Genomic DNA, 57,671 nt, shown 5'->3' on the forward strand with positions numbered 1-57,671 from the left:
AGCGGCCCGAGTCAAGGGTGACCCGAAGGGGCATCGCCGCAGGCGACGCGACCGCAGGGAGCGCCCTTTACTCGGGACGCGGAAGCCCGACACTGGCAAAGAAGCGAGTGGCCCAACAGCAACATCGTCGCGAACTCGAACGGAAACACCCTCGAACTAGGACAATCTAGGGCGAATTTTGACACGGTCGGGTGTCATGCCCCTCAACTCCCGTGCCTTCTACGCCACTCACAGCACGTACTCCGACCCCGGCGCCCTCGCCCATCTCTACACCGACCTCCCACGCGACCCCACCCAACTCGCCCGCGTCACACGCGACTTGCTCATCCACCGCCTGGAAGCCGGCTTCTACGACCACACCCACCCCACTCACCCGGCGGCGCACACCCCGTGACCGGTTCGTCGGAGTGTGCCGGGACTTCGCGTTGCTGCACTGCTCGTTCCTGCGGCACCTGGGCATCCCGGCCCGCACCCGCTGCGGCTTCGTCGACTACTTCGGTTCCGACGGATTCCACAGCGATCACGTCGTCACCGAGTACTGGCACGAGGACCGCGGCTGGCTCCTCGCCGACTCCCAGCTCACCGATCCCGTCATCACGGAGCAGTGGAACATCGACTTCGACCCGATGGACGTACCCCGCGACCGCTTCCTCGTCGCCGGCGAGGCCTGGCAGGCCATCCGTACGGGCGGAGAAGACGCGGGCGGAGAAGACGCTGAGACCTTCGGGCTCCACCCGCCCGAGGAGGCAGCATTCGCCTCGACCTCGCCGCCCTGAACAAGGTCGAGACCCTGCTCTGGGACATGTGGAGCGAGGACGAGGGCAAGCCGGGTGAACCCCTGCCGGAGTCGTCACGGCTGTTCTACGACCGTGTCGCCCCCGTCGTCAGTGGTCAGGTCTCCTTCGACGGCGTACGCGAACTGTTCACCACGGACGGCATTCTGCGCACCCCGCCCACAGTGACCTGCTACGCCCCCTTCAACGGGCCCAGCCACGTCACCCTGCGCTGACCCACCTCACGCCACCGTCCGCAGCCCCCGTACCTGAGCCGCCCCCATCCCCCGCACCACCCGATGCGCGCACACCGCCGCCAGCAACTCCCCCAGCAGATCAGGGTCGTCGATCTCCAGACCGAGCAACGACTCGATGCGTTCCAGACGCTGGTAGAGCGACTGGCGGCCGATGTGCAGCAGGGCCGCCGTCCGCGTCGGCGAGCAGCCGTGCCGTAGATGGACTTCGAGCGTGCGTACCAGGTCGCTCGGGTGGGCCGCCTCCCAGGTCAGGAGTGGGCCCAGCGCGTGCTGCACCAGCCTTGCCAGGCGGTCCCGGTTCGCGTCGATGCCGCCCCGCGTCAGCTCCCGCTCCAGGGAAAGTGCTCGCGCCGACGTCACCAACGGGCCCTCCGGTACGGCGGGTTCGGCGGCCGGGACGGTCAGGGCGAGTTCCAGGGTCGTACGGGCCGCCCGCAAGGTGTCGCTCCAGCGCAGCCAGCCGCTGCCGGTGTCGACCGCGTGCCCGACCGCGACGGTCAGGCCGGGGTCGGCGGCCGTACGGAAGGCCTCCTGCACGGCGCGGATCGGGTCGCCGGAGACGGAGGCGGGGAGTGCCAGCAGTGCCAGTACGTCGCCGGGGAACGCCGCCCGCAGCACGCTCGCCCCGCCCAGGAGGCGTACCGCCCTGTCCACGGCCGTCACCTCCCGTGCGCCGTGCACCGAGACGCCGATCAGGCGGGCGCCCGGTCCGGGGTGGAAGCCGGCCAGTGCCGACCGCGCCTCGACCTCCGGCTGGTTCAGCGCGGCCCGGTCGGCGAGGTCGGCAAGGAGGGCTGCCGTGTGGTCGTCGCCCCAGGGGCGTACGACGGAACGGCCGGACAGGCCGCGGGCCACGATCGCCCGGTTGGCGGCCTCGGTGATGCGGACGAAGGGGACCACCCGGTGGAGGGCCAGGAGGGGGAGGCCCAGGCGGCGGGCCTCGTCCGTGACCTCCGGCGGCATCGTGGGGAGGGAACGGCCGATCTCGACCGCCAGGCCGGAGGCACCCCGCGCCGCCAGTTCGCGGACATAGCGGCGGCGGATCTCGGCGTCCGTGTCGGTGAGGCCGAAGCCGTTGGTGAGGAGGAGTTCGCCGCCGTCGAGGAAGTTCGCGCCCTCGTAGACCTCGCTGGAGTGGACCCAGCGGACGGGGCGGTCCAGAGCGGTCTCTCCGGCCAGGAGCTCGGGCTCGGTGGCACGGACCGGGTCGAGGGCCAGGACCTCACGGAGGGTGAGTGCGGGCACGGGAACCTCCAGGGGCGCTGACAGTTCGTCCGGCTAAGGGTTGCGGGGAGAGTACTTTCCGCACGTTGCCCTCGTGTTTCGGCCACTGGAGAGTGAAGACATGAAGCCTTTGGATCAGGCCCAGGCGAGCGCCTGGCTCGCCACCGCCGTCGCGGAGGCCCGCGCGGGACTCGGCGAGGGCGGCATCCCGATCGGCGCCGCGCTCTACGGCGCCGACGGCACCCTGCTGGGGCGCGGCCACAACCGGCGCGTCCAGGACGACGACCCCTCGATGCACGCGGAGACGGCCGCCTTCCGGGCGGCGGGACGGCAGCGGTCGTATCGCGGGACGACCATGGTCACGACCCTCTCGCCGTGCTGGTACTGCTCCGGGCTGGTGCGGCAGTTCGGGATCTCGCGGGTGGTCGTCGGCGAGGCCGCCACCTTCCACGGCGGGCACGACTGGCTCGCCGAGCACGGTGTGGAGATCGTCGTCCTCGACGATCCCGAGTGCATCTCGCTGATGCGCGACTTCATCAAGGACAACCCGGCACTCTGGAACGAGGACATCGGTGACTGAGCCCCAGACCACACCCCGCATCCCGACCATCGATCTCCGGCCCTGGCTCTCCGGGGACGAGCAGACGCGCAAGGACATCGCCCGTACCGTCGACGACGCCCTTCAGACGGCCGGGTTTCTGCTCGTGACCGGGCATGGGGTCGATCCGGCGCTGCGGGCCCGCATCCGGGAGGCCGCGCGCGCCTTCTTCGCGCTCCGCGTCGAGGTGAAAGAGCCCTACTCCGCCAAGGTCGGCGGGCGCGGGTGGCTCGGGCCCGGCGCCGAGGCCAACGGGTACTCGGAGGGGACCGAGACCCCGCCCGATCTGAAGGAGTCGCTGACCTTCGCCACGCACCGGCCCTTCGAGGACCCGGTGATCAACGCGGAGTGGTACGCGCCCAATGTCTGGCCGACGGAGATCCCCGGGCTCCAGGAGCTCTGCGAGGAGTACCTCGACCGGATGGGCGAGCTGGAGAAGCAGTTGCTGTCGCTGCTCGGGGTGGCGCTGGGGCTCGAACCCGACTTCTTCTCGCGGCACATGGACCATCCGACGTACGGGTTCAACATCAACTGGTATCCGGGCGTGGAGGTCGTCGGGGAGCCGGAGCCGGGGCAGTTCCGGATCGGGCCGCACACCGACTTCGGGACGGTGACCATCCTCGACCGGCAGGCCGGGAAGGGGGGACTGCAGGTCTTCACCGATGAGGGGGGCTGGGAGGACGCGCCGTTCGATCCGGAGGCGTTCACCATCAACATCGGTGATCTGATGGCCCGTTGGACCGGGGACCGCTGGCGGTCGGGACGGCACCGGGTGCTGCCGCCGCCCGCCGACTCACCGGCCGAGGAGCTGATGTCGCTGGTCTACTTCGGGGAGTGCACCCCGGGCACGCTGGTGGAGTCCGTGCCCGCGCCGGTCGGGCGGGTGGCGTACGAGGCCGTCGACTCGCATGTCTATCTGCGGGAGAAGCTGGACTCGATCACCGTCGACTGAGCCCGTCACTCAAAGATCGCCTGGCCGGAGGACAGGCCTCCGGGGAAGGAGTGCCTGCCTCCGGCGTAGGAGACCGTGTCCTCAAGGGACCTCAGACGCCGGCGTAGGAGTGCTTGCCGCCGACGAAGATGTTGACGCCGTAGTAGTTGAAGATCCAGCAGCCGAAGGCGATCAGGGCCAGGTAGGCGGCCTTGCGGCCCTTCCAGCCGGCCGTGGCGCGGGCGTGCAGGTAGCAGGCGTAGGCGACCCACGTGATGAACGCCCAGGTCTCCTTCGGGTCCCAGCCCCAGTAGCGGCCCCAGGCCGACTCGGCCCAGATCGAGCCCGCGATGATCGTGAACGTCCACAGCGGGAAGACGGCCGCGTTCACACGGTAGGAGAACTTGTCGAGGTTCGCCGAGGCGGGCAGCCGCTCCATCACGGAGGTGGCGAAGGCGCCGGGCTTGCCGCCACCCGCGAGCTTGCTCTCGTACGAGTCCTTGAAGAGGTAGAGGAGCGTGCCCACCGCGCCCACGTAGAAGACCGCGCCGCAGATGATCGCGGTGGAGACGTGGATGTACAGCCAGTACGAGTGCAGGGCCGGGACCAGCTGGTCGCTGGCGGTGTACAGGACGGTGACGGCGATACCGAGGTCGAGGAGGACCGTCGTGACCAGGAACAGGCCGAGCCAGCGCACGTTCTTCCTGAGCAGCAGCAGCGTGAGGTACACGCCGACGGCGACCGTGGAGAAGGTGATGTTGAACTCGTACATGTTGCCCCAGGGCGCCCGCTCCACCGAGGCCGCGCGGGCGAGGACGCCGCTCAGCTCGACGAGGAACGCGAGCACCGTGAGGGACACGGCGATACGGCCGTACAGGTCGCCCTGTTCGTCCCCGCCGTGCGCGCCGGGACCGTCCGGCACGTCGCGCGAGCCGGACGCGGCCCGGACGACGACCTTCGGCCGCTCCAGCACGGTGGTGCCGCCCGCGTTCTGCACGGTGACGGCGGGCGCGGCGGCCTTCTTGGCGGTGGCACCGGTCAGCGCGGCGGCCGTACGGCCGATCTTGCTGCGGCTGCCGAAGGTCCATTCGGCGATGTACGCCAGGAAGGCCAGGGTGTAGACGGCCATCGAGGAGTAGATCAGCGTGTTGCTGATGTTGGCGAGGTGTTCGTTGGTGGCGGCGGCGAGGTTCATCACTGCTGCTCAGCCCCTTCGGCGGGTACGGGCGGTTCGACGGGGGAGCCGTCGGAGTCGGGGGTGTTCGGTGCATCGTCGGCGGTCTTCGTCGGGGCCCTGTCGTGCACGAACGCGGCCAGGTCGCCGAGTTCCTCGGGGAGTTTCGCGGACTCGCTGCGGCCGAGCCCGGCCATTTCGACGACGGTCACGCCGTCGGCACCGCGCGCGGCACGCACCCAGACGCGGCGGCGCTGGATGAACAGGGAGCCGGCCAGACCGAGGATCGCGGTGAGCGCGCCGGCCAGTGCCCAGGTGGTGCCGGGCTGCTGGACGACCTGGAAGCCCGCCCACTCCTTGATCTGCTTGTCGAAGGTGATCGACCCGGCGCCGTTCGGCAGCGTCATCGTCTCGCCGGGCCGCAGCTGCGCCTTGAGGATCTTGCCCTTGGAGTCCTTGAACTGCTTCAGGTTCTTGGTCACCAGCTGGTACACGTTCTGCGGGATGCCCGAGTTGACGCCGAGGTCGCCGTGGTAGCCGGTCACGTTGAGGACCGGATAGTCGAGCCCGGGGTACTGGGAGAACATCGTGCCGCTGCCCTTGGCGTACGTCGGCACGAACAGGGCGGCGAAACCGAGCTGTTCGGCGACGCCCTGGGTGTTCCTGTAGCCGTCGAGGACCTTGATCGCGCCCTGCGAGGTGACGTTGGAGTCGATCGGCAGCATCGGCACGGCCTGGTGGAAGACCACGTTGCCCTTGCCGTCCCGGACGGTGACGACGGGGGCGTAGCCGTGGCTGACGAGGTAGACCTTCGAGTCGCCGATCTCCAGCGGCTCGTTGACCTTGATGGTGTGCTTCTCCGCCTTGCCGTAGGCGCCGATGCTGTACGTGATGTCGGCCTGGTAGGTGCGGGGGGTGCCGCGGTTGGGGCCGGTGCGCTCGTAGGTGCCGGTGAACTTCTTCAGGTTGAAGCTGAACGGCACGAGGTCGTCGTCGCTGAAGAGGTTGCCGGACTTGAAGTCGTCGTACTGGGTGAGGGTGTTGGAGAAGCCGTCGCCCTCGACGATCAGCTTGTCGCCCTCGGACTTGAAGAGCTGGCCCCACGCGAAGGCGATCAGCATCACGATCAGCGCGAGGTGGAAGAGCAGGTTGCCGGTCTCGCGCAGATAGCCCTTCTCGGCGGCGACGGCGTCCCCGGCGATGTGGGCGCGGAAGCGGCGCTTCTTGAGGACCGTGAGGGCGACCTCGCGCACCTGCTCGGGCTCGGCGGCGGTGCGCCAAGTGGCGTACGCAGGAAGCCTGTTGAGCCGCTTGGGCGCGCCCGGCGGCCGGCCGCGGAGCTGGCCGACGAACTGCCAGGTGCGCGGGATGATGCAGCCGATGAGGGAGACGAACAGCAGGACGTAGATCGCGCCGAACCAGGCCGAGCCGTAGACGTGGAAGAGGCCGAGCTTCTCGTAGATCGGCCCGAGCGTCTTGTGCGCGTCCTGGAACTCGGACACCTTCAGCGCGTCGGTGCCGGACTGCGGGATGAGCGAGCCGGGGACCGCGCCGAGCGACAGCAGGAACAGCAGCATCAGCGCGACCCGCATCGAGGTCAGCTGCCGCCACATCCAGCGCGCCCAGCCGAGCACTTCACGACCGGTCCAGGCGAGCCAGCCGGTGAGGCCGGGGGCGCGGTTGCCGCCGAAGGAGCCGGGCATGGCCGTCTCGACGGGGGCGGTGGAGAGCTGGGAGCCGGCGGCGCCGAGGTCCTGGTCCTCGCCTGCCGGGTTCTCGGGCGCTTCCGCGGACGTCTTGCTCATCGATCAGATCCCTACAGTGAAGCCGTCGGACCAGCTCTGCATGTCCTGCACCAGCGCGTCCCACGCGCCGGTGAGCAGCAGCACGCCGGTCACGATCATCATGGTGCCGCCGACGCGCATCACCCAGACGTAGTGGCGCTTGACCCAGCCGAAGGCACCGAGGGCCTTGCGGAAGGCGACCGCGGTGAGGACGAAGGGGACACCCAGGCCGAGACAGTACGCGACGGTCAGTATGGCGCCGCGACCGGCACTGGCCTGATTCATCGAGAGGGCCTGCACCGAGGCGAGGGTCGGTCCGATGCAGGGGGTCCAGCCGATGCCGAACAGCGCGCCGAGCAGCGGAGCCCCTATCAACCCGGTCGTCGGCCGCTTGTGGAACCGGAACTCACGCTGGGTCAGCCAGGGCATCAGCCCCATGAAGAGCACGCCCATGACGATCATGAGCACACCCAGCGTCTTGGACAGGACGTCCTTGTTCTCCTGCAAGGTCTGCCCGAAGAAGCCGAACAGCGCGCCGCCGGAGACGAACACGGCGGTGAAGCCGAGGACGAAGAGGGAGGCACCCGCGACCATCCGGCCGCGCCGGGCGTCGCCCAGGTCGGTACCGCTGACACCGGTGACGTAGGAGAGGTAGCCGGGGACTAGCGGCAGGACGCAGGGGGAGAAGAAGGAGACGAGCCCGCCGAGCACGGCGATCGGCAGGGCGAGCAGCAGGGTCCCGCTGAAGACCGTCTGGTTCTGGCCCGGCAGGGCGGCGGCGGCGAGCAGCAGCACGTCAGCTCACTTCTCCGCGATGACCGGGTCGAGCATCTCGCGCAGCGTGTCCTCGCTGAGTGCCTGGAGCGCGCGCGCCGCGATCTTCCCGTCCCGGTCGATGACGATCGTGGAGGGGATGGCCTGCGGGTTGAGGGTGCCCTTCTTGAACCGGAGCATCAGCTTGCCCGTCGGGTCGTACAGGCTGGGGTAGGGGACGGCGTACTTCTTCTCGAAGGCTACGGCCGGTTCGGTGCTGGTGTCGCGGGTGTTGAGGCCGACGAACTGGACGCCCTTGGCCGCGGTGGCCTTGGCGACCTGGACGAGGTTGTCCGCCTCGGCGCGGCACGGGGAGCACCAGGAGCCCCACACGTTGACGACGACGACCTTGCCCTTGTAGTCGGCGGTGTTGAACGTCCTGCCGTCGATGGTCTTGCCGGACAGGTCGGGGGCGGCCTGGCGGTCGCCCTTCTTGACGGTGGCGATGCCGTCGGAGCCGGTGATGAAGTTCGTGTTGCCGGAGCCTCCGGAGGTGCCTCCGGAACTGCACGCGGACAGCACCAACGCGGCGGCGGCAACGCCGGCGGTCGACAGGACGGCGCGGCTACGGGCGCGACGGGCGGCACTCATGTGAAAAGTTTCGCATGCCCGTTCTGAGGATCTTGCGCGCCCCCCTCAAGGGCGCCCGGCGGGCGGAAACCCGCATTTCAGCCGGACTGTCCGGTGGCGGTCGAGGAAGCGGTGGGGCTCGCGGCGAGGAACGACTTCCAGCCGCCCGACGGCGCCTGTCCGACGTCGAGCGTGCGCAGCTTGGCGAGCACCTCGGGCTTCTGCACATCGATCCAGTCGGTGAACTGCCGGAAGGAGACGAGCCGTACGTCGGCGCCCTTCTCCTTCTCCTGGGCTATGTGCTTGAACGCCTTCTCCACGGCGTCCATGTAGATGCCGCCGTTCCAGTGCTCGAAGTGGTTGCCGATGAAGAAGGGGGCCCGGTTCGACTCGTACGCGCGCTGGAACCCGGAGATGTAGGCCTGCGCGGCCTGGGTACGCCAGCCCGGGTAGTTGTAGGCGGGCGCTTTGGTGGTGTTGACCGACTGGTTGGCCAGCATGTTGTAGTCCATCGAGAGGACTTCGAAGCTGTGCCCGGGGAAGGGGACCGCCTGGAGCGGGTAGTCCCACACGCCGTTCCGCTTCACGGGCCAGACCTGACGGCCGCCGGGCGAGGAGGCGTCGTAGCGCCAGCCGAGGGAACGGGCGGTGGGCAGCAGGTTGTCCTGGCCCAGCAGGCAGGGCGTACGGCCGCCGACGAGCTCCTTGTCGTAGTCGAAGGGCAGCGACGGCAGGTCGTGCCAGCCGGTGTTGGTGCGCCACTCCTTGACGAAGGACTTGGCCTGGTCGATCTCGCTGCGCCACTGCTGGGGCGTCCAGTGGGCGACCGTGCCGTAGCCGGAGCAGAAGTGGCCGTTGAAGTGGGTGCCTATCTCGTGGCCCTCCAGCCACGCGCGCCGGACGTTGGTGAGCGTGGCCTTGACGTGCTCGTCGGTGAGGTAGCCGATGTCGGAGGCGCCGCGCGGGTTGTTCGGCGGGTTGTACTGGCGCTTCTTCGACTCGGGCAGCAGGTAGAGGCCGGAGAGGAAGAAGGTCATGCTCGCGCCGTGCTGCTTGGCGAGGTCGAGGAAGCGCGGGAACAGTCCGTTGCCGACCTCGCCCGCGCCGTCCCAGGAGAAGATCACGAACTGCGGCGGGGTCTGCCCTGCCTCCAACGGCACGGGCTTGGCGGGCTGCTTGGGCTGCGCGCCGGTGAACGACGTCGAGCCGTCGCCGATGGGCTTGGCCCGGGGCTCCATGGACTTGGTGGGACCGCCGGAGTGCCCCTTCCCCGAACCGCGGGAGGAGCCGGACCCGTCCGAACCGAGGGTGCCGCACCCCGCGAGTCCTACGGCCGCCGCGGCGCCCGCACCGACACCGAGCGCTCCCCGTCGCGTGAGACTCCGCATTGCTTCCCCATCCGTCGCGTCCTCTGTGGTCTACCTGTGAGAGGACGCGACGGGCGGGAAAGTTCGCCGGGAACCATGTGGGTTCCGAAACAAATGTCACAAGACTGTCCGTGACGCTTACTTCGACGAGCGGTCAGGCGTTGTCGGTCAGGCGCCGAACGCCTTGTCCTTGCCCTTGACGGGCTTGGCGCCGGCGAGGAGATGGGCCGGGACGAGATCGCGGGCCGGCTCGGTGTAGCCGACGGACACGATCTTGTCGCCGCGGTAGGTGAAGGACGTCAGGGACGCGAGGGTGCACTGCCGCTTCCGCGGGTCGTGCCACAGCCGCCGCCGCTCGACGTAGGACCGCACGATCCAGATCGGCAGCTGATGGCTGACCAGCACCGCCTCGTGCCCGCGCGCGGCGTCCTTGGCGGCGTCCAGCGCGGCCGTCATGCGGACGACCTGGTCGACGTAGGGCTCGCCCCAGGACGGCTTGAACGGGTTGACGAGGTACTTCCAGTTCCCCGGCTTCTTCAGCGCCCCGTCGCCGACGCCGAAGGTCTTGCCCTGGAAGACGTTGTCGGCCTCGATGAGCCGCCCGTCGGTGGCGAGGTCGAGCCCGTGCGCCTTGGCGATCGGCGTGGCGGTCTCCTGCGCCCGCTCCAGCGGGGAGGCGACGACGTGCGTGACATCGCGGGCGGAGAGGTGCTCGGCGACCCGGTCGGCCATCCGCCGCCCCAGCTCGGAGAGGTGGTAGCCGGGCAGACGGCCGTACAACACCCCTTCGGGGTTGGCGACTTCGCCGTGCCGCATCACGTGCACGACGGTGATGTCGCTGGTGTTGCCGGTGGTGTTGCCGGTGGGGTTGCCCGTGGGGTTCTCGCTCATGCTGCCGTGGCCTCCGCCGCCGCTCGGGCCGCCGCCGGGAGGGCGTCGGCGATCCGCTGGATGGCCCGTTCGTCGTGGGCCGTGGACACGAACCAGGACTCGAAGGACGAGGGAGGCAGATAGACCCCGCTCGCCAGCATCGAGTGGAAGAAGGCGGTGAAGCGGTACGACTCCTGCGCCTTGGCGTCCTCGTAGTTGCGCACGCTGCGGTCGGTGAAGAACACGGAGAACATGTTGGAGGCGTTCTGCAGCCGGTGCGCGACACCTTCCTTGGTGAGCGCCTCGGTGACGAGCGCCTGGATCTGCGCGGATACGGCGTCGATCGTGGCGTAGGCCGCGTCGTCGAGGAGTCGCAGCTGAGCGAGGCCGGCGGCGGTGGCGACGGGGTTCCCGGAGAGGGTGCCGGCCTGGTAGACGGGCCCGGCGGGAGCGAGGTGCGCCATGATGTCGGCGCGCCCGCCGAACGCGGCGGCGGGGAAGCCGCCGCCCATGACCTTCCCGAAGGTCATGAGATCGGGGACGACCCCGTCGATCCCGAACCACCCGGCCCTGCTGGTCCGGAAGCCGGTCATGACCTCGTCGGAGATGAAGAGGGCACCGTTCTTCGCGCAGGCGTCCTTGAGCCCCTGGTTGAACCCGGGGGCAGGCGGCACGACGCCCATGTTCCCGGGCGAAGCCTCGGTAATCACGCACGCGATCTCACCGGGATGCCGGTGGAAGGCCTCGTTCACGGCTTCGAGATCGTTGTACGGCAGGACGATCGTGTCGGCGGCCTGGGCGCCGGTGACGCCGGGGGTGTCGGGCAGCGCGAAGGTGGCGACACCACTGCCCGCGGCGGCAAGAAGGGCATCGACGTGACCGTGGTAACACCCGGCGAACTTGATGACCTTGGGCCGGCCGGTGAACCCGCGGGCGAGCCGGATCGCGGACATGGTCGCCTCGGTCCCGCTGCTGACGAGCCGCACCTGCTGCACGGGCTCGACCCGGGCGACGATCTCCTCGGCGAGCGCGACCTCGCCCTCGCCGGGGGTGCCGAAGGAGGTCCCGCGCGAGACGGCGTCCTGGACGGCGGCGATCACGTCGGGCTGGGAGTGCCCGAGGATCATCGGACCCCAGGAGCACACGAGGTCGACGTACTCACGCCCATCCGCATCCGTCAGATAGGGGCCGTCGCCGGAGACCATGAACCGGGGCGTGCCGCCCACGGCGCGGAAGGCGCGCACCGGGGAGTTCACACCGCCCGGCGTGACGACCGACGCACGGTCGAAAAGAGCCTGCGAGACGGGCGCTTCGTAGGGATAGGGCAGTGCGCTGGGCAACGCACGTGGCGTTCCGCTGGGCGTTTCGCTGGGCGTTTGGCTCATGACCTGCGACTTCTCCGACTTCTCGGACTCCGGGACCTCAGTACCTCCTCAGGGTAGGCGGCGGGACCCCGGGCACGGGCCCCCACCCATCTGCGAGACTGGGAGGTGATACACACAGATACACACAGCTCATGCGGGCGCCGGTGTTCAGGGCTTGCGCAGATCCTGCGGACAGGTGTTTCAGCGCACGTTTCGGCGGGCGGCCGTGGGGGAGGTCACTGACACGATGATCGGGTTGCGCGGCTGGGGCCACGCGTCCTAGAAAAGCAGTCGGGTGGAGATATGCATCGCGGTGGCGGACTGGGCGAGGGGACCGACGACCTGGGTCCTCGGCGTGCCCGGCGGGGGAAGCACCGGCGCGACGAGGAGGAAGCCGCCGAGGCACGGCGGGGCGGGCCTGGATCCGGCTTGGGTTCGGGGACGGGTGGGGGTTCGGGTACAGGTTCGAGCGCGGGCGCAGGTTCTGGTTCGTCCTCGGGCTCGGGCTCGGGCTCGTCTTCAGGTTCGGGTTCGGGTGAGTCGGATCGCGATGAGCGACGTATCGAACGTCGGATCGATCAGTTGCGGGCGGGGAGCAGGAATGGTGGTCGGGTGGGGGTGACGTACAAATACTTCGGTGCGCCCGACGGCGCGACCGCGGCCCGCGTCCCGATCTCGATGCGCCCCGAGGAACTCGGCGGCGACGAACTCGGGATGAACGGCATGTTCACCAAGATCAAGCCGGAGACGATGGCCGCGATGGTCCTCACCGGCATCGAGGGCGTCCCGCTCAACAAGGTGCCCCCGCTGGAACTGGTGGTCCTCCACCCCGACTACGCCGTCGTCAAACTCCCGATGACGGTCGTCGATCCCCTGCGCGGAATCGGCGAGGAGGCGGTGGGCGCGGCGGCGTTCATCTGGTCGACGGTGCCGGACCGGGGCGGGCCTCGGGATGCGTTCAATGTGTACCAACTGCTGCACGAGTGGCAGGACTTCAGCCATCGGTTGCATGAGGCGGGGCATCAGCCTTATTGCCTGGTGTGGCCGTGAGCTGCAGTTTCGTGGGATTCGGGCGGGGTCTTCGGGCCTCGCCTTTTTCATGTCCCTGGAGGGGCCGTCAGGCGGCCAGGGCACATTGAGGGCACATGGGTTTTGGCGGGGGCACTGATGTGCCCTGGTCGGCGGGCGGGTCGTCGCCGTTGTCTTCCGCCTCGGGTTCCGTGAAGGCGTCGTCGATCGCCTTGCGAGTGCGGGTCTCGCTGGACGGCAGCAGATGCGTGTACGTCCGCAACGTGAAGCCCGGGTCCGAGTGACCGAGGTATTCGGAGAGCGCCTTGATGCTCTCCCCCGCGTCCAGGAGTACGGAGGCGTAGGCGTGCCGGAGGGCGCGCACTCATGGGTGGAAAGTCCGCCGTCGCGGAGGGCATCGACTTACTGATCGTTTTAGAATGCGCCCCGTAGCCGCCTCAAGCAGATGATGGCGCAGGCGAGTTGGAGGAGTCCGTGGCGTAGGTCGGCGCGTATCTCGTAGCGGATGCGTAGGCGTTTGAACTGGTGCAGCCACGCGGACATGCGTTCTATGACCCAGTGGGTCTTGCCCAGGCCGGAGCCGTGCGGGGCGCCGCGCTGGGCGATCTTCAGGACGATACCGCGAGCCACACAAGTCGGCGGTACTTGCGGAAGTCGTAGCCTGGGTCGGCGTACAGGCACTTCGGCCTGTGGCGGGGACGGCCTCGCAGGCCCCGGATACGCGGAATCGCATCCAAGAGCGGGATGAGCTGGGTGGCGTGGTGCCGGTTGCCGCCGGCCAGCGAGACGGCGAGCGGGGTGCCGTGGCGGTCGACAATCTCATGGTGCTTGCTGTCCGAGCGGCTGCGGTCGACTGGTGAAGGCCCGATGTGAACCCCCTCCTTTGAGGGCCCTGACGTGTGAGCCGTCGATCGCGCAGTCGTTCATATTCAGCAGGCTGGCATGTCGCAGCTCGACGAGCAGGGCCTCGTGGAGGCGGGGCCATACCCCCGCCTCCGTCCAGTCTCGTAGTCGCCGCTAGCAGGTGACCCCAGAGCAGCCGGTCGTGTCCCGCTTCGTGGTGTAAGCGACCTTGCTCGATTCGTTCCAGTAAGCCGCGCGGCGGCCACCCCGCGGGACACGGCTTCCGGGGGCGCAGCGGCTGACCTGCCGTCAGCGCCATGCGCGGCCCGAGCCGCACCGATGCGGCGATGACCTGCAGATTCCGGCGCCTTGATCCGCTACACCACCTGGTGGGACGTCACCGAGCAGCCGATCCGTTCGGCCGGGACGTCTGCCTAGGACACGCCCTTGCGCAGGACATACACGATCCCGGCCAGCGCAGTCCGGTCGTCGACTGGCTTGCGTCCAGGAAACCGGTGCCGCCGCAGCGGCTGGGCCGGGATTAGCGGGGCTATCCGCTCCCATAGGTCGTTGGGCACAAGATCGCTGTTCACACCGGAAGCGTGCCAGAACAAAGCAGTTGAGGAGGGCGGATGGGCCCGGCACACTCTCCCGATGAGCGCCAGCACAACATCGGGCAGCTGGGACAAACCCTGGTACCGCGTCCACACCGAGCAGTTCGAGGCCGCGTTCCTGCCGAATTCCGGCAAGGACGTGGAGGCCGTCGACAACGTCGATGTCTTCGTGGATCTCAAGGACGGCTCCCGGTGGAGCGCGACCATCATCACCCTGGCTCAGGTCGAGATCCGCATGAGCCGATGGGCCACCAGCGGGGAAGCCCTCGCAGGCCGCTACTTCTGGTGCGCGGATGGGCTCATCGTCCGTGACGCGGCATCAGCAACATGACCCAGGTCCTCGCCGGTCTGATCGATACCGGCGAGTTCGCCCAAGTCCTTCAACTCCTCAACGACTGAAGGCCGTCCGGCCAGCCCGTCCCAATCCGAATCGATCAGTTAGTGCTCCCCCCGTGAGTGTCACCAGCTCCGGGATCCTGCCGCTGACGGGCGGAACAGCCAACGCTAAGGCCGCGTCGTGGAGAATGGGTCCGATCGAGCCCCGCGGGAGGACCGAGGGGTACCGGGATGCACGGGCGAAGGCGGCATGGATTCCTTTGAGCTGGGGCGGCTGACAGACCACGACTTCGAGGAGGTGTGCCGGGACCTGTTCACGGAGCTCCTGGGCGTGCCGCTGGAGATCTTTCCGCGCGGCCGGGACCGGGGCGTCGACCTGCGCCATGACCCGGAAGACGGTCCTTGCACGATTGTCCAGTGCAAGCATTGGTACCGCAGCGGCCGCGCGAAACTCCTGGCCCACCTGACCGACGAGGAGGTCCCCAAAGTCGCCGCTCTAAAGCCGGACCGCTATGTTCTCGCCACCACCGTCGGGTTGACCGTCGACGCCAAGGAGAAGCTGCGCGCCGCCTTCGCCCCTCACATCCGGTCAACCGAGGACATCCACGGCGTGGATGACATCGTGGCCGCCCTGCGGGAGCGACCGCAGCTGGTGGAGCGACACTTCCGGCTCTGGCTCAGCGGTACGGCGGCACTTGGCGCGCTGCTACACAAGGGCCCGTTGTTGCGCTCCGACTGGCTGCGGCGCGAGCTGGCGAAGGTGGCCCAGACGTTCGTCCCGCACGAGGGCTTCGCGCGTGCCCGGCAGCTTCTCGACGAGCAGCACGTGTGCATCGTGACCGGCATCCCCGGTGCCGGGAAGACCACAGTCGCGCGCATGCTCGCCGCCTGGCGGATGGGTCACGGCTGGGAGGTGCACGAGGTCAGCCAGGACATCGACGAGGTCACAGAACTCTGGCGCGACGACGTGCCCCAACTCTTCCTCTACGACGACTTCCTGGGCCAGACCACGCTGCTGCCCCAGTTCGGCAAGAACGAGGACACGCGCCTGCTGTCCGTGATGCGCGCGATACGAGACGCGCCAGACAAGGCCTTGGTCATGACGACCCGCGACTACATCCTGGAGGAGGCCCGCCGCAAGCACGATCGGCTGGCCGCCGAAGATGTACGGGACGCTCTCACCGGCATTCGCCTCACCGACCTGGACCTGCTGACCCGCGGGCGGATCCTCTACAACCACGTCCACCGCTCGGCTCTCGGACCGAGACAGAAACGGCAGTTCGCCGCTCGCGACGCCTGGCTGCCCGTGGTTAGCCACCGCAACTTCAGCCCACGCCTGATCGAGGAGACTCTGCGCATCGACCTGAAGCGCGAACCGGACGTAGCCACCGCCATGGTTGCCAACCTGGACAATCCTCGGCGGATATGGGAACGCATCGTCGAGAACGAACTCAGCGACGAAGCCGTGCACTTGCTGGAGATCCTCTTCACGTACGAGTCCGTCGAACTCGTCGAACTGGAGGAGACTTGGACCTGGTATCGCAAGGAATTGGACCGAGAGGCGGACGGCCGCCGCTTCCGTCACGCGCTCCAGGTACTCGACGGAACCATGCTCGTCATCGACGAAGGTGCCGTCTCCTTCCATAACCCGTCGATTGCCGACTACATCCGCTTCCACCTCAGCGCCGGCCGGGGGCAGTTGGGTGCACTGCTCGCCTCCTGCGGCGATATGCGGCAGCTCGAACGCCTCGTGGATGCCGGACGGTTGGCAGACGGCGGCGGCATTCTCGCACAACTGATAGAGCTCAAGCAGGCATTGACCTCCGCGGTACTAGCGGCAGAAGACACCGTGGATGACAACAGAGAGGACCACCTTGAGTGGGCCCTCGACACTGCGGAGACCATCGGCTCCTCGTCACTGGCGGACTACGTGGCGCAACGGGCCCTGGAACTGCCGCGGTGGTCGGAGAACACGAAGGATCTGCTCCAGCTCGCGAACTCGCTGGACGGCAGCCGACTGATTACGCAGGAGGTCTCCGCCGAGTTCCGCGCCCTGGTCGACGAACATGTCAGCAGCCAGATCTCGGAGCGCGTGGCCACCGGCTGGGTCGAGGTGAACAACTGGTATGCGTATCTTGACGAGCCGATCGGATGGTTCGCCGAGGGAACGCTGCTGGACGACATGGTGGAGTGCGCCTTGGAGAAACTGCGTGAACTCGCCGCCGACCCCGGGGACCTCGGCGAGACAAGCATCGACTACCTCGAAGCGCTGCTGAGCTTCCTTACCGACAACGACGCCCACCTGCTGCACGATGAGGAGTTCCGGGCCGTCCACCGGGTGCGGGAGCAGCTAACCCAGGCGCGGGAGGCTGCATGGCGCTCCCTGGCGGAGCGCTCACCGGACCGAGGCCGACCGGTCAAGCTGCCACCCAACTCCCGTCATGAGCAGGCCGTCGTCGCGGAGTTCATGAGCGGCCTCGGCAACGCGGAGTCGGACGGCGCGGGCTGAACAGTTGCCCTCCCACGTCCGTCACACCCCTGCCCCGCTAACAGGTCGTTGCAACACCAGCCCCTGAGGGTGTTGCGATGACCAAGCCACGCCGGAAGGGCCGTTTCACGATGTCAAGGCCACTCGACAGTGTGCCGATGCCGAAGTTTTTTCTGAAACAGCCAGTTAGAGATCACTCTTCGATGCGTTGCAGACTGGCTGCCCGGTGATCACCTGCAGCTGCCAACCCATCCACAAGGCGTCGCCACCGTGTGATCTGATCCGGCGGCATCTCTTCGCGTGAGTGAAGTGTTCTGAGCCAGTCGGTGAGGTACCAGCACTTGTTGGCGATGGCACGATAGTTACCGTCGGTCAGCTGCTCGGCCCAAGTCAGTCCCGTATCCCGCTGCCATTCGAGCGGGGCGCACTTGCCGAGATTCGCGAGCGCGTCAAGAGCCTTGGGTTCCTGGCGGGCGATCCTCATCCAGCGAGCCACGAGGTCGGCAATGATATCGGGGTGCAGCCAGCCTTCTCGAGCGCGGGCCAGAGTCGCGTCAATGTCGGCGTCGCTCACGTCGATCCCAGGGGCGGGCAGCAGCGCCCCCAGCGCGTCATCTCCCCAGTGGTGGTCTCTGCGTAGATCGGTGGCATCGCCGATGGCGTCGAGGGCCGCCTCCATGGCGACGGTCCACACGTTCGGCAGAGACGGGCGCAGGTCATCGTCGTACGTGAACAGGACAGCGAGGTCGCGGAAGAATTCGTACAGGGCACGACCGTTGGCCGCAAACCGCCGCGCATGCGCCCTTAGCGGCCCAGTGTCACCGTGGACTGCCAGATCGATGATGACGCGAGCGCTGTCCTTACTGTGCCGGTTTTCGTACCCTTCACTCGCCCAGTGGTCGGTAGCGCGGGCGTGGGCGTCCAGCAGGACCTCGACAAGTCCTTTGGCCTGATCCGCCACGCAGCTGTCGCTGATAGACGCGGCACCAGCGGCGATAAGTGATGGGACGAGTGACGTCAGGTAGAGCCGTTCCGTCTCAACCGCGGGCAACGTCTGCTCGTAGGGGCCGTCGAGTCGGGGCCGGCCGCGTGCACCAGTCTCTGGGTCCCAGTCGCCGAGGCGACAGTCCTGTAGTCCCGCCCGCACGGCGTTGAGCGCTGCTTCATGACGGCACGGGCCCGATCGCTGGTCAGCGTCGCACGGCGCAGCCAAGACCCGGTCGACAGCCTGGGCGAACGCGATGCGTACCTCGTCGAAGTGATTGGTCGTGCAGCGGTCCAAGACACCGATGATTGCCTGCCTATCGAGCTCGATGTCATCTGATGCCACTGCCAGGAGTGCCGGCAGGCCGGTCGCCGCTGACCGGTCGGCACCCAGCGAGTAGAAGGAGGAGGCGACGTACTCGGTATGGCTCGGTTCGGTGATGGCCTCGATCAGGACACCCGTCGCCCACCGCAAGTCGTCGACTGGCACGTGGATACGTCCCTGGACGTGTGCGACGGCAGCGGCAGCCGCGACGGCGGCAATCGGGTCAAGCCGGTTGAGAGCAGAGTCAGGCGGGTCGTCTCCCAAGGACCGCGCCAAAGCGATGTCAGCCAGCAGCGTGTCGACGGGGGCAACGCGATCGGCGGATCTGGCGTAGGTGTTCTGCAAACGCATCGCCTGGCTGGCGCGGCTAAACATCTCGGCTTCAGGCCGCATGCGGGTCGCCAGCGGCTCCGGGTGCTGATACTGCACGATCAAGTTGCCGGAGTCATCGGATTCCGGACGGAAGTTCTCCGGTCTGAACGTCGCTGCCCATCCCCGTACCGAGGCGAGGAAGCGATCAGCCTCCGCGCTCCCCTGAGAGTCAGCGACAAGCTCTTCAGCACGGCGGACAAGCTCCTCTCCCGTGGCCGCGAGCTCGTTCAACCGGGTCTCGTCACCGGAGAGGGTCGCGCGAATGGTGAGTTCGGCGGCGATGTCGCGCAGACTGCTTCGACGGCGAGAAAGACCGACAAGATCAGGTGCATCCGGGCCCTGAACGTAGAGCACTCCTTCACTGGCAGCCCGTGCGAACTCCAGATGCCATACGTCCAGATCGCGCATCCAGGGATCCAGCAGATCACCCGCCTGCTCCAGATGGCGCACAAGGAACCCGACCACGAGTCCGGGCATGGCCAAGTTGTTGCAGTCACGCAGCAGCAACTGCACGATCCGCTCAAGTGGGACGTCAGCAATGGCGACGAGCTGGTCCGCGAGCCGCTCGACGGCAAGTAGCGCACTCATACACGGGTATGGCCCAACAGACGAACCTCGATACCACGCCCACACGTGCTGGTCTCCGACACAGCGCCTGACACCGACTCCCGGAATATCCAGATCCACTCCGGTCAGTTCGTCGGGCTGCGCCGGAGTGTAGGCGTCGTGGTCCCCAACACGGATGGCCGCCGCGTGGTCGAGCATCTGGTTGATCAATGCCAGCGTCGGCAGGAGCCGGACCCTCAGCAACTGCCAGAAGGGGCCGCGATACCACCCGGCCATCCGTTCGGTGATGCTTCCGCCGCCGCTGTGGTGCCGGATGCCATCGTCGAACGGATAGAAACCAGACCGGCCGTATCTGGCCGCCTCGGCGTCGTACCGTTCGATGTAGTAGGACTCCGTCAGGATCAGGAGCAGGTCCGGCTGGTGCTTGGCCATTTCCGCTGCGGGCCAGAAATTCTCCACGACAGGTTCGAGACGAGCACCTCCGTCGTCAGCGATTCCCCTGAGGAATGTCTCGGCTGGCCCATCAAAATCCGGGCCGAGCATTGCCAGGGCTTCTACCGCGAACTCGTCCCAATGCTCGGGCTCAGCTGCGAGGATACGGTCCCGTACCAACTGCCGAATCGGGTCGGACACGCGCGTCTCGGCTCTCACCAGTCCGCGCAGCCAGGCCAGCACCAGTTCACGGATGGATCGGCCCACGCCATCCGCAGCCCAGGAATCATCGCCGGAATCGGCGTCGCGTTCGCGGCAGAAGCTCAGCTCGACCAGCGGTGCGAGCACCACGGGATCGCCGATGTCGTGGGGGGCGTAGCGCTGCATGGCCAGCCGGATCACGGTACGCAACCCGGCTTGGCGGTCGGCCTGCAGTTCAGGCCATGTCCGGCTGAGGACGTCACCGGCGGCACCCAGGGTGAGCACCGCCTCCCAGGGCACATCCGACCATCGCTCGCCATGGTCGGATGCGATCTGGTCGAAGACGGCACGCAGTTGCGCGAGTGATCGCCTCACATTGGCGGTGGTGAGCAAATGGGCCTGGCATGCGACGCGTGCGGCCCGTAGCGCCCAGCGCGGTGCCTCGGCCGCCGAGAGGAGATCGAAGCCGTCCGTGACGAGCACCTGCACGATTGCCATATCCCGCACGAGATCACTGGCAAATCGATCGGACGGGTGCCAGGCGCTACTCACGGTGCGCGGTACGAGCAGACCGTCAGAGCGCAAGGAAGGCAGCGCGGCCGAATCAGGTGATACAGAGTTGTCGTACGGGAGCAGTTGGCGCCGAGCCAGTGCACGAAGAGAATGATCGCGAGCGTCGGGAGAGGGTCCTCCCGGCGACATCACCTCCCCGCAGCGCACCAAGTGATACCAGACGACCCTGAACAGGTCGGCCTCCGACGCTGCTCCCTCCGGGGCCGCCACGCCCGGACCTGCACGCAACAGCATGTCGACCAGACCCGGCCTGCCCAGCAGCCACCGCGCCCGCTCGTCGACAGCCCAGCGCCGCAACTGCGGGAAGACCTCAACCAATTGCCCGATTTCGGCCGAGGTCAGCCGAGGAACCTCGTGCTCACGGACAAGGTTCTCGACGGCCTCACCATCTCGCTCCACACCTTGCGCGGCTTGTGTAAGCACGTCACGTGCGGCTCCGGAACCATCGGTGCGGGTTACTGCCACCACGCCAAGCCCCGCAGTCATCGCCGCTCGGGCGAGATCTGAGAGCAGTTGGCCACGGCCTTCCAGCACCGACTCCGCACCATCGACGACCAGCAGACGACCAGTGCCCACGGCTGAGGCACCAAGCACCGAGGTGATGCGGGCACCGAGCAGCGCCTCGAATTCCGCAAGCCGTGCGGGCATCTCCCGTAGATTCAGCACCGTGACCGCCACGCCATCGGCTCGCAATCGCCTCGCAGTACGCAAGGCTAGAGCCGACTTACCGGCATCCGGCTCACCGGTAACGACGAGAGCGGTCGTCTGCAGTGCAGCCGTGCGCATCTCGGCAGCCAGATCGTTCCCGGCTTCAGCACGTTCCAACTCAAGCTCATTGCCAGCGCCGGTCAAACGGAACCCCACGAGGTTCTCGGCTGTCTCCGACAAAGCATCGAGGGCGCGCCACGCCGCAGCGTGAGAAGGGGAACGGCCCACCGCTGTCCCGGAGATTTGCCTCCGCACCATGGCTTCGGTGGCATGAGCCCCAGCGGGAGCATAGTTCCGGGAGAGCCTCTCCAGCGCTTCAAACAGAGCGTCAGCGCCCGCCACCGAGGAGTCAGGAACGACACTCCGCAGGCGACCCACAATCGCCGTACGGTCGGACTCGTCGACTCCCTCCAGCCTGAGTTCCCACAACCGCAGTACGTGCAGAACTCGCCAGGTCAGCTCCGAGGCAGATGTCTCCGTGCTTGTCTTTGGGCTGGTCGAGGCCTGAGCGATCAGCGCATCCAGATGGGTCAACCGCGCGCGAACAGCATCGTTCGTTCGGCCCGCCTGCCCTACCGCGGCGCGGAACGACTCCTCATTGGGCTGCCCCCGAGCGATCACAGCCAGCTCGCGCACCTGCTGTACGGCCGGATTGGGACTGGCCACTGCAAGTGCCAGCCGCCAACTCCCCGTACCGGCCTCGGCCCAGTGATCGGTGACTACCCGCAGGTAGGAAACGAGCAGATCAGCTGTGGAATCGTCACTGGTTGTGAAACTTGGAGCTCGGCGCACTCCGATCGACAACCGGCGCTGTGCACCGTCAGCCGTGTCGCCGACGACGATCAGGTCGTCCACAGCGCTGAACCGGCTGTCCTGGAAACGAACTGCCACAGGCGTCACGTCATCGCCCAATGCCGGTACAGGATCGCCTAGGAGAAGGTGAGCGAGGAGGACAGCGCCGAAGCGATGCTCCAGGACGGTGCCACCGCCACCCGTCGAGTACGGGCTGGCCACTCGTTCCACTTCATCGCGCCCCACCATCTCTGCAGCATATGGCGCACCGCCCTCACCACAGGCGAGTAGATAAACATCGCGTAGCCGAGATTCCGGGCCTCACCCTCGTCATGTGTCAGACAAGCCGTCAGGCTGCCAAAGATGACTGAGGGCGTGCGGATCTCGCTGAGGGCGCTGACGTGGCCCGAGCTTGGGACTCCGAGTCCTCGGTGAAGGCGTCGTCGATTGCCTTGCGGGTGCGGGTCTCGCTGGACGGCAGCAAGTGCGTGTACGTCCGCAGCGTGAAGCCTGGGTCCGAGTGGCCCAGGAACTCGGAGAGCGCCTTGATGCTCTCCCCCGCGTCCAGGAGCACTGAGGCGTACGCATGCCGGAGCGCGTGCATGCCGTCTTCCGGAGCCGCCTGGAGGTACCTTGCTCCGCGTTCGCGGGGAGGGATCACGCCGGCGGCGGCCAGGGCGAGCTTCCAGGCGCCCATGTTGAAGACGCTGCGGTTGTACACCCGGCTCTTCTCGTTGACGAAGAGAAGGCGGAAGGTCTTCGGTTCGTCGTCCGGCTTGGCCCAGGGCAGGGTGACGGCGACGGGCGGGAACTCCTTCATGTGGGCCTTCAAGGCGGCGGCAAGTTGAGCCGGCAGGGGCACTGACCGGATCTTGTTGCCCTTGGGCAGGGCGAAGACGGCCTTCGTGCCGACGAGCCGCACCTGGCGGTTGACGTGGATCCAGCCGCCCTTGAAGTCGATGTCCTCGACGGCGAAGCCGAACACCTCGCCCTGGCGCAGGCCGCAGCCGAAGGCGAGCTTGCCGCCTGCCTGGAAGCGCTTCGGTAGCCCGGCGATGACGGCGCGTACGCGCTCCAACGACCAAGGGATGACCTTCTTCTTGGTCGCCGTCGGCAGCTTGACCGACTTCGCCTTGCAGGGGTTCTTCGGCAGCAACCCGTCCTCCACGGCCGCGCCTAGGATGCTGGAGAGGATGTCGAAGATGCCCTCGATCGTCGACACTTCAAGGCCGCTGTCCTGGAGCGTACGGACCCAACCCTGGATGATCGAGGGCTGGTTGAGGGACCGCAGCTCGCGCCGACCGAGGTGCTCCACGATGTGGTTGCGGACGGTCGCCTCGTAGCGGAGCGCGGTCGTCGGGCCGACGGAGTTCGCGTCGAGCCACTTCTGCGCATAGGCGCCGAGCGTCTGCTTCGTCTCAGCAGGGACGACGTAGGAGCCGCGATGAATCTCGACGTCGACCTCGGCGGCGCGGTTGTCCGCCTCCGCCTTCGTGTGGAGGTTCTCCTTGCGTTGGCGGCCGTCCAGGTCGCGGTAGCGGACCTGCCAGCGCTTGCCGATGCCGTGGTCGGCGGTGGGGACCATCAGCTTGGTGCGGCTCTTGTGTTCGCCGCACTCGGCCTCGGTCGGCTTGGGGTGGGACTTGTGCCAACGGTCGTACACGTCAGCCAAGAAGGGCCCCCTGGACGTCGTCGAGGGACCTACCGAAGCGGGACACGGGACCGTGAACGGTCCACAGCGGCAGCAAGGCCACCGGCGCGATACCGAGAGCCGCGGCGATCGTAACGAGGTCGTCGATATCGCAGCGCCGGCGGACCCGTTCGGTGCGACTGAGAGCGGTGTTGGTCATCGGGCGGCCCAGTGCGGTGCAGCGGGCGGCGAGTTGGTGCTGGGTCAGGCCGCGCGCGAGGCGTATGCACTCGATAGCGCGGGCGGAGTGGAGGCCAGCGGGGCCTATTTCGACAGGTCGGGATGCCATGACAGATAGCTGTAACTTGCAGCCGGGCGTTATGGCAAGAGTTGGTTCTCAAACTCTCCAAAAGTCGTTCCGGGGCAAAGTGGTGTTCGCCTCATTGAATTCCGGTACATCGCGATCCTTTTCACTTGGAAGGCCGTGCTATCTTCCCCCCGCATCCCAGATTTGGGCGATTTAAACTATTTTCGGACGCCATGCCTGGTGGACTGGCCGTGCCACCTACGACTGCCAGTCATAACCTCTGAGCTGCGGAGGTACCGGATTCCGACCCTTCCGGTGGTCGGTTCGCCGAAGAAAATTTCTGCTTCCATGGGAGCGATTTCGGCAACCGGGGATCCGCCCTTACCGTTTTGGAATCACCGGTCACACTGAGAAGTGCTGGAGAGTTTAAGAACCAACTCTGGACTTTTCCACTGGGGGTGTGGCTGTGTTGTCCAAGCCCGATGTCCAAGACCGAAAAGGAGCCCTGTGCCGAATACCTCCTCCCGCAATACCAACGCCTCTGCCACCGCCGAGGCTGCCAGGCGCGGCCCGCTCGCCAGCCCGGCCGAGGTCGCCGTCTACCTCGGCGTGCCCGTGAAGACCCTCTACCAGTGGAAGTACCGGGGCATCGGCCCCAACGTCCACAAGGTCGGCCGTCACCTGCGCTACCGCTGGTCCGAGGTGGATGCCTGGGTGAACGCCCAGTCCGCGTACGGCCTCGCGGTCTGAGGCCACCTTTCCGGGACAACGAAACGGCTCTCGGCGAGCCACCGCCGAGAGCCGCAGAGTCCCTGCCCCATCGCCCTTGAATGATCGATCCGGTGGGCCGGGCTTGCCCGGCCCACCAGGGAGGAACGCCTGTGGACGAACCTACGTCCTCTACCACCCCCACCTCATCCGCGACGCCCGACTTGCCACCCGTCGTCTCCATCCCCGGCCAGCTGGCCATCCCCGCTGCACTTTCCGCAGACGGGGACCGTGACGACGCGTCCTCAGCAGGGCCGCTGCCCGAGGGCGCGCAGATCCTGGCTGACCTGCGGGCGCAAATCAAGCGGTACGTGGTGATGCCGAATGATGAGGCCCTCGCCGCGGTCACGCTGTGGACTGCGGCGACGCACCTGCAGCGCGCGTGGCAGCACGCACCGCGTCTGGCGATCGTGGCTCCGGAGAAGCGGTGCGGCAAGTCACGACTGCTGGACGTGGTGACCGAGACCGTGCGCAACCCGCTGATCACGGTCAACGCCAGCGCGGCGGCGATCTTCCGCTCGATCGACGACGAGGACCCGCCGACACTCCTGGTCGACGAGGCCGACACCCTCTTCGGCACCGTCAAGGCCGCAGAGAAGAACGAGGAGGTGCGCGGCCTGATCAACGCCGGTCACCAGCGCAACCGGCCCACGCTCCGGGTGACCGGGCCCGAGCACAAGCCCACCGCGTTCCCCACGTTCGCCATGGCGGCGCTCGCCGGGATCGGGGACCTGCCTGACACGGTCATGGACCGGTCGGTGGTCATCCGGATGCGGCGCCGGGCGGGAGGCGAGAAGGTGGCGTACTTCCGCACCCACCGCGACACCCCCGCCCTGCACGCGATCCGCGACCGGCTCTCTGCCTGGCTCCAGCCGCTGTACCAGTGGGCGCTGGAGATGGAGCCGCTCATGCCAGTCGAGGACCGCGCGGCCGACACCTGGGAACCCCTGGTGGTCATCGCCGATCTCGCCGGAGGCGAATGGCCCGCGCTCGCCCGCACCGCCTGCCGCGTCATGACCGACTACGAGGCGGGGCAGGACGAGGAGGGCGGTCTGCGCACCCGCCTTCTGGTTGGTATCCGCCGGGCCTTCGCCGCCGAGAACGACCCCGCGGTGCTGGGCACCAGGCGCCTGCTGGAGCACCTCAACGCGGACAAGGAAGCACCGTGGGCGGAGTACGGCGCCAACGGCCTGACACCGCGCGGCCTGCAACTGCTGCTGCAGCCCTACGGCATCGGCTCGGCCAACCGCCGCTTCCCCGACGGCACCCAGGCCAAGGGCTTCGCCCGCAACCAATTCCTCGACACCTGGGCCCGCTACTGCCCCGAACCGGGGCCTGCGGCCGAGCCCACCCGGCCAGAGGCCGAGCCACTTCCTGACAGCGCGGCCTGACCCGACTTGTCTCGTCGCACTCGTCCCCGCCCAGGTCAGCGCGGGGACGAGTGACAAGCCCGCAACGAGTCGTCTCGACATCACCACGCCACTCGTACCTGCTCTGACCAGGCATGCGACGAGTGGTACGAGACACCACACCTCACGGCGGCCTCCCTGCCCGCGCCGACAGCCACCGCCCAACCTCACCTGGAGTACCTCCGTTTGGTCTTCCCCACCGTCACCGCGCACTCCGCGATCCGCGCCGGCATCGCCCTGCTCGCCGCGTTCGCCTTCGCTCTCTCCTACGACGCCCTGCGGCAGATGGCCGTCGCCATCCACATCCGCGGGCTGCTCACCTACGCCTTCCCACTCGTGATCGACGGGTTCATCGCCATCGGCGTCGCCGCCCTGCTCATGCTGGGCAACGCACCACGGCTCTCACGCGCGTACGTGTGGGCGCTCGTTGGCCTGGCTACGGCGACGAGCATCTGGGCCAACGCCCTGCACGCCGTCCGCCTCAACCAGCAGACCCGCGCAGGCGACGGCCTCCGACTCGACGACGTCACCGTGGGCGTCCTGTCCGCGATCCCCCCGCTCGCCTTGGCCGGCGCCGTCCACTTGTACATCGTCATCCGACGCCAGCCCGCTTCCCACCCCCAGGAGGCCAACACCGGCAACCGCCAGGAAGCCCCTCCCCACCGCCACATCGGCAGGGACAGCGTCCAGCCCCCGACTCCTACCGAAGACCACCCCGGCGTGTTCGCTGCCCCCTCGCCGGATTCCGGCGATGAGGTTCCGGCGCAGACCGCTCCGGCACCCCGGCGTACCGGTCGGCCGCCGAATGCGTCGCTCGAAGAGTTGCTGGCCATGGCCCGCCCTGTGGTCGAGCGCATGGGCGAGGTCGACCGTGACGCGATCGCGGAAGAGATCCGGGACGTGCACGGACGCAAGGTCTCCAACGGGCGCCTGACGAAGGTGACCGCGCTCCTCGCGGAGGAGCACGAAGCGGCGTCAGCCTCGCTCCTGCCTTCCGCCTGACGTCCCCGCAGCCCGGCCTACCGGAAGTCCGGAACTACTTCCGGACTTCCGGTAGCCCGCCGGACCCTGCTCCTTCACGTACGGCAGCCAGAACACCGCGGTCAGCCGCCTCCAAGGCCCAGACGCACCGAAACACCCCCCATCCCTATCCCCACACAGCACGGAGAACCGCCCCATGCCCGAACCGCACCACGAACTGCCCACCAGCGAACAGGAGGTGACCACCACGCCTGACAGCACAGCAAGTTGTCGGATAAGGAGTCCTTACCCGGCCTCCGCCCCGAGGGGGACGGAGGCGTCCGGCGCAGCGCCGGAGTCGGCCGGCCCGGGAGGACCGACCGAGGAAGGGGACGAGACCAAGTCGTCGTCGCGCGCTGTGCAGCCGTCCGCGCCGCGTCGCCGATTGCGTCAGTCGCGTCTGCGTGAGCGCCGTGTCCATCCCCGTTACAGCGACAGCGAATTCGCCGAACTCGCACGCGCCGCCGGCATCAGTCGGATGCCGGTCGGCGGTTACGTCGCCGAGGCATCCCTGGCCGCCGCCCGCGCCGAGGACCCCGCCGCAGCCGTCGCCGACTACCGCGCCACGGTCAAGGCACTGATGGCCGCCAACAGACAGCTCGGCGGCCTCGGCAACAACCTCAACCAGCTCACCTGGCACCTCAACAAGGATGGCGCCTGGCCCCAGCCCGACACCGTCCACCGTCTCCTGGAACGCGTCGAAGCGGCCATCGCCGCCGTCGATACCGCAGTCGCCCAGGTCGTAGAGGGGCGGTGAGCCGGTGATACCGAAGGTCATCCTCGGCCAGGGTGAGACCCGTCACTTGATCGCCTACCTCTTCGGCAAGGGCACCGCCAACGAGCACGTCGACCCGCACCTGGTGGCGTCCTGGAACGACTTCGCACCCGACCCCGGCCGCAGCCCCCACCGCGACCCCAAGGAAGTGGAGAAGCAGCTCCACACGCAGCTCGACCAGCCGATAGCCATGCTGGGCCGCCGGGCACCCAAGACGACCGTCTGGCACTGTCCGGTCCGCGCCGCCCCGGAGGACCCGATCCTGACCGACGCCCAGTGGGCGGAGATCGCCCGGCGGATCGTGGCCGCCGCCGGCATCGCCCCCACCGGGGACACGGAAGCATGCCGCTGGGTGGCCGTACGGCACGCCGACGACCACATCCATATCGCCGCTACCCTCGTCCGTCAGGACGGCCGACGCCCCAAACGCGACCACGACATCCGTGCCGTTCAGAAGGAAGCCCGCCAGATCGAAATCGACTACGGGCTCCGCCGGTTGAAGCCTGGCGACGGCACCGCTGCCAAACGCCCCACCAGCAAGGAAGTCTTCAAGGCCAGGCGCCTTGGCCACGACGCCACATCCCGCGAGATCCTGCGCCTGCGTGTCCGCCGCGCGATGGCCGCCGCCTCCACCGAGGCCGAGTTCTTCGCCCTGCTGGAGGCGACCGGTGTGACCGTGCGCCTCAAGCTCGGCCCTTCCGGCGACGCGCTCGGCTGCAACTTCGCCCTGCCCGGTGACACCAACGACAAGGGCGAGCCCGTGTTCTACGCGGGTTCCACCCTCGCCGGCGACCTATCCCTGCCCAAGATCCGCCAACGCCTGGCCACCACCAGCCCCGAACCGGTGGCTGTCCGGCCGGGCAACCCCTGGCACCAGGCCACCGCCGCCACCCAACGCATCCCCCACCACCTGGCCCACAGCGACGACGAAGCGGCCCAGGGCCAGTTGGCCGCGCTCGGCGGAGCACTCGATCTGCTCCCACTCACGGCCCCGGACGCAGCGCGGGCCGAACTCGAACGAGCCGCCGTCGCCTTCGAGCGCGCCACCCGTTCCCGCATCGCCGCCGACCACGCCAGTGCCCGCGTCCTGCGTCGCAGTGTCCAGGCGATCTGGAAGGACCCAGCGCGGCGCGAGGACGGCGCCGGGCTGGCGATGCTGCTGGACGTCGCTCTGACCGCGGTCGCCTACGCGATGCACTGGCACCGCGCCCGCCAGCACGCCCAACAGCAGGCAGCGGCCGAACAGACCCTCATCCACCTGCAGACCGCGTACGCCCAGATCGCCGGGCCCGTCCTCGCCGGCCTCGCCAGCCGGGCACCCAGCCCGCAGACCCAGCACCGCTACGCCTACCACCTGCAACAGGCGGTCCCCGAGCATGCCGAGCACATTCTCAACGACCCTGCCTGGAACGCCCTCGCCGCCGTGCTCGCCGAGGCAGAGGCCGCAGGCCACAACGCGGCCACCGTCCTGGACCAGGCCCTCGACCAACGAACTCTGGACGATGCCCGCAGTCCGGCCCGCACCCTGACCTGGCGAGTCCGCCGTCTGGGCCAACGCCACGCACCCAGCCCACGAGCCCAGGCAGCCAGCGCAGCCGACGCCCGGCGTACCGTGCAACGCCCTGCTGCTCCGCCCGACATGACCCCATCGGCTTCGTCTCCGGAGTCCTCGAAGGGACAGCGGCGCTGATTACGCCCGCGGGGACAGCCGAGGAGCGAGAAGTTCCAGCGCCTCCTCCCAGGGGTAACGGTCGGCCCCGCCTCCGGCTTTCGGCTTGTGTGGCTCGTACGAGCCGATCAGAACGCCCATCCCGCGTAGCCGTTCCAGGCTCTGCTGGTACGCGGGGTGAGCGGCCTGAGCCGCGTTGAGGTACGGCAGCACGGCGACCGGTACACCCATGGCGGGTGCTTCGCACAGGATGACCAGTGCGAGGTTGTCGGAGATCCCGGCGGCCCATTTGTTGACGGTGTTGAAGCTGGCCGGGGCGACCGCGATCGCATCCGCGGGCCGAGTCGGGCGCGGTTCTCCCGGTGATCGCCAGGCCGAGCGGATAAGGCGGCCGGTCTGCGCCTCGACCGCCTCCACGTCGAGGAAACCGAGCCCTTGCGGGGTGGCGACGACGCCGACGTCCCAGTGCCGCTCGTGCGCTGCAGTGATCAGCTTGCCGACGTCGGTGGCAACACCGGCCGCGCAGGCCACGATCTGGAGAAACGGCTTGTCGGGCTGATCACTCACGCGTTGTCTCCAAGGAGGCGATCTGCTCGTTCGGCAGTCAGTCTGATCGCCAGTTCACTCGGGCCGGTCGCGCTCAACGCCCAGAGGCTGCTGACCCGTCGGGCCCACTGCCAGACCGGGTCGCCTACATCCGCAGGGGTGTGGAAAGGCACAACGGTGATGCCATGGGCGGCGAACGGCTGGTAGCAGAGATAGCGCAGGCCGCCGGTGCCACACAGGTAGTAGTTGCTGCCGGTGGCCACGGCGAGGTCGGCCAGTCGCTCGGACCGGCCCTGACGGGTCGGGATGGCGCTGCTTTCCAGCACTTCACCATTCCAGCCGAGAGCGGTGAGCAGGGCGAGGGTCGATGTCCTCGCGAGGTCCGCCACACGGTCCGTGTTCTCGAACCGATCGAGGACCACGTCCAGGACCTCACTCACCGCAGGCCAGTAGCGGCTACGACCGTAGTACTGGCGAATGAGCAGGCTGACTGTTCGGCGAGACCGGCGCGGCTCGACGAGCAACGCCTGGTTGACGAGTGTTGGGCGTCCGTTGGGCAGGTGCGTGGGGAGCGTGAGCCACTGCTGCCTGCTCGGGTCGTCGAGAGCCGCGAGCCGGGCGCGGTGCTGGTAGTCCCGGCGAACGAACTGAACATCGTCGAGGACGATCCACCGGTCCGCGGCGAACAGCTTGGCCAGCGTGGACAGCCGAGGAAACAGGTTCGGCTGGTGGATCGCGCACACCCCGCCGCTCGCCCCGAGTCGACGTATGTCAGCTGTTGATGAGTCGGCTGTCGAAGCCGGCGCCCAGGAGGCGCTCGTAAGCGTCATGCACATCCCCCGGTACGTTCTGCTCGACGGCGAAGCCGAGCTTCGGGTACTCGATCACCCGTTGCAGGTCCCCGACGAGCATGTCGACGACGAGCTTTTCGTCGCCGATGGACTTGATGTAGTCGTCCAACTCCAGCGGCTCGGAGGCGCAGACCACCTCGGCCTCGGGCCACAGCTTGCGGCAGGTCGCGTACGAGCGGCGTTCCATGTACGGCTTGGAGATCAGTAGCAGCGACTCCACCTCCACGCCCGCCTCCGCCAGCAACTCCCGGGAGAAGGTGATGTTCTGGCCGGTGTTCGCCGCCTTCGACTCGACCAGGATCGCCTCGTCCGGAACGCCCAGGGCGAGCGCATGCTCGCGGTAGTGGACGGCCTCGCCGCGCGGGAAGCGGGCACGGGTGGTGGGGCTGTTGCCGCCGCTGAACACCACGACGGGGAAGAGGCCGGCGTGGTAGAGATCGGCGGCCGTGGTGGCCACGCCCAGGTCGTGGCTGCCCAGGCCGATCGCCGCCGAGCAGGACCGCTGCTCGTGGCCCATCTGGTGGTAGTTCCAGATCAACGTCGCGTCGTGGAACTGCTCGTCGGTGATCTGGCGCTGCTGGTGCTCCGGCACGTGCACTCCCTGGCTCATCCCTGCTGGCCTCTACGGATGCCCTCGATGCTGCGCAGCTGGTGGCTCAGCCCGAACTGCTGAGCCACTTGTGCCGCCTGATCGAGGACGGACAGCCCATCATTCCGGGTCGCCGCATCCGACAGAAGGATGTGCCCGTACGCGGTGTCCAACCGCACCCGCTGCATCGGAGAGTCGACCGTGCCGGTGGTACGCGCGATGTCGATGTAGTGCAGGGCCTGCTTCAGGTCCCCTGCACCGCGGTGGGCCAGGGCCAGCTTCTGGTGGGCGACCGACCAGTCCTCCGGCTCGCCCAGGTCCTCGAACGCTCGAGTGGCGTCCGCCATCACGTTGGTGGCGTACTCGTTGTCGCCTTCCTTACTCAGGGCCGTACCCACCCAGAGCTGGGCCCTGGCGCGGTCGCGAAGGCTCAGGCGCTCGTCGGTGGCGAGGAGTTCGTAGTGGCGGGCGGAGGCTTCGAGTTGGCCGGACATCTCCTGTACGACAGCGAGGGACAGCTCGATCTGCGCCACCCGGCGCGGGATGTCGAGTTCGGTGAACATGCCACGGGCGGTCCGGTAGGAGTGAAGGGCGGAGAGCGGGCCGAGGATCGCGCCCTGGTCCCGCTGAAGGTCACCGAGGAGCACAAGTGAACGGCCGTACAGATAAAGGCCCTTGTCCTCCAGGCGGTGTGGGTCGTGACTCCCCAGCCAGCGGTTCAACAAGGTGGAGGCGAAGGAGAAGTTCTGGCGGCTGACGCAGACCACGGCCCGCTCGATGTCCTCGGTCCAGGTCTCGTAGTCCGCCGGCCTCGCGCTCTTTCGCTCCGGGCACAGCACCGCCTCGAACCGGGCATGGGCGGCAGCATCGGCACGAGCGAGCGCGGTGTCGAGGATCGCCTGCGTATCGGGCCGCGGCTGCGTTTCGGCGCGCAGGCTCTCCCACTTGGCCACCGTACGCAGGGCGACGCCCAGGTGCTCGGCGAAGGCGCGCGTGCTCATCCGCAGGGCAGCGCGCAGAGCGCTCGCCTCCCGGCCTGTCCATTGCTGCACGCTGACCACGGATTACCTCCCCTCCGTCAGGTATGTAAGCACCCTCTGTGACGGCGCAGGGCGAGAAGTGCAACGGAAGTACAACAGCAGGTCATTTCGAGGCCGTTCGCGCCAGCCGACGCTATGGGCATGGACGAGGAACCCATCACGGAACGCCGCCCGGTCACCGGCCCACACGTCTTCGGCTACATACGCCACGTCACCGGTGGACGTGCCCGACACGCGGCGTTGGTCGACTGCCTCACCGAGTACTGCCGCCGGCACGAACTGACCCTGTGCGGGGTCTTCACCGACCGCGAGGCGACTGTGACCGTCTGCTCCCCCGCCTTCGTCGGCCTCCTCGACGCCCTGGAACTCCCCGACACCTACGGCACCGTGATCCCCGTCCTCAGTCACCTCGGCCCCAAGCGCACCGCCAACGAGCGGAAGCGGCGGATAACCGCGACCGGTACCCGTCTGATCGTGGTCCGTTCCACCAGGGTGACCACTGGTCCTTCGCCTTCACTCGGCGCAAGTTCCAACCTCCAACGGCAAGGAGGCACGTGATGTTCCTACGCGAAGCGCTGCGGAGCGCCCTCATGGTCAACGATGTGCCCGGACTGCGCCTGCTCCAGGTCGGCGACTGCTGGGACCTCGTACGGACGCCCGCGGACATCGGCCTCCTGGCCCTGGCTCACCTCCGCGCCACCGGCGCAACGATCGGCCCCGTGCTGTACGACAAGCCCAACGAACGCCTCTACTACGCGATCAGGACCGGCACCCTCGGCAGTTGGGACGACCTGCCCGTGCGGCATCTCTCCAGCAACTCTTGGCTGGTGGCACCTGGCCTTGAGCTGATGGACGACTGGTTCGGCGGCTGGTGCGAACTGCCCGACGACAACACCCTCACGGACGTCGACACCCTCCGCGCCGCACTGTCCCATCCATACGTCCTCGCCGGCCAGGAGAAGCCCTCCGGCGCCTGTCGCAGACAGACCGAGTTCGAAGAGGCAGGCCGGTGAATACCCGCGCAGTCATCTGCCACACGGAGTGGACCATCCAGCCCGACCGGGAGCCGGATGCGGAACCGACCACGTATGCGATGCAATGCGCCGTCTGCGGCGAGACCTCCCGACCCAGCATCGACTTCGCCGAACCGCAGGACTGGGTGTTCGGGCACGGCGGCCGCAACCCCTCACATCTCACATACCGCGAGATCATCACCCGGCCGTGGCGGGCCTGGTGGAAGGCGTGACAGGCCACGTCGTGAGCTGCCTGGCGCGGTACACCGGCCCGCTTCCGACCGCGCTGATTGCCGCCTCGTGCGGCTTCGTGATCGGTGTCGCGGTCTCCACCGCCCCGGCCGGCCCCTGAGTTCCCGTCCCTGCCGGACGTAGCCGATCGAGAGGTTTCCCCCACCCGACAAGCCCCGGCAGGGGCGGGTTGCAAGCCCCGTCCCGGGCGGATCAACCGCCCGAGTCCATGGACAGGTCAAACGCCGTCCGGGACGGGTCTGCAATGCCGTTTCATCCCCGAACCCCAGGAGGAGCAATGCCGAACAACACCGCCACCAACCCGGAGACCGGACCGGCCCAGGCCGGGCTGGTCAAGGCACGTCGCCGCATCCAGGCCGCCCGCGAGCGGGGCGTCACCCCGTCCGACGGCGGCAGCACCGGCCGTACCGACGGCAACGACTGATCCAGGAGGAGAAGCGTTGTCGCCGCTGAATCTGGCGGCTCACCTGGGCCAGGACGAGTTCCTGGCCCAGGTGCTCCACCGCCGCTACCGCCACACTCCTGCCGCCATCCCGCACCCGGGCGAGCTGATCACCTGGGACGACGTCAACACCATCCTGGCGACCCACCGCCTGGAGCCGCCCCGCTTCCGCCTCTCTGCCGACGGGGAGATGCTGCCCGCCCACCGCTACACCGCTCCCGTCACCACCCGTCGGCACACTGTCTGGCAGCGCCTGCACCCCACCGAACTGCACGCCCGACTTACCGAGGGCGCCTCCCTGGTCATCGACGCCGTCGACGAACTCCACCCGCCCATCGGCCGCGCCGCCATGGAACTGGAGCAGTGGCTGCGCACCGGCGTGCAGACCAACCTGTACGCCTCCTTCACCGCCCGCGAGGGCTTCGGCGTGCACTGGGACGACCACGACGTCGTCGTCATCCAGATCGACGGCGCCAAACGCTGGAAGGTGTACGGCCCCACCCGCACCGCCCCCATGTACAAGGACACCGACGAACCCGAACCGCCGCCGGAGGAACCGGTCGCGGAACTGGTCCTGCGCCCAGGGGACATGCTCTATCTCCCGCGCGGCTGGTGGCACTCGGTAGCCGCCTCCGAAGGCGAGCACTCCCTCCACCTCACCTTCGGCATCCAGACCACCACCGGCGCCCAACTCCTGTCCTGGCTCGCCGACGACCTACGCCGCCACGACATCCTGCGCGAAGACCTGCCCGTACACGCCACCGCAGCGCAACAGGCCGCATACCTGGAACGACTACGCAAGGAAGTCACCACCGCCCTTGAAGACCCCGGGTTGCTCGGCCGGTACACGGCGATGCGTGACAGCACCGACCTCACCCGCCTCCGCCCGAGCCTTCCTCACATCACCGGACTCCCCGCAGACCCGGATATCCACATCCAGTTGACCAGCAGTCGCGCGCAGATCGGCCCCGCACCCGACGGGGACGGAGTGATCTTCCGAGCCTGCGACAACGAATGGGAGTTGGCCGAGGAGGCCCTGCCTCTGCTTCAGCGCCTGACGTCCGCCGCACCCGGCGCCGTCTCCCTCGGCGAACTGGTCGCGACAACCGGAATCCCCATGGCGGACGTGACGGCCGTCGTCTCCGATCTGCTGAACGGCCAGGCGGCCACAGTGGTGCAAGGAGACCGACGATGACGATCCCAGCTCTCGGTCTGGGCACCTACCGCATCCAGCCGTCCGCACTGTCCGACGCCGTCATCCGCGCAGCCACCGACCCGACCACCGCATGGATCGACACTGCGCCCAACTACCTCAGCGGACAAGCCCAGTCGCTACTCGCCCCGGTTCTCACCCAGCACCGCGTCGCGGTCTCCACCAAGGTCGGATTCCTCACCGACCGGGCCATCAAGGACGCCGTCGCCGACGGAGCCCTCACCACCGACGCCGCCAAACACGGACACTGTCTGAGCACCCCGTACGTCCACTGGCAGTGCTCCCGCAATCGCACCGAACTCGGCCGCGACCACGTGGACCTCGTCTTCGCACACAACCCCGAGCGCGCTGACGGCGACCCGTACGAATCCCTGCGTGACGCCTTCATCGCCCTGGAAGCAGAAGCGGCAGCAGGCACCCTGAGCGCGTACGGCGTCGCCACCTGGGACGGCTTCGACACCGGCGCCCTGAGCATCCCCTCCCTGCACCAACTGGCGGCCGAAGCCGCCGGCACGGAACACCACCACCTGCGAGCCATCCAACTGCCCGTATCCCTCGTCACCGCCACCGCGTTCGCCCAGGCCCTGGACGGAAACGGTCCCATCGCCCAGGCGGCCGAACTCGGATGGCAGGTGCACGCCTCAGCACCCCTGTTCGGCGGGAAACTTCCCCACCTGGCCACACCCGAACTCACCGCACTCCTCAGCCCGCAACTCACCGTCCCCCAGGCATGCCTCCTCGCCACGGCCTCCTGCCCAGGCGTAACGCGGATTCTGCTCTCCACCTCCACCCCGGCACACTGGGCCGACGCACAAGCGGCTCTGCGAAGCCCGCCCATCCCGGTCTCCACCCTGCGAAAGGTGCTGGATGTACTCGCCGCCGACTGACGCCGCCGACCAACAGCGCATGCACCGAGCATTCGTCCAGGCCGCGCAGACGCTGAACACCACGGTCGTCGGTCCGGAGGTCTGGGGCTGGTACGGCCGCACCCTCAGCAGCCGCGTCCAGCACCCGGACCGCGGAGTCTGCTGGCTGAGGCTGCTCTCGGCACCCGAGGACAAGGCGGCCGGGAAGATCTGGGAGGGCAACGGCCAGGCCGCCGCCCTGTTCGACCGGCACGTCCGCAAACCGCTGCTGTACGACACCTCGGACACGAGCAGCGACGGCCACGCCTACCGCGCGGACCTGCACCAGTACGTCACCGAGCCCGCTGTCTCCCCGAGCCCGGTCCTGCACACGGATCCCGATCCGCCAGTCTCGTGGTGGGACTCGCTCCGAGCGGACCTGGACTACGTGAGCAGGGTCCCGACGGACCGCGTGGCCGTACGCCAGGAGTGGGTGGACCGCACCGTGCCCCGCTTCCTCAGCATGCCCGGCCCCAGGATCACGGACTGGACGACAGCCCACGGAGACCTGCACACCGCCAACCTCACCGACGCCACCCCCTACCTCCTCGACTGGGAAGGCTTCGGCCAGGCGCCCGCCGGCTACGACGCGGCCATGCTGCTGGCGTACTCCCTGCGCGTGCCCAGATTCACCCAGCGCGTCCGCGACACCTTTCCCGTACTCAAGACAGAGCCCGGACGCGTCGCACAGATCATCGTTATCACCGAACTGATGCAGTCAGCCTCGCGTGGAGACCACCCCGAATTGGTCCCCACGCTCCGGGCCCTGGGTGCAGAGCTTGCTTGACTGGCTCGTCAGCAGCCAATAGCGCTCTTCAAACCGCTCTGGACGAGACGAGGAAGCGTCATGAGAAGCCGAGCGATTCCTCGTCTCATTTTCTGCATCGGCTGCGAACCAGCGGCTCAGGAGCCCGCTGTTCTTCCTCGGTGCCTATCGTTCGGCCTTGCCCTCGGCGGCAGCTGCGGCATGGCACTCCTTCCAGGCCCGCCCAGCAGCGGCTGCGGAAGGACCCCACTGTTCATGGTGGGGCCGCCGGGTTTGGATGCAGTTGCCCGCAGCGACACAGTAGACGGAGGAGGCCAGCAGGAAAACGGCATGACCTGCGCCCGAATCTCGCAAGTCCAGGTGTCTGTCAGTCGCCCTGAGTACAGTCCCCGGCACCCAATATATGTAGCGAGGGGGAGACGTGGCCATCAACTACGGCCAGTACGAATCGATCATGTCTCAGCTCTGGGCTGAAATGCCAGCCCTGGCCGATCAGTTGGACCAGGAGGTCCGGCACGGGCGCTCGGTGACCGAGAAGGAGCTCCGACACGAGGGACTGTACGAAGAGCGAGCGAGTCGCCTTGCAGCGACTGAGCTCTCGGCTCTCGGGAAGAACGACGTCGCCGTGATCCCGTACACAGATGAGGAGCGCATGGAGCTGATCCGCAAGGCTCTCCTCACGCTCGCTGAGACCATGTACCGCACGCGGCAGGCAGCGCTGAAGACCGCTGCGCAAGGCGCAATGGAGTTGGAGATCCAGTTCGGCGACCCCGATCTGGAAATCCCGTCGCGTATCGACTTGCAGGACGAGACTGAGCAAGCACGCATCGCCCTCCAGACGGTGCGAGAGCTGCTCGCAGAAGATGCTGAGACGCAGTCGGAGGCCACCCGATGAACAAAGACAACCTGATGCCAGCCATCGAGAATGCGATCGGCGCCCTGCAGAAGGTGTATCGCGACAACGCGGACGAGTCCGACCTGTACGAGGCGTCCCTGCTGGTGCTGTGCATCGATGCCGCGAGAGAAGCCAGCGGAACCGTGCTCCTCACGAAGGACGGTTCGACCGCGGCTACCGGACTTCACTTCCGCAGGTCACCGGGGAATCTCTGGTCAGGCAACTTCACCTACGCGCTGATCAACTTCCCCGACACTCAGAAGCGGCTCGAAATCCATCTGGGTGTGTACGTCGTCGCGGGCCGGTCGAAGGTGGCGCACGAGTGCGACGTCGCAATCATCGAGCACCGAGAAGCCGAACGCAGCCGACAGGCTGGGGTACATCCCAGGAGTAGCAAGCTCGTCGCCTCAATCGAGGCAAAGCACTACAGCGCCTCACCCGGCCTGGGGGTCGGCCGCAGTTTCCTCGGCCTGGCTCAGGAGCTTGGCGACAAGAACTGTTCACTGGTGTATCCGTCACAAAGTTCCGCTAACCTCGCGGGGCTCATCGCCCCACGCCAGAGCGAAGCCTTCGGGGAACTGTTGCCAGGAACCCCCGCAGCCACGCGACTGCGCTCGCGACTAGACCAGGCGATCCGAAACTGGAAAGCGCGTATCTGACCGCGCTCATTCGTCTCATGCTCTGTGCTTGGCCCGTAGTCACAGACGGGCCAAGCACGATCCGACAGACTCATTTGGCCAAGGCCATCACGTTCTCCAGCAGGGCATGCAGGAGTTTCGGCTCGCCCCCGGCGGTACGGGCGGCCTCACCATACGTCGGTGCATGCTTACCGTCGGCGTATCCGTCGGTCTGTTTGATCAGCTCTTTCCGGCGGCCATTCCACGCTTGCCAGTCCTTGGCGAGATAGGTCTCCAGATCGTCCTCGAACACCGTGTGGGTCACCTCGCAGGCAGTCGCAGGACGAGCCGTCACTGAAGCACCCAGATACCCCAGGATGTCCATGTTCTTCTCGCATGCCACTTGCGCTTTATTGGCGTCGCGAGCCATCGTCTCTGGTCCCGCGTCGCCGTCGAAGACGACATAGCAGCCCACCCCGAATCCCGTGAGAATGGCGTGGCACAGGATGAGGTTGTCCTTGCCCTCGGCGTTGATCACGATGATGCCGTCAGCCCCAAGGCTGACCCCTTGACGCTCTGCGAAACCGAGGATGAGGTTCTCCTCCGTCTCCCCCTCGACTACCACCGCGGCCTTGACGAACAAGCCCTCGGCCAGCGCCTTCACGTATCGCGTACTGGCGTGCCGTCTGATCGATTTCTCCGTAACGCGGCCCGTAAGCGACTGCACCAGGTCGTGCTCCGAGAGCTGTCGTACCCGCACGTCGGGGTGGTCTCCACTGCCGACTCTGCCGAGTCGCCGAATCTGCTGGTAGTTCCGAGGGTCGATGAACACAGGACTGTGCGTTGCGTACATCACCTGCGTCCGGTCTGCTGCCGAGGCAACCAGGCCCCTCAGGACCTGAGCGAAGACCCTAGTCTGGGCTGGATGCTGGAACAGCTCCGGCTCTTCAATCGCCAGGCACAGAGAGCGCGTTCCGTCCTCGGGACGCCGACTCTCGGCGAGATACTTCAACGCCGCGATGATCAAGGCACGCTGAAAGCCGTGCCCTTGGCGGCGCACCGACGTCACAGCCGCCCCGTCTTTGACAGTGACCGCGAACGAGGTCTTGGCGGGCTTCGGCGTCTGCGCCACAGGCGTCACGACAATGTGTCGACCCGTGGTGAATTTGGCGACCTCGTCAGAGAGCGAGCCCGACAGCTTCTTGAGCATCGGGCCGTAGACCTCCTCATGCACCTTCTCGCGCGCAGCCTGCGCCCCGTCCTCAATCGCCGTAAACCGCGCCTCGGCCTTTGAACGGTCCACTGCGTGCTCAAGAATCCGGCCCACCACAGTGGCCTTGCCGTCGTCCGCTTCCTCGTAGGCGCGCAGGTCGGCGGAGATGAACACGAAATCGATCAGCTTGGCAAGGAGCCCCTGACCAGCGAAGCCGAAGAACTGCGTGCTTTCGACCTCAGCCTCGTCGAGCCGATCGCGATTCTGTGATTCCCAGGTGCGCATGGCCACTTCCGCAGCGTCCCAGCCCCGGGCAGCGGGCAGGTCCAACCCTGGGTCACTGTCGCGCAGTTCCTTGTACGCGTTGTGCTTCTCACGGTTTCCATCGCGCCGCCTGATCTCCTCGAACGGCGGGTACGCGAGAGCTTTCCCTGTGATCCGGTCGTCCCCGTCTTCCCACGTGCGCCAGAGGGCCACTGACTCGATACCGTCGGGCGCATAGTGACCCAACGCGGCTCGGTCGAACGCGGTGAGTCCGTCGAACTCCACTTCCACACGGATCCGCTTGCCCTCTGCCGCCGAGTGAACGTCATCCTCTCTCAGCACTCCGCCCTTTTCTCCGTTGAAGAACCAGTCGAGGGCACGCAGCACCGTCGACTTGCCGACGCCGGTCGGGCCGATGAGGGAGGTGATGGCATCGAAAGCGACGTCCACCGTGCGGAGACAGCAGAAGTTCTCGATGCGTACGTGCTTGATCTTCACGAGCGTCCTGAAGGTGCAAGTGGTGTGGGGCTTCGGTAGCCCACAGGGACGACTGTGACGCTAGCGCCTTCAGTGACGTGTAGTCAGTTTCTTTTCATAATTGGATACATCAGGACATCGACCACTGGCAGCGCTACCGTCCCGGGTGAGCGCCGGTCCGGACACGGCACATCGGTGACGGCTGCGGCCACTGGATCCAGCAGGAATACCCCGAGGAAGCCGATCAGCTTCTACCCCGTCTGGCTCGCTTCCCTTGCAGCCTGACACCGTGCCGTGCCGAGTGCTGCCACGACGGGAACGGCAGAATCTGTCAACGGATCCGCTCGGGTTTCCCCGCGGCCCTACGCCTCAGGCGCTGTGCCGCGGCAACTCGTGGTCCCTGCCGCAGCGCAAGGTGATCGCCCCATTCCCCTTGTCTATCTTGTGCAGCAGGAACAGCTCCCGCGCGTCACAGTCCGTGCACACCTCCGCCCTTGCGATCGGCCACAGTGACAAGGGCTCGACGGACGAAGGGCCCTCCACATAGATGCGGTTCGGGTCGAGGGTGCCTGGGTATGCGCGCTTGAAAGGCTCCCAATCAGGATGGCTGCCACGCAGACGCCGCCCGATCAGGGTGAACCCACCGTTGCCTGTGTACGCGCACATGTCGACAAGGTCCCAGTGGAGGCCGGACAGCCATCCCACGGACTCCAAGGTCGCCACGACTACCGGCTCCAGAGCTTCGACCTCCCGCTCCAACTCGTGTTCCGGTTGCACCCTGCTTGCGTGACTGGAGTCGTTCCTCATCTCGCGCAATCGGTCCAGCAGACCGAGCAACCCGTCGGGATCCAAGGCCCCTTCCAACTCTGGAAGTTCGGGCACAGGCCCAGTTTTGACGAGGTCTCTGATCTGGTACTGCCATGTCCCGAAGGTCGCACCACCCTTCTTGAAGGGACCAGGCAGGGGACCATCGAAGCCCTGTTGACGGCGGATCCGAACCGCGAGTGCGAGCACTCCGACACAGCGCGCCACGCTCTCCGCAAGCTTGAGCAGGGCGTCCTTGCGCTGAGCAAGGGTCGTAGCAATGCGGTACTGCCGCGCCAGGGCCGCCACGTGGTAGGGGTAGCTCCACTCCGCTCGCCACACCGGGTCCCTGAGCGGTTGGACAAGCTCCCCGACGATGCGGGCCTCGTACGCCGAAGCCTTGGCGATGCGGCGCATCTCGTCGAGGCCGGCCTGAGGGTCACGGAACACGTTCGGCAGGATCCTGGAGGTGGTGCGGGCAAGAGCTTCCTTGCCGCCGTCGAGGTCGTCCAGGAGTGAGTTGAACTCGGGGTCCCTGATGAGCTCGACGGGCGCTGGCGAGTTCATCGAGACGCGGGGATGCGCACCGCCCTCTTCGCCTGCGCGGGTCCGCAGCCACTCGCACAGTGCGCGCCCGCTGTTGCCGAGGGGACGCAGGACTGTCAGCTGTGTTACCGCGTCCCCAAAGTCCGGTGGCAGCAAGCGCCAGTTGCCCGCCAGCCCTACCACGTCTCCGCCGGTGCAGACGGCCAGACTCTGCCCCGCCGCTGAAGCTTGCGGAAGATCCGCTGCCGTGACGGCCGTCTGGAGGTCGGTGCCGCGCAACTGGGGCAGGCCCTCCGTAGCCCTCTGGCCGAGCCAGCGGCTTATACGCCGCGCCACCGTGGAGAGCGGGCCAAAGCCGGTGCCGGGCCCGCTTACCAGGAAAGGAGCTTGCGGCAGCGCACACCCGATCTTCACGGTGTCCAGGTCAAGCCATACGTCCGGGTGCTCGGGAGCTATCTCGCGCTGTACGAATTCCGCGGCGTCCTGCCCGAGGGGCACGCGGACTCTGTGGGCCAGGTCAGGGTCCCGAAGCGTGCGCCCCCGCTCGTCGGTCTGGACCTCGCCTTCCGGGTCCGAGACTGCCACGGCCTTGCGTACGCGGCTCCACAGCGAGCGCGGAAGTTCGGTCGACAGGCCCGCGTTCCTCAGCGCCGTCGAGAACGCACTCTCAAATGCGGCCCGAGTGGGCCAGGTCTCACCGGTCACCGCGCGCAGGGCGCGCAACAAGGCCGGCGCTTCGTCGAAACGCGTCAGCATTCTCGACGACTCGACGTCAGCGACGATGTCGGCGCTCACGGTGAAGTGCTGCCGCAACGGCCAGTCGACCGTGACTTCTTGGTAGACGAGATCTTCGGCGTGGAGCAACAACGCCTCGCCCTTGCTGTCAACTTCCTGGCCGCCTTCCGACGCAAGGCCGTAGGCCGCCTCGTACCGCTCCGCAATCCAGGCGATGTGCTGGTCCGTCAAGTAGTGGCGCTTTCCGCCCAGCGGCCTGCGCAGGGTCGCGGAGTGTCCGCGACCGTCCAGCGCGATGACCGTACCTCGCAGTTGGGGCGGCTTGCGGTTGGACAACAGCCACACGTACATCGAAACGCCGATGTTCGGCAGCAGGTATGCGGGCAGGGCGACCACGCCCTCCAGCAGGTCGTTTTCCAATAGCCATCGTCGGATTTCCGACTCGCCAGAGCCGGCGCCTCCGCTCTGCAGGGACGACGCGGTGAACAGAATGGCGGCTCGAGCACCCCCCTCGTCCGCGGGCCGCATGTGGGCAACGAGGTGTTGGACGAAGAGCAAGGAACTGTCGCTAACGCGGGGCAGCCCTGCACCAAAGCGCCCGTCGAATCCCAGTTCCGTTGCCTCGCGGGTCACTTCATCATGCTGCCGCTTCCAATCAACACCGTTTGGAGGGGCCGCCAGCAGATAGTCGAACATCTCGCCTCGATGCCGGTCGTCTGTGAGGACGTCTCCGTGCAAGATGCCTGTGGGGTCAGCGCCTCTCATCATTCGTAGTGAGCGAGCTATTGCGTAGGTTTCCAGATTGATCTCCTGACCGGAAACCGACGCCTCGGAGGTACTTCCCAGCTCATGCAGGAAGTCTTCGACGGCGGAGAACATGCCGCCAGTGCCAAAGCATGGGTCGTAGACAGTGATCGAGGGCCCTGTCGGGGTCAGTGCTCCGGTGTCTGGGCCGAGCAGCAGTCTGGCGGTCAACGCACTCACGTCCTGCGGACTCGTGTGCTCGGCCGTGGTGTCCGGCGACGCTTCGGTGAAGAGCCGGAGGAGTTCCTCGTACTCCCGCCCCATCTCCTCGTTGGAAACGGTGGCTAGGCTCAGATCCAGCTCAGCAAACCGTGACACCACTTGCCGCAGCACCCGGGCATCCGCCAATTGGCGGACACTGCTCGGAAATTCGAACGAATCCAGCACATCGACGACTTCTGCGGGAAATTCCCGTACGAACCTGTCCACCATCTCAGCCAAATGCAGCTCGGCTTTTAGTGACGACTCGTCGTCGACCGTCAGCAGAAGTCCGGAAAGGCCGTCCGGGGCATCTGGGAGGCCGGGGCTCTCACCCGACCCGACCCTCGTTTCGTCCGAGTCCGCTGCCGCAGAGTTGCCCTCCCTTTGGATTGTGGGCACCTGTGCGTCGCCGATGGCAACGGTGCCCGCGCCATCGCTCGCCAGGTCGCCCGCAGCCGCGCTCAACCGCCGGTCCGCTTCGTTCCGGCGCAAGCAGTCCATGCGGCGCAACACGGTGAAAGGCAGGACTACCCTTCCGTACTGGCTCCCCTTCAAGCCGCCCCGAAGCAAATCCGTTACGGACCAGATGAAGTCCGCCCGTGCGCGGTTCCCGTCCCCGGCCACTTGACCTCCCCGTCCCAGCGGCCCTCGCCGCCCGAGCTCCGCTCATCATTTCATCCGGCGGTGTGTCACAGAGTTCGTCTCGGACTGTCTGGGTGCGAAAGAGGCTGAACCTGTCCCGTCATACGGCGACCCCGATCGGGTCGATGGCGATGGCATCCAGTGGACAGAAGCTTCAGCAGTTGATGTGCCTGCGAGGGCACATCCAGGGCACATGAGCCTGGGAAACAGCGCCGACCAGTGAGAACTACCGAGAGCCGTTTCCGCAGGTCAGCACATATCTCACCGAGAATCCCCTGGTCAGCACCCCGCCCCTCCCATTCGCTGCACGAGTGGCAGGACTTCAGCCACCGGTTGCATGAGGCGGGGCATCAGCCTTATTGCCTTGTGTGGCCGTGAGTTGAGGGTTCGTGGGATGCGGGCGGGGTCTTCGGGCCTCGCCTTTTTCTTGTCCCTGGAGGGGCCGTGAAGGCGTCGACGATCGCCGAGCGGGTGCGGTTCTCGCTGAACGCTCCACCGCTGACTTGGTCGCCAGTTCACTCGGGCCGGTCGCGCTCAACGCCCAGAGGCTGCTGACCCGTCGGGCCCACTGCCAGAGCCGGTCGCCTACATCCACAGGGGTGTGGAAAGGCACACCGGTGACGCCATGGGCTGCGAACGGCGGGTAGTCGAGGTAGCGCAGGCCTCCGGTGCCACACAGGTAGTAGTTGCTGCCGGTGGCCACGGCAAGGTCGGCCAGTCGCTCGGACCGGCCCTGGCGAGTCGGCATGGCGCTGCTTTCCAGCACTTCACCATTCCAGCCGAGAGCGGTGAGCAGGGCGAGGGGCGATGTCCTCGCCAGGTCCGCCATACGGTCCGTGTTCTCGAACCGGTCGAGGACCACGTCCAGGACCTCGCTCACCGCAGGCCAGTAGCGGCTACGACCGTAGTACTGGCGAATGAGCAGGCTGACCGTTCGGCGAGACCGGCGCGGCTCGACGAGCAACGCCTGGTTGACGAGTGTTGGGCGTCCGTTGGGCAGGTGCGTGGGGAGCGTGAGCCACCGCTGCCTGCTCGGGTCGTCGAGAGCCGCGAGCCGGGTGCGCTGCTGGTAGTCCCGGCGCGCGAACTGAACGTCGTCGAGGACGATCCACCGGTCGGCGGCGAGCAGCTTGGCCAGCGTGGACAGCCGAGGAAACAGGTTCGGCTGGTGGATCGCGCACACCCCGCCACTCGCCCCGAGTCGACGTGTGTCAGCTGTTGATGAGTCGGCTGTCGAAGCCGGCGCCCAGGAGGCGCTCGTAAGCGTCATGCACATCCCCCGGTACGTTCTGCTCGACGGCGAAACCGAGCTTCGGGTACTCGATCACCCGTTGCAGGTCCCGGTCTTGAACTCCGCGTGTTCTGCGCCCTCTTCGGCTGTGTTCTCGGCCGAGGTTTCGCGCGACCGACAGGAGATATCGGCTTCTGAGCAACCCTGACGGGACAGCGAAGCGCTGCCACGTAGACCGCCGCTTTCGCGCGGCATCCGCCCGCTGACGTTGCCGTCAACTACTGCCGTCAGGATCCTCGGCAGCCCCACCGGAATCGGATCTGGTGAGGCTGCAAGCGAGATCCCTGATCAGGCCACCTGATTCATTTTTTCAAGGCTTGAGTATCAATCTCCGAAAATCCAAAGATACCTATGGGTATCGGCGAGGACGAATTTACAGTACTCGACCAATCGGTCGAGGGGCGCCTCAACAACCACCGCTCCCGGCGGCCAGGAATTCAACTCCTTCATGAGCGAACGGACTTGAAGGGAATTGAAGATTGTATCCCCATACGGATCAATGTACCCCAGGATGGGAAAACGCTCGCGGTCGATCCCCTGAAGTAGTGGATTAACACTCTCAAGCGAGACCAATGGGGCCAGCACTGCACCGTCTCCCCCCTCACCTGTATCTTCAGCGCCATCACTCAATACCCTCGTATATCTCTGGGAAGCCCCGGATGTATGGTCTTCAGCTTCAAGGTATCCGCATCACGTATGACGGTGTAGACCCTCGTACGCACTCCCATTTAGGTCTGCCCGATGAAATCAGGAGCTTCAATGACTGTTCGGATCGCGCGACTGTCAGCGTGATATTTCCCTACAGTGCGACCAGACCGGGCAGTCAGATTCCCCAAGTCGGCGTCGTCATCGAAGAGACTCGATGTTTCGTCGACCATATGTCCACCTTCAATGTGGCGAGGTTCAGCGTGGGTTGCGATTTTCGCTACATCGTCGTTGCAATTGTGCACCAAGATCGGCGTCTCACCCGCCAGCACGTAGTACGTGTGGAGGGTACCTGCGCTCCCTCGAACAGCTCCGCGCCCGGCAGCTCCAGGAACGCGAAGCGGCGGGGACGGGCTGGCAGCACAGCGGCTACCTCTTCACTCGCCCCGATGGTGCACCGATCGAAGGGTCCACCCTCACCCGACACTTCAACACCCTGCTCCACCGGGCCGGGCTCCGACGCATCCGGTTCCACGACCTCCGCCACTCGGCAGCTACCCTCCTCCTGGAACAGGGAGTGGAACTCGTCGTGATCAAGGAGCTGTTGGGGCACGCCCACATCGGCGTCACCGCCACCGTCTACGCCCACATCCGACTCCGCCGCCAGCACGACGTCATCAACACCCTCAGCACCGCGCTCAGCAACCCGGAGACCACCGAGACGGCCAACGGCGACGGCGATGAACCGCTGCCCTGCGCCGCCTTCGTCCGCTGACGTTGCCGTCAATTACTGCCGTCACCCCCACGCTGAAGCCCCACCAGGACGCGCCTTGCGGGACTTCAGTTCACTGTTGCAACTTCACCGTGGCCACGGCTCCAGTCCCGGGTCGGAGTGCAGGCACACGAGGGGTCGATCTGCACAAACTGCCAACCCCAAGGCGTCTTCGATGGTCGAACCCATTCCCCAGATCCATCCAAGGCCAGCGGCAACCACCCCCCCGCCGGCCTCCACGAAGACGCTCGAATAGCTGAGCCATTCACCGATAGGAAAGTATCGCCCACCCAGAGCTTCCTCAATCTCCAATACCAGGGCCCACTGGCCAGCCCCAGCCGAAATGGGGTCGAAATTGAAAGGTTCATCGTTGCTGAAGTTCGGTCCAGATTTATTCATAGGTTCAATAATCAGGCCCCCTAGCGCGACAAGAATTTCTTCAGCCTTCGAATTCGGTTGGTACCCCTCCTGCTGCAAGGAGTCGAGCCAAGGGCTGGCATCCACTCTCCGCTGGGAGTGCCAGCCGGCGTCACGAAGAGCCTGCAGTAGATCGGGGTGCAGCGAGTCAAATCTGATCATGATTGCTAACCGATACCGAGATTGTCCAACAGTCGCACGCAGCGACCACATGGAGCGGCTGGTTCACCATGCCCAGTCGTATTCGAAGTCGGCATGGAGTTGTTTCTCGACTTCACCGTACGCATCGTGCCTCCTCTGATCGCACCTGGGCCTTCCGCCTCCTGAGCCTGAATGAGGCAACTCACCTCAGCACAGCCTCCATGATGACCAGCCTCTTCCAGAGCATCCGCCAGGTCGCCGCCAGCCTGCTGACCATGCTTGTTGCGGCCGTAATATTTCTCCCCTGAGGGAGACTCATATTCGGAAGCGAATTTCGTCCCTGGTTCATTACGCACGGAGTCGGCGTACTCCGCAAGAGGATCGCAGTTGTGAACCAGGACCGGTGTGCCGCCTGCTACGACATAGTACGTGTGGAGGGTGCCGACGGTGAGGTCGTACGTAGTGCTGTGCTGATGGAAGTTGCGCACTCCGCGAATGACGACCGTAGCGCCGTCCGGCTGGCGAAGCTCGGTCCCCGGAGCAAGGTCGTGGGCGTCGGTCCACCGGTGGTGGGTGGTGTCCCAGAAGGGGTGGTGCCAGGTGGTGGTGAGGGTCTGGGCGTCGGCCTTCTTGTGCTGCGGCGGGCCACGGACCGGGGCCGTGTCCAGGGTCAGAGTCGTGAAGTCCTTGTCCGTCTTCGTGACGATGACGTTCTGGACCTTCTCCGGGGCCGTGACGCCCGTCTGCGGGTCCGTCGCCAGGACCGTGTCGCCGGCCTTGACCTTGCTGATCGGTGTGGACGAACCGTCTGCTAGGCGGACCCCCGTGCTGGGTACGAAGCTGTGCGTTGCGCAGCTGGCTGCTTCGGCCCCGGCTCCTTCCGTCTTCTCCGCTTCCAGGACCATGTGTTCGGCCTTGACGGCGTCGTCGGCGATCTTCGCGGCTTCCTCTGCGTCCTTGACCGCGGTGTACGCGTGGTCAAGGGCTCGCCAGACCTTGAACGCCTCGACGCCGACCTTGATGGCCTTGAAGACCTTGCCCCAGGGCACCGCTGTCAGGGCTGTGTTGACGCAGCCCATGATGTCGCCCTTGGTGAAGCAGTTGTAGGCGTCGGTGAGGCCGATGACGTCCGCGACCAGGCTGAGCAGGCGGTGTTTGAAGCCTGAAACCTGTCTCTTCGCTGCGGCGGCTGCGGCGTCCGCTGTTGCTTTCTCGCGCTCCAGGGCGCGTTCCTCGTCGTGGACACGTTGCGAACTGTTGCTGACGTCCGCCTTGTACTTCTTGGCGTACGACTTGGTGTTGGTGGGTGTGCTGCCCGAGCCCGGGGAGTCGTGCAGCGCCGGCGAGTTGGGGTTCTTGTCAGTGGGTGTGCGGTTGAGGCAGGCGGGGCAGTTGCGAGTCGGGCAGTCGGCCTCCGCACAGCCGCCGCTGGCGTCGGACGTGGTGACCGGGGTGTCGTCGGCGTAGTCGTAGGCGTTCCAGGACTGCGGGGAGCCGGGATCCATGACGGGGTCGGGGCTGAGGAAGCGGCCGATGGACGGGTCGTACTCGCGGGCGCCGAGGTTGGTCAGGCCGGTGTTGTCGTCCTGGGTGCCGCCGACATAACCCTGTTGCCCGATCCAGGTCCCGGTCTGGTCGCGTGTTTCGCCGAAGGGTTTGTACTGGCGGCGGGTGACCTGCTGGGTCTGGGAGTCGATCTCCAGGGTGCCAGTGCCCTGGCGGTCGGGGATCAGGTAGGTGAACTCGCCGTCGGAGGAGTGGGTGGCCACGGTCTCGCCGGCGATGGAGATGTAGCGCACGCCGTCGGCGCTGGTGGCGCCGTTCTTGAGGGTGATCTCCTCGTCGCCGGTGTAGAGGGTGGTGCCGTCGGGGCTGTGCCGGAGCAGCAGGCTGCCGTCGGCGTCGTACAGGTACTTCGTGTCGCCGGAGGAGCCCGTGGAGGACAGCTCCGACAGATCTCCCTCGTCGTTGTAGGTGAAGGTGTCGGTTCCGGCTCGGGTGGTGCGGGTGTGGACGTTGCCGTCCTGGTCGTAGGTGTAGGCGTTGGTGGTGTTGGCCGTCGAGTCGCCGGGCACCACCGTGTTCACCTGGGACACCGCGTGGGCAGGGCCGTTGCCCGCCGCGAACGGGGTGTACGAGGCCGTCGCGTCGTGGGAGGTGTCACCCGTGGTGTCGTGATCCACCTGGGAGGAGCGGGCGCCCGTCGCGTCGTAGGACCATGACTGCCAGTACGGCGACGGACCGCCCACCGTTGTCGAAGCGCCGGACGCGGGGGTCGCCGCGCAGTCGTCGGTGGCCGTCCACGCGTCCTTCAGACGCTGCGCCCAGTCGTAGTCGAAGCACTGGGTGTCGGTCGAGCCTGTCTCCAGCTTGTCGGTGATCTTCGTGACGTTGCCGGACGGCTGGTAGGAGTAACTGGTCTTGTCGGCTATCGCGCCGCCCGACTTGGTGGTCGTGGTCGAGTCCGTCAGGCGATGCGTCTGATCGTCGTAGTTCAGGGTCTGCTGGGCGAAGTTGCCGTCGGTCCCGTATGTGAGCTGGTTCGGCTCGTCGAATTCCGTGTAACTGAGTTTGTTGACGTAGGACCAGCTGTTCGTGGTGCCGCCGACGGAAGTAGGGCGTCCGTAGGCGTCGTAGTTGTAGGAGACGGTCTCCTGCGGCAGCTTGACGGCCGTCGGGTCCTGGTCGGTGTAGTTCTTCAGCGTGCCGGTGAGGTTGTACGTGTTCTGGTGGATGTAGTTGCCGGCCAAGGCGCCTTCGGCAGCGGGGACCACGAGTTCGCTGGCCTGCGCCCAGCCGTGGCTGTCATAGCCGAGGATCTTGTTGGTGTAGGCGGAGCCGCCCACGTAACGGATCGAGGCGGTGGGCTCGCCCTTCTTCAGCGTGTCGTACGTCCAGGCGGCCAGCTCGTTGCCGGTGGACTGCGCGGCACCGCCCGTGGTGTCGAACTCGGCCTTCTTGCGGCCCATTTCGTCGTACGTGTAGCTGATGGTCTTGCCGCGGGCGTCGGTCGTGGTCATCAGCTGGCCGGCGTTGTCGTACGTGGAGCTGGAGGAGCCGGTGTCGGGGTCGGTCTGGGAAGTACGACGGCCGAGAAGGTCGTAGCCGCTGGACCAGGTGTGGCCCTGACCGTCGTCCTCGCCGGTCTGGTGACCGGCCGTGTCGTAGGAGTAGGTGACGGTGTCGGCGGCACCGGTGGCTGTGGCGCCGTGATAGCGCAGCAGCTTGACCAGTTGGTCGCGGGCGTCGGTGTACGTGGTGGTGGGTGTGGCACCGAAGGGCGTGGTCCCGGCGGAAGGAGTGACGTCGACGCGGTCGGAGCCGATGTAGGCCGTGGTCGTGCGCCAGGTCTCGGAGGCGAAGTGATAGGCGATCGACGCGGTCACGCGGCCCGCGCCGTCGTAGACCGTGGCGGTCTGGGACGGCGTCTTGTTGTCCGGTGCGTCGACCATCGTGGCGGACGGGGCGCTGTTGTTGTAGTACGCGTCGGAGGAGCTGACCGCCCAGCCGTGCGTGTCGTAGACGCTATCGGTGATCGTACGGCCGCCGTCGACGGTCGCCGTCTGCGTCTCGCGCGGGCGCAGCATCGCGTCGTAGATCGAGATGGAGGTGCGGTAGGCGTTGTCGTCGGTGAGGGTCTGGGTGGTGACCGTGGACGGCACCGAGGGCGAGAGGTTGTAACTGTATTTGATGTTGGGGTTGTTGTCGGTGGGGAAGCCCGGGCTCCACACCGCGGTCAGGCGACCCAGCGGGTCATAGGCGCTGGTGGTGGAGTAGCCGGCCGCGTCCGTGGTCTTCAGGTCCAGGCCGCGGGCCGGGTCCAGCGTGGTCGTGGAGGCGAAGCCCGCCGTCTGGCCCGTGACCTTCGGCCGGGTGACCGTGATGGCGGTCGGGGACGCGCCGGCGGCCGGGGTGTAGGCGGTGGTCGTGACGCGGCCGTCGGCGTCGGTCTCGGTGAGTTCGCGGCCGTAGGAGTCGTAGGTGTTCTTCAGTGCCGTGACGTAGTGCGGGGTGCCGTCGTCGGCGACCGAGTCGGCCTTCTGGACCATCGTGACGTCGCCCTTGGTGGGCGTGGCGGTGTTGTCCGTGGAGCCGTCGAAGAAGGTGAGGTCGTCGCTGAGCAGGTCGTGCGGGTACTTAGGGGTGGCGGAGCAGGAGACGGCGACTTCCTGGACGCGGCGCGGGATCGGCAGCAGGTTGCCGGAGGCGTCCGTCGCGTACCAGGTGCGGCTGCACTTGTCGTCGCTGGACGTCGCGATGTCGCCCTGGTCGTCCACAGTCATGGGCAGACCGGTGGCGCCGTCGATCGAGTAGTCGACCTCGGTCGTGCGCTTGGTGCCGTCCGCCTTGGTGGTGACGGTGCGGGCCCGCTGGATGTTGGTGCGGTGGGCGACCAGAGGGTCCAGGCTCGCCTTTGTACGGGACTGGGTGGCCGTCGCCGCCGAGGTCCACGGGTCGGTGACGCTGTCCGAGAGCAGCGCGCCGCCGTCGCCGTTGTAGGACAGCGCTTCGAAGGTCTGGCCTGCCAGCCAGTCCGAGTCCTTCTGCGGGTCGTCGTTCGCTGTGTCGTTGAGCGTGACACTGCGGGTACCGCTGGAGGTCTTGTCTCCGTCCATGCCCCGGAAGTACGTCTCCCGGGACAGCGTGATCTTCTCCGGGGCCGTGCCGGTGCGGGTCTCGACCGTGCCGTAGCCGCGCCACTGGTTCCAGGTGCGGTACTTGGCCTGGGTCAGCGGGTCGTCGTTGTAGTGCCAGGCCGGGTCGCCGACGTACTTGTACGACGTCTGGACGGGGAGCCCGCCGGCGGTGGGGTCCTGTGTCGTAACGGCGTTGACGAGGAACTTGTTGAACCAGTCCAACTGCGGTGAGGTCTGTCCCGGCGCTGTCCAGTACTGCGGATAGCAGCGGTAGATGTTGCCGTCCTCGCTGGACGGCAGCACCGGGGTGCCCGTGCGATGACATTGCGGGCTGGTGTAGTTGACGGTGATCAATTCGCCGGACTCGGTGGTGACCGTGGTCATCCGGTACCGGGTGATCGGCTGGTAGCCGTCGAGGCCGTCCACGCGGTTGGCGAGCGCCTGTCCGGCGAACTTCACCGGCGGCAGATCCAGGCTTCCGCCGTCCTTGCCGGTGTGCACGATCTGGCTCAGCCACAGCGACGGGGTGGTGGTGTCCCCGGTCGGCGGGAGGGTGTGGGTCAGCGTCCACGCGTCGACGTTCTGGTAGGCGGTGCCGACCAGGGTCTGGGTGCGGATGCCCGTCAGACGCTTGGTGGTGAAGAAGGCCGGGCCGTGGTTGTTGCAGGTGCCTGTGGAGGCGCAGGTCTGGTCGACGGGCACGTCCGGCCAGTGCGAGGCGTTGGCGGTCGTCATCTTCGTCGTGGCGCAGTCGAAGCTGGAGTCGGCCAGGCAGCGCTCGGAGGTGTCGAAGAAGACCTGGGCCGCGGCCGGGGCGGCGGTGTCGTAGACCTTGCCGGCCAGTTGCCCGTACTGGATCTTGGCGAGGTAGCCGTCGCGGGCGTACGTGGTCGGGGTGGTGGCGTTGTCCCGGCCGTAGTAGCCGGTCTCGGGCGTGTACCAGTAGCTGATGGCGTTGCCGTGCGGGTCGACGGTGTAGTCGAGGTTCCAGCGGTAGCCCTGCTGGCACCAGGAGTCGGCGAAGCTGGCCGCGTGGCACGGCTCGTTGGCGTCGTTGCCGTAGACGGGCGCGGTGAACACCGAGTTGGTGGTCGCGTTGCCCGTCGCCCAGCCGGGCAGCCGGTTCTTGCCGAAGTAGTACTGAGTGCCGTCGGCCGTGGTGACGACGAAGTACTCGTTGTCGTTGTCGCCGTTGACCGTGTCGGTCTTGACCTCGATCTTCTCGCCGTTGTCGCCCTGCGGGTGCCAGGTGCCCGACTTGTCGTCGTGGACGAGGGTGTTGGACGAGCCGTTCAGCGACAGAGTGAGCGAGTCGACGTCGTCGGACCAGCATTCGTCCGAGGTCTTGGGGGTGCCGTTCGCCGTGTCGTCGGAGCAGGAGGCGTAGCTGCGCTCGACGAAGCCGGGCGAGTAGTCCCAGCCGTCGCCGATCCAGGAGGACTGGGCGTTCGTCGAGGAGGTGCGCCCGTCGACACTCTGCGAGCTGTAGCCGAGGGACACGTTCGGGGCCAGGCCGCCTGGCACGTCGGGCACTGAGATGGGGTACGAGTAGCTGAAGGCACCGGCCGAATCGCCCGCGGTCCACTGGCCGGACGGCGCCAGGGAGGTGGCCGCATAGCTGCCGCCACCGCCCGTAGCGGCAGCCTCCGCCGCGAGCACCATCGGCTGCGCCGTAGTGGTGGCGGGCAGCGCGATCTCGGCCGAGACCGTCTGCGTCTTCGCGTCGTTGGTCGAGGTCAGCGGGGTCTGCTTGCGGCAGGCGGCGGCTTGCGGGGTGGTCAGAGCGCAGGCCGGCAGTTGGACGAGGCGGAGTCTGCCTGCCCAGTCGCCGCCGTAGGCGTCCTTGAACGCCGAGTAGTTCAGGCCCACTTGGGCGGTGCCACCCGAGGTGGTGCTGTCGGGCTGCACGGTGAGGACGACGCCCTTCAGGGCGAGTTTCTGCGCGGCCGTCTGGCCCGGAAGCGACACGTGGACGCGGGTGCCCGCGCCCGCCCGGTGTGTGCTCTTCGCTGCGGCAACCGTCACCGGGACGCCGGCAGCCCGCTCGGCGGCGGCGCCGCGTGCGGGAACCGCCACGTCGGCCGCCCCCCTGGCGGGCCAGGTCTTGTGGGCCTGGGCTGCGCTCCAGCGCGCCATCTGCGGCACCTTCACGGCCTTGCCCTTGACCGGCGTGACGGGAACCGACGGTTCCTTCTTCGCCTTCACAAGGTAATTCGTGTGCTGTTCAGCCGCGAGTGCGTCTGTCGGCGCGATAAACCCGACCAGCAGACTGAGCAGACCGATTGCGACGATCCACAAAGCGGGCACCCTGCGTATCCGCATGGTCTTTCTGTAAATCCGCCAACGTGAATTACGACGCACTCCGGACCCCCCATTCCAGCACGGCTGTCGGGGCCTATTCGATCAGATCAAAGACGCCTCTCACAGTCCCTTCACATGTTCAAAAAGTATAGAGATCGCCACGCATCGACCCTTGTTCGACCAAAATCCTAGGTCAAACACACCAACTCTGGCATGAACGGGTCACATCACTCAATAACTTCCCCAACTGGTTCACCGGACAGCAAAGTTGCACACTTCATCTACACGTCCAGAGAGGTCGCATCATGGCTGTTTTATTCTTGGGACCGTTGTCCCCGTCACATGATTACGGGTAGCCTCCCTCGCGCCCATAGATGCTTACACTCGGACTCAAATTGGGGGGCAGATGTCCGACCGTTTCCGCCGACTTTCCTCCGGCGTTCCATTCAGAAAGTACCCGCGAATACCGGGCAGATTCCTGGTCCTTGCCACCGTCAGCGCACTCTGCTTGTCACCGCTCGCCGCTCAGCCTGCCGCCGCGGACTCCGGACCGGGCTCCGTCGCAGATGTCAACACCGGCCGACCGGACCTGACGCCGGCGCCCGCGGATGACACGAAGTCACCGGATCCGACCGGATCGTTGCGCCCGACCGATGACGACGACGGGCTGACGACGGCCGAGGAGTCGGCACTGTCCAGCGCGCAGAAGCAGGCCTCGGCGACCGGCCAGCCAGTCCGGGTCGACGCCCTGACCACCGAGACGGCCACCACGACGGCGAACCCGTCAGGCACCGTCACCTATGACTCCAGCGTGCTGCCCGTACGGGTCCGTAAGGCGCACCGCTGGGTCCCGGTCGACGCCACCCTGACACGCGACGCGGACGGCACCTGGAGCCCCACCGCCGCGGCCGAACCGCTCTCCTTCTCCGGCGGCGGGACCAGCCCCCTCGCCACCATGACCGAGGGCAAGGCATCCCTCGCACTGTCCTGGCCCCACACCCTGCCCACCCCGCACGCCTCCGGCGCCGGCCTGACCTACCCGAGCGTGCTGCCCGGCGTAGACCTGCGAGTCACCGCCGACACGCAGGGCGGCTGGTCACAGGTCCTCGTCGTCAAGAACGCCCAGGCCGCCGCCGACCCAGCCCTCGCCCAACTCGCCCTCACCACAAGTGCGAAGGGCGTCACCGTCGCCGACGACGGGCACGGCAACCTCGCCGCGACCACACCGGACGGCAGGGTGCTCTTCAGCGCCCCGCAGCCTGCCATGTGGGACTCCAGCGGCATCGGCGCAGCACACACCACCCCGGAATCAGGCCCCGCCCCCAAGGCCCGAGTAGCGCGCGTCCAGGGCCGCCTGCACGGCCGGACCCTGTCCCTCGTCCCCGACGCCAAACTGCTCGGCGACGCGGACACCAAGTTCCCGGTCTTCATCGACCCGACCTGGAATCCGCACTACGCCACCGGCGCCAAGCAGCACTACGCCGAGACTCAACAGGGCTGCCCCACCGCCAAGAACTACGACTCCACCCAGTACGGCGACCCCGGCGTCGGCTACAACAGCTGGTCCGGCTGCATCGGCGACGAGATCTCCTACTTCCAGCTCGCCGTGCCCTCCATCGTCGACCACTCGCACGTGGTCACGGCCACGGTAGACGTCAAAGAGAACTACTCCGCCAGCTGCAGCCTCTCTTCCGACGTCTCCCTCTACTGGTCCGCCGCGATCAACTCGTCGACCACCTGGAACAGCAACACGTCGCGGACCACGAAGGAGGACACCAAGAGCTTCGGACCGGCCTGCTCCAGCGAGCCCTCTGCCGGCTTCGATGTGACCAAGACGATCAGAAACGGTGTCCAGGTTCCCTTGAAGAGCTGGACGTTCGCCCTCGTCAACGGCCACAACGGCAGCGGCGACGGCAACTACTTCAAACGCTTCGACAACAACCCGTCGCTTGCCATCACCTACAACCACGCGCCGAACAAGCCCGGCACACTGGCCACCAAGGTCGGCTCCACCTCGCTCGGCTGCGGCACCGCCACTCCCTACCCCATCGTCGGCAAGACCCTGGCCACCACCCCGCCCACCCTCAACGCCACCATCAGCGACACCGACAAGGACGCCCTCGCGGCCACCTACTCGTACTGGGTCGGCAGCGGCACGGCCACCACAACCACCAGCGCCACCGTCGCCAGCGGCGCCAACGCACCGAAACAGCTGCCCTCGACGTTCATGAGCGGTCTCGCGGACGGCAGCATCGTCAACTGGAAGGTCACCTCCAGCGACGGCGAGGACACCTCCGCCACCTCCGCCACCTGTCACTTCACCGTCGACCTGCACAGCCCCGCCCAGCCCACGGTCAAAACCGCGGACAGCCTCTACCCGGAGGACGCACCGGGCATCACCGCCGCCGGCACGGCGGGCAAGTTCACTCTCTCCGTGGACCCCGGCACGAACGGCAACAACGCCACCAAGTTCTTCTACGGCCTGGACGCCGCGCCGCCCACGTCCAACACCCCAGCCGCGCAGACCGTGACGGCCAGCAACAACGCCGCCACGATCACGGTGACCCCCGTGGCACCGGGCACTCACACGCTCTACGTCAACGCCGTCGACTCGGCCGGCAACGTCTCCTCCCAGAGGACGTACGAGTTCACCGCGATCGGGCACGCCGCAAAGACCTACACCAGCCTGCAAGCCGCCTTTAACAACACCGCCACCACCGATGACAGCAACCGCACCACCGCCGACGTCGACGGAGCGGGCTCCAGCCTCTCCCTCCAGGCGCTCAAGGCAGCCGGCTGGCAACCCGGCGGCAAGATCACCGTCGACGGTGCCACCTTCACACTGCCCAACTTCGGCTCCACAAGCGGCGACAACGTGCTCGCCGCGAACCAGACCATCCAGATGAACGGCGCCAGCGGCCAGGCACTGGTCTTCCTCGGGTATTCCACTTACGGGTCCGTCGGCTCCCAGCACCAGGACGGCGACACCACCAGCCCCGTCGTCCCCGACAACACCAACACATCCGCCACGAAGTGCAGCCTCGGCAACGGCACCTATGAAGACTGCGTCACGCCGAAGGGGTCC

42 protein-coding genes and 6 pseudogenes (1 of these 48 running past the window's edge) are annotated in these 57,671 nt (G+C 67.0%); 25 read left to right on the forward strand and 23 right to left on the reverse strand.

The genetic code is table 11. The annotated features are described in order from the left end of the window. Nucleotides 1-196: 196 nt before the first annotated feature. From ACIQBL_RS46065 to ACIQBL_RS46075, 3 genes are read left to right on the forward strand one after another with little or no spacing between them, the layout of a single operon-like run. Nucleotides 197-394, forward strand: a complete 198-nt coding sequence (locus tag ACIQBL_RS46065; RefSeq protein ID WP_401954521.1) for a hypothetical protein — start codon at nucleotides 197-199, stop codon at nucleotides 392-394. Nucleotides 395-407: 13 nt separating this feature from the next. Beyond that, nucleotides 408-776 (forward strand): transglutaminase-like domain-containing protein, encoded by a 369-nt coding sequence (locus ACIQBL_RS46070; RefSeq protein WP_401954523.1) that lies wholly within the window; start codon nucleotides 408-410, stop codon nucleotides 774-776. A 26-nt stretch (nucleotides 777-802) separates the two neighbouring features. Further along, the gene (locus ACIQBL_RS46075; protein ID WP_401954525.1) at nucleotides 803-1,009 is read left to right on the forward strand and encodes a hypothetical protein; all 207 of its coding nucleotides are present in this window, start codon (nucleotides 803-805) and stop codon (nucleotides 1,007-1,009) included. Nucleotides 1,010-1,015: 6 nt separating this feature from the next. Here the strand turns inward: ACIQBL_RS46075 and ACIQBL_RS46080 are convergent, their stop codons facing one another. Beyond that, the gene (locus tag ACIQBL_RS46080; RefSeq protein ID WP_401954528.1) at nucleotides 1,016-2,275 is read right to left on the reverse strand and encodes a PucR family transcriptional regulator; all 1,260 of its coding nucleotides are present in this window, start codon (nucleotides 2,273-2,275) and stop codon (nucleotides 1,016-1,018) included. 100 nt (nucleotides 2,276-2,375) lie between these two features. On the opposite strand from ACIQBL_RS46080, the gene ACIQBL_RS46085 reads away from it, so the two are divergent. Both ACIQBL_RS46085 and ACIQBL_RS46090 read left to right on the forward strand, forming a co-directional pair. Next, nucleotides 2,376-2,834 carry a nucleoside deaminase gene (locus tag ACIQBL_RS46085; protein ID WP_401954530.1) on the forward strand — a complete coding sequence of 153 codons (459 nt, stop codon included), beginning with the start codon at nucleotides 2,376-2,378 and terminating at the stop codon, nucleotides 2,832-2,834. Then, nucleotides 2,827-3,804 (forward strand): isopenicillin N synthase family dioxygenase, encoded by a 978-nt coding sequence (locus ACIQBL_RS46090; protein ID WP_401954533.1) that lies wholly within the window; start codon nucleotides 2,827-2,829, stop codon nucleotides 3,802-3,804. The genes ACIQBL_RS46085 and ACIQBL_RS46090 overlap by 8 nt, the downstream gene beginning before the upstream one ends. 91 nt (nucleotides 3,805-3,895) lie before the next feature. Here ACIQBL_RS46090 and ccsB read toward each other — a convergent pair whose 3' ends face one another. The 7 genes from ccsB to hemL all read right to left on the reverse strand — a co-directional run bounded on the left by ccsB (nucleotide 3,896) and on the right by hemL (nucleotide 11,746). Beyond that, entirely contained in the window at nucleotides 3,896-4,978 is a 1,083-nt protein-coding gene (gene ccsB, locus ACIQBL_RS46095) for a c-type cytochrome biogenesis protein CcsB (RefSeq protein WP_401954535.1), read from the reverse strand. Next, entirely contained in the window at nucleotides 4,978-6,762 is a 1,785-nt protein-coding gene (locus tag ACIQBL_RS46100) for a cytochrome c biogenesis protein ResB (RefSeq protein ID WP_401954538.1), read from the reverse strand. Before ACIQBL_RS46100 ends, ccsB begins: the two co-directional genes overlap by 1 nt. Nucleotides 6,763-6,765: 3 nt before the next feature. After that, nucleotides 6,766-7,533, reverse strand: coding sequence for a cytochrome c biogenesis CcdA family protein (locus ACIQBL_RS46105; protein WP_401954805.1), 768 nt, complete (start codon nucleotides 7,531-7,533; stop codon nucleotides 6,766-6,768). A gap of 9 nt (nucleotides 7,534-7,542) precedes the next feature. Further along, nucleotides 7,543-8,145 carry a TlpA family protein disulfide reductase gene (locus tag ACIQBL_RS46110; protein WP_401954541.1) on the reverse strand — a complete coding sequence of 201 codons (603 nt, stop codon included), beginning with the start codon at nucleotides 8,143-8,145 and terminating at the stop codon, nucleotides 7,543-7,545. A 77-nt stretch (nucleotides 8,146-8,222) separates the two neighbouring features. Next, on the reverse strand, nucleotides 8,223-9,512 hold the full coding sequence (locus ACIQBL_RS46115) for a hypothetical protein (RefSeq protein WP_401954544.1): 1,290 nt from the start codon (nucleotides 9,510-9,512) through the stop codon (nucleotides 8,223-8,225). Nucleotides 9,513-9,659: 147 nt separating this feature from the next. Continuing rightward, nucleotides 9,660-10,382 carry a histidine phosphatase family protein gene (locus tag ACIQBL_RS46120; protein WP_401954547.1) on the reverse strand — a complete coding sequence of 241 codons (723 nt, stop codon included), beginning with the start codon at nucleotides 10,380-10,382 and terminating at the stop codon, nucleotides 9,660-9,662. Beyond that, nucleotides 10,379-11,746: a glutamate-1-semialdehyde 2,1-aminomutase gene (gene hemL / locus ACIQBL_RS46125; protein WP_401954550.1), complete on the reverse strand. Its 1,368-nt coding sequence runs from the start codon at nucleotides 11,744-11,746 to the stop codon at nucleotides 10,379-10,381. The genes ACIQBL_RS46120 and hemL overlap by 4 nt, the downstream gene beginning before the upstream one ends. A 591-nt stretch (nucleotides 11,747-12,337) precedes the next feature. Between hemL and ACIQBL_RS46130 the strand changes: the two genes are divergently transcribed. Continuing rightward, entirely contained in the window at nucleotides 12,338-12,775 is a 438-nt protein-coding gene (locus ACIQBL_RS46130) for a hypothetical protein (protein ID WP_019061278.1), read from the forward strand. A gap of 67 nt (nucleotides 12,776-12,842) precedes the next feature. On the opposite strand, the pseudogene ACIQBL_RS46135 reads toward ACIQBL_RS46130, so the two are convergent. The 3 pseudogenes from ACIQBL_RS46135 to ACIQBL_RS46145 all read right to left on the reverse strand — a co-directional run. Next, nucleotides 12,843-13,118 (reverse strand): annotated as a pseudogene (locus ACIQBL_RS46135) (site-specific integrase); the annotation flags it as partial. A 50-nt stretch (nucleotides 13,119-13,168) separates the two neighbouring features. Further along, a pseudogene (locus tag ACIQBL_RS46140) lies at nucleotides 13,169-13,798 on the reverse strand (IS5 family transposase); the annotation flags it as partial. Between the two features lie 189 nt (nucleotides 13,799-13,987). Beyond that, nucleotides 13,988-14,211, reverse strand: a pseudogene (locus ACIQBL_RS46145) (transposase); the annotation flags it as partial. Between the two features lie 40 nt (nucleotides 14,212-14,251). On the opposite strand from ACIQBL_RS46145, the pseudogene ACIQBL_RS46150 reads away from it, so the two are divergent. Beyond that, a pseudogene (locus ACIQBL_RS46150) lies at nucleotides 14,252-14,610 on the forward strand (hypothetical protein). Between the two features lie 187 nt (nucleotides 14,611-14,797). Then, nucleotides 14,798-17,056, forward strand: a complete 2,259-nt coding sequence (locus tag ACIQBL_RS46155; protein ID WP_401954807.1) for a restriction endonuclease — start codon at nucleotides 14,798-14,800, stop codon at nucleotides 17,054-17,056. Nucleotides 17,057-17,228: 172 nt separating this feature from the next. Here ACIQBL_RS46155 and ACIQBL_RS46160 read toward each other — a convergent pair whose 3' ends face one another. Both ACIQBL_RS46160 and ACIQBL_RS46165 read right to left on the reverse strand, forming a co-directional pair. Continuing rightward, nucleotides 17,229-22,238: a hypothetical protein gene (locus tag ACIQBL_RS46160; RefSeq protein ID WP_401954553.1), complete on the reverse strand. Its 5,010-nt coding sequence runs from the start codon at nucleotides 22,236-22,238 to the stop codon at nucleotides 17,229-17,231. 100 nt (nucleotides 22,239-22,338) lie between these two features. Next, nucleotides 22,339-23,652 (reverse strand): tyrosine-type recombinase/integrase, encoded by a 1,314-nt coding sequence (locus ACIQBL_RS46165; RefSeq protein WP_401954810.1) that lies wholly within the window; start codon nucleotides 23,650-23,652, stop codon nucleotides 22,339-22,341. A 781-nt stretch (nucleotides 23,653-24,433) separates the two neighbouring features. Between ACIQBL_RS46165 and ACIQBL_RS46170 the strand changes: the two genes are divergently transcribed. The 5 genes from ACIQBL_RS46170 to ACIQBL_RS46190 all read left to right on the forward strand — a co-directional run bounded on the left by ACIQBL_RS46170 (nucleotide 24,434) and on the right by ACIQBL_RS46190 (nucleotide 29,588). Beyond that, nucleotides 24,434-24,676, forward strand: a complete 243-nt coding sequence (locus ACIQBL_RS46170) for a helix-turn-helix transcriptional regulator (RefSeq protein WP_401954556.1) — start codon at nucleotides 24,434-24,436, stop codon at nucleotides 24,674-24,676. 131 nt (nucleotides 24,677-24,807) lie between these two features. Further along, the gene (locus tag ACIQBL_RS46175; protein WP_401954559.1) at nucleotides 24,808-26,085 is read left to right on the forward strand and encodes a DUF3631 domain-containing protein; all 1,278 of its coding nucleotides are present in this window, start codon (nucleotides 24,808-24,810) and stop codon (nucleotides 26,083-26,085) included. 204 nt (nucleotides 26,086-26,289) lie between these two features. Continuing rightward, nucleotides 26,290-27,105, forward strand: a complete 816-nt coding sequence (locus ACIQBL_RS46180) for a DUF2637 domain-containing protein (RefSeq protein WP_401954562.1) — start codon at nucleotides 26,290-26,292, stop codon at nucleotides 27,103-27,105. A 403-nt stretch (nucleotides 27,106-27,508) separates the two neighbouring features. Further along, nucleotides 27,509-27,880, forward strand: a complete 372-nt coding sequence (locus tag ACIQBL_RS46185) for a plasmid mobilization protein (RefSeq protein ID WP_401954565.1) — start codon at nucleotides 27,509-27,511, stop codon at nucleotides 27,878-27,880. 4 nt (nucleotides 27,881-27,884) lie between these two features. Continuing rightward, nucleotides 27,885-29,588 carry a mobilization protein gene (locus tag ACIQBL_RS46190; protein ID WP_401954568.1) on the forward strand — a complete coding sequence of 568 codons (1,704 nt, stop codon included), beginning with the start codon at nucleotides 27,885-27,887 and terminating at the stop codon, nucleotides 29,586-29,588. Here the strand turns inward: ACIQBL_RS46190 and ACIQBL_RS46195 are convergent, their stop codons facing one another. Genes ACIQBL_RS46195 through ACIQBL_RS46210 form a run of 4 tightly spaced genes read right to left on the reverse strand, consistent with a single transcriptional unit; the run spans nucleotide 29,589 to nucleotide 32,614 of the window. Then, nucleotides 29,589-30,134: a flavoprotein gene (locus ACIQBL_RS46195; RefSeq protein ID WP_401954571.1), complete on the reverse strand. Its 546-nt coding sequence runs from the start codon at nucleotides 30,132-30,134 to the stop codon at nucleotides 29,589-29,591. After that, the gene (locus ACIQBL_RS46200) at nucleotides 30,131-30,856 is read right to left on the reverse strand and encodes a WbqC family protein (RefSeq protein ID WP_401954574.1); all 726 of its coding nucleotides are present in this window, start codon (nucleotides 30,854-30,856) and stop codon (nucleotides 30,131-30,133) included. The genes ACIQBL_RS46195 and ACIQBL_RS46200 overlap by 4 nt, the downstream gene beginning before the upstream one ends. A 28-nt stretch (nucleotides 30,857-30,884) precedes the next feature. Next, entirely contained in the window at nucleotides 30,885-31,574 is a 690-nt protein-coding gene (locus ACIQBL_RS46205) for a YdcF family protein (protein WP_401954577.1), read from the reverse strand. Next, nucleotides 31,571-32,614, reverse strand: a complete 1,044-nt coding sequence (locus tag ACIQBL_RS46210) for a helix-turn-helix domain-containing protein (RefSeq protein WP_401954580.1) — start codon at nucleotides 32,612-32,614, stop codon at nucleotides 31,571-31,573. The genes ACIQBL_RS46205 and ACIQBL_RS46210 overlap by 4 nt, the downstream gene beginning before the upstream one ends. A 120-nt stretch (nucleotides 32,615-32,734) precedes the next feature. On the opposite strand from ACIQBL_RS46210, the gene ACIQBL_RS46215 reads away from it, so the two are divergent. The 10 genes from ACIQBL_RS46215 to ACIQBL_RS46260 all read left to right on the forward strand — a co-directional run bounded on the left by ACIQBL_RS46215 (nucleotide 32,735) and on the right by ACIQBL_RS46260 (nucleotide 38,738). Further along, a complete protein-coding gene (locus ACIQBL_RS46215) occupies nucleotides 32,735-33,151 on the forward strand; it encodes a hypothetical protein (protein WP_401954583.1) in 417 nt (138 codons plus the stop codon). Continuing rightward, a complete protein-coding gene (locus tag ACIQBL_RS46220; protein ID WP_401954586.1) occupies nucleotides 33,151-33,606 on the forward strand; it encodes a hypothetical protein in 456 nt (151 codons plus the stop codon). Before ACIQBL_RS46215 ends, ACIQBL_RS46220 begins: the two co-directional genes overlap by 1 nt. Continuing rightward, nucleotides 33,603-33,839 carry a hypothetical protein gene (locus ACIQBL_RS46225; RefSeq protein ID WP_401954588.1) on the forward strand — a complete coding sequence of 79 codons (237 nt, stop codon included), beginning with the start codon at nucleotides 33,603-33,605 and terminating at the stop codon, nucleotides 33,837-33,839. Before ACIQBL_RS46220 ends, ACIQBL_RS46225 begins: the two co-directional genes overlap by 4 nt. Next, on the forward strand, nucleotides 33,836-33,958 hold the full coding sequence (locus ACIQBL_RS46230; RefSeq protein ID WP_401954591.1) for a hypothetical protein: 123 nt from the start codon (nucleotides 33,836-33,838) through the stop codon (nucleotides 33,956-33,958). The genes ACIQBL_RS46225 and ACIQBL_RS46230 overlap by 4 nt, the downstream gene beginning before the upstream one ends. 177 nt (nucleotides 33,959-34,135) lie before the next feature. After that, complete coding sequence (locus ACIQBL_RS46235) at nucleotides 34,136-34,282, forward strand: hypothetical protein (RefSeq protein WP_401954594.1); 147 nt, start codon at nucleotides 34,136-34,138, stop codon at nucleotides 34,280-34,282. A 16-nt stretch (nucleotides 34,283-34,298) separates the two neighbouring features. Continuing rightward, nucleotides 34,299-35,495, forward strand: coding sequence for a cupin domain-containing protein (locus tag ACIQBL_RS46240; protein ID WP_401954597.1), 1,197 nt, complete (start codon nucleotides 34,299-34,301; stop codon nucleotides 35,493-35,495). Further along, nucleotides 35,492-36,400, forward strand: a complete 909-nt coding sequence (locus tag ACIQBL_RS46245; protein WP_401954600.1) for an aldo/keto reductase — start codon at nucleotides 35,492-35,494, stop codon at nucleotides 36,398-36,400. The genes ACIQBL_RS46240 and ACIQBL_RS46245 overlap by 4 nt, the downstream gene beginning before the upstream one ends. 19 nt (nucleotides 36,401-36,419) lie before the next feature. Beyond that, nucleotides 36,420-37,205 (forward strand): phosphotransferase, encoded by a 786-nt coding sequence (locus ACIQBL_RS46250; protein WP_401954603.1) that lies wholly within the window; start codon nucleotides 36,420-36,422, stop codon nucleotides 37,203-37,205. Between the two features lie 400 nt (nucleotides 37,206-37,605). Continuing rightward, a complete protein-coding gene (locus ACIQBL_RS46255) occupies nucleotides 37,606-38,079 on the forward strand; it encodes a hypothetical protein (RefSeq protein WP_401954605.1) in 474 nt (157 codons plus the stop codon). After that, complete coding sequence (locus ACIQBL_RS46260) at nucleotides 38,076-38,738, forward strand: hypothetical protein (protein ID WP_401954608.1); 663 nt, start codon at nucleotides 38,076-38,078, stop codon at nucleotides 38,736-38,738. The genes ACIQBL_RS46255 and ACIQBL_RS46260 overlap by 4 nt, the downstream gene beginning before the upstream one ends. A gap of 70 nt (nucleotides 38,739-38,808) precedes the next feature. Here the strand turns inward: ACIQBL_RS46260 and ACIQBL_RS46265 are convergent, their stop codons facing one another. From ACIQBL_RS46265 to ACIQBL_RS46280, 4 genes and pseudogenes are all read right to left on the reverse strand, one after another. Continuing rightward, nucleotides 38,809-40,671 carry an ATP-dependent nuclease gene (locus ACIQBL_RS46265; RefSeq protein ID WP_401954611.1) on the reverse strand — a complete coding sequence of 621 codons (1,863 nt, stop codon included), beginning with the start codon at nucleotides 40,669-40,671 and terminating at the stop codon, nucleotides 38,809-38,811. Between the two features lie 348 nt (nucleotides 40,672-41,019). Next, nucleotides 41,020-44,364 (reverse strand): N-6 DNA methylase, encoded by a 3,345-nt coding sequence (locus tag ACIQBL_RS46270; protein WP_401954614.1) that lies wholly within the window; start codon nucleotides 44,362-44,364, stop codon nucleotides 41,020-41,022. Nucleotides 44,365-45,010: 646 nt separating this feature from the next. Next, nucleotides 45,011-45,652 (reverse strand): annotated as a pseudogene (locus tag ACIQBL_RS46275) (WbqC family protein); the annotation flags it as partial. Next, nucleotides 45,594-45,722 (reverse strand): annotated as a pseudogene (locus ACIQBL_RS46280) (YdcF family protein); the annotation flags it as partial. The pseudogenes ACIQBL_RS46280 and ACIQBL_RS46275, both read right to left, overlap by 59 nt. 813 nt (nucleotides 45,723-46,535) lie before the next feature. On the opposite strand from ACIQBL_RS46280, the gene ACIQBL_RS46285 reads away from it, so the two are divergent. Further along, complete coding sequence (locus tag ACIQBL_RS46285; RefSeq protein ID WP_401954616.1) at nucleotides 46,536-47,093, forward strand: tyrosine-type recombinase/integrase; 558 nt, start codon at nucleotides 46,536-46,538, stop codon at nucleotides 47,091-47,093. Nucleotides 47,094-47,177: 84 nt separating this feature from the next. Here the strand turns inward: ACIQBL_RS46285 and ACIQBL_RS46290 are convergent, their stop codons facing one another. Then, nucleotides 47,178-47,669, reverse strand: a complete 492-nt coding sequence (locus ACIQBL_RS46290) for an SUKH-3 domain-containing protein (protein WP_401954619.1) — start codon at nucleotides 47,667-47,669, stop codon at nucleotides 47,178-47,180. Between the two features lie 5 nt (nucleotides 47,670-47,674). Further along, on the reverse strand, nucleotides 47,675-54,490 hold the full coding sequence (locus ACIQBL_RS46295; protein WP_401954621.1) for an RHS repeat-associated core domain-containing protein: 6,816 nt from the start codon (nucleotides 54,488-54,490) through the stop codon (nucleotides 47,675-47,677). Nucleotides 54,491-55,226: 736 nt separating this feature from the next. On the opposite strand from ACIQBL_RS46295, the gene ACIQBL_RS46300 reads away from it, so the two are divergent. Continuing rightward, nucleotides 55,227-57,671, forward strand: the 5' portion of a protein-coding gene (locus ACIQBL_RS46300) for a hypothetical protein (protein WP_401954624.1). Its footprint extends 1,494 nt past the window's final position; only the first 2,445 of its 3,939 coding nucleotides appear in the window; the start codon lies at nucleotides 55,227-55,229; its stop codon lies off the right edge, out of view.

This window comes from Streptomyces sp. NPDC088350 (assembly GCF_044753545.1).
Taxonomy (GTDB): domain Bacteria; phylum Actinomycetota; class Actinomycetes; order Streptomycetales; family Streptomycetaceae; genus Streptomyces.

Bases quoted from the DNA above. Each gene is read 5' to 3' on its own strand.
- ACIQBL_RS46120 (WP_401954547.1), bottom strand. From the start codon at position 10,382: ATGAGCGAGAACCCCACGGGCAACCCCACCGGCAACACCACCGGCAAC.
- ACIQBL_RS46285 (WP_401954616.1), top strand. From the start codon at position 46,536: ATGTTTCGTCGACCATATGTCCACCTTCAATGTGGCGAGGTTCAGCGT.
- ACIQBL_RS46260 (WP_401954608.1), top strand. From the start codon at position 38,076: ATGAACAAAGACAACCTGATGCCAGCCATCGAGAATGCGATCGGCGCC.
- ACIQBL_RS46235 (WP_401954594.1), top strand. From the start codon at position 34,136: ATGCCGAACAACACCGCCACCAACCCGGAGACCGGACCGGCCCAGGCC.
- ACIQBL_RS46250 (WP_401954603.1), top strand. From the start codon at position 36,420: ATGCACCGAGCATTCGTCCAGGCCGCGCAGACGCTGAACACCACGGTC.
- ACIQBL_RS46290 (WP_401954619.1), bottom strand. From the start codon at position 47,669: ATGATCAGATTTGACTCGCTGCACCCCGATCTACTGCAGGCTCTTCGT.
- ccsB (WP_401954535.1), bottom strand. From the start codon at position 4,978: ATGAACCTCGCCGCCGCCACCAACGAACACCTCGCCAACATCAGCAAC.
- ACIQBL_RS46160 (WP_401954553.1), bottom strand. From the start codon at position 22,238: ATGGTGGGGCGCGATGAAGTGGAACGAGTGGCCAGCCCGTACTCGACG.
- hemL (WP_401954550.1), bottom strand. From the start codon at position 11,746: ATGAGCCAAACGCCCAGCGAAACGCCCAGCGGAACGCCACGTGCGTTG.
- ACIQBL_RS46155 (WP_401954807.1), top strand. From the start codon at position 14,798: ATGGATTCCTTTGAGCTGGGGCGGCTGACAGACCACGACTTCGAGGAG.
- ACIQBL_RS46215 (WP_401954583.1), top strand. From the start codon at position 32,735: ATGGACGAGGAACCCATCACGGAACGCCGCCCGGTCACCGGCCCACAC.
- ACIQBL_RS46245 (WP_401954600.1), top strand. From the start codon at position 35,492: ATGACGATCCCAGCTCTCGGTCTGGGCACCTACCGCATCCAGCCGTCC.
- ACIQBL_RS46085 (WP_401954530.1), top strand. From the start codon at position 2,376: ATGAAGCCTTTGGATCAGGCCCAGGCGAGCGCCTGGCTCGCCACCGCC.
- ACIQBL_RS46100 (WP_401954538.1), bottom strand. From the start codon at position 6,762: ATGAGCAAGACGTCCGCGGAAGCGCCCGAGAACCCGGCAGGCGAGGAC.
- ACIQBL_RS46205 (WP_401954577.1), bottom strand. From the start codon at position 31,574: ATGAGCCAGGGAGTGCACGTGCCGGAGCACCAGCAGCGCCAGATCACC.
- ACIQBL_RS46075 (WP_401954525.1), top strand. From the start codon at position 803: ATGTGGAGCGAGGACGAGGGCAAGCCGGGTGAACCCCTGCCGGAGTCG.
- ACIQBL_RS46115 (WP_401954544.1), bottom strand. From the start codon at position 9,512: ATGCGGAGTCTCACGCGACGGGGAGCGCTCGGTGTCGGTGCGGGCGCC.
- ACIQBL_RS46110 (WP_401954541.1), bottom strand. From the start codon at position 8,145: ATGAGTGCCGCCCGTCGCGCCCGTAGCCGCGCCGTCCTGTCGACCGCC.
- ACIQBL_RS46065 (WP_401954521.1), top strand. From the start codon at position 197: ATGCCCCTCAACTCCCGTGCCTTCTACGCCACTCACAGCACGTACTCC.
- ACIQBL_RS46220 (WP_401954586.1), top strand. From the start codon at position 33,151: ATGTTCCTACGCGAAGCGCTGCGGAGCGCCCTCATGGTCAACGATGTG.